The 55,812-nt window shown below is 69.2% G+C and carries 52 protein-coding genes (1 of these 52 running past the window's edge); 27 read left to right on the top strand and 25 right to left on the bottom strand.

Annotation, left to right across the window (positions count from 1 at the left end):
* A protein-coding gene (gene pknB / locus BLV57_RS34240; RefSeq protein WP_091296390.1) for a Stk1 family PASTA domain-containing Ser/Thr kinase crosses the window boundary here: on the bottom strand, window positions 1-1,881 show its 5' portion. 171 nt of this gene lie to the left of the window's left edge; only the first 1,881 of its 2,052 coding nucleotides appear in the window; the start codon lies at window positions 1,879-1,881; its stop codon lies off the left edge, out of view.
* Window positions 1,882-2,006: 125 nt separating this feature from the next.
* On the opposite strand from pknB, the gene BLV57_RS34235 reads away from it, so the two are divergent.
* Window positions 2,007-2,375, top strand: coding sequence for an Rv2175c family DNA-binding protein (locus BLV57_RS34235; protein WP_091296388.1), 369 nt, complete (start codon window positions 2,007-2,009; stop codon window positions 2,373-2,375).
* Between the two features lie 322 nt (window positions 2,376-2,697).
* On the opposite strand, the gene BLV57_RS34230 is transcribed toward BLV57_RS34235, so the two are convergent.
* The 5 genes from BLV57_RS34230 to merB all read right to left on the bottom strand — a co-directional run bounded on the left by BLV57_RS34230 (window position 2,698) and on the right by merB (window position 7,687).
* Window positions 2,698-3,489: an LLM class F420-dependent oxidoreductase gene (locus BLV57_RS34230; RefSeq protein WP_091296387.1), complete on the bottom strand. Its 792-nt coding sequence runs from the start codon at window positions 3,487-3,489 to the stop codon at window positions 2,698-2,700.
* Window positions 3,490-3,498: 9 nt separating this feature from the next.
* Entirely contained in the window at window positions 3,499-4,407 is a 909-nt protein-coding gene (locus tag BLV57_RS34225) for a phytoene/squalene synthase family protein (protein WP_218134940.1), read from the bottom strand.
* A complete protein-coding gene (gene crtI / locus BLV57_RS34220; RefSeq protein WP_091296385.1) occupies window positions 4,404-5,867 on the bottom strand; it encodes a phytoene desaturase family protein in 1,464 nt (487 codons plus the stop codon). Before crtI ends, BLV57_RS34225 begins: the two co-directional genes overlap by 4 nt.
* A 1-nt stretch (window position 5,868) precedes the next feature.
* Entirely contained in the window at window positions 5,869-6,960 is a 1,092-nt protein-coding gene (locus tag BLV57_RS34215; protein WP_091296383.1) for a polyprenyl synthetase family protein, read from the bottom strand.
* A 61-nt stretch (window positions 6,961-7,021) separates the two neighbouring features.
* Window positions 7,022-7,687 (bottom strand): organomercurial lyase, encoded by a 666-nt coding sequence (gene merB / locus BLV57_RS34210; protein WP_091296380.1) that lies wholly within the window; start codon window positions 7,685-7,687, stop codon window positions 7,022-7,024.
* Window positions 7,688-7,761: 74 nt separating this feature from the next.
* Between merB and BLV57_RS34205 the strand changes: the two genes are divergently transcribed.
* The 3 genes from BLV57_RS34205 (at window position 7,762) to BLV57_RS34195 (ending at window position 11,497) form a co-directional block, all read left to right on the top strand.
* Window positions 7,762-8,646, top strand: a complete 885-nt coding sequence (locus BLV57_RS34205) for a methylenetetrahydrofolate reductase (RefSeq protein WP_091296378.1) — start codon at window positions 7,762-7,764, stop codon at window positions 8,644-8,646.
* A 20-nt stretch (window positions 8,647-8,666) separates the two neighbouring features.
* Window positions 8,667-10,337: a DUF885 domain-containing protein gene (locus BLV57_RS34200; RefSeq protein ID WP_091296822.1), complete on the top strand. Its 1,671-nt coding sequence runs from the start codon at window positions 8,667-8,669 to the stop codon at window positions 10,335-10,337.
* 260 nt (window positions 10,338-10,597) lie between these two features.
* On the top strand, window positions 10,598-11,497 hold the full coding sequence (locus BLV57_RS34195; RefSeq protein ID WP_091296376.1) for a DMT family transporter: 900 nt from the start codon (window positions 10,598-10,600) through the stop codon (window positions 11,495-11,497).
* On the opposite strand, the gene BLV57_RS34190 is transcribed toward BLV57_RS34195, so the two are convergent.
* On the bottom strand, window positions 11,491-12,078 hold the full coding sequence (locus BLV57_RS34190; protein ID WP_091296373.1) for a GNAT family N-acetyltransferase: 588 nt from the start codon (window positions 12,076-12,078) through the stop codon (window positions 11,491-11,493). The two genes, BLV57_RS34195 and BLV57_RS34190, sit on opposite strands and share 7 nt — an antisense overlap.
* Window positions 12,075-12,596 carry a YbaK/EbsC family protein gene (locus tag BLV57_RS34185; protein WP_091296370.1) on the bottom strand — a complete coding sequence of 174 codons (522 nt, stop codon included), beginning with the start codon at window positions 12,594-12,596 and terminating at the stop codon, window positions 12,075-12,077. Before BLV57_RS34185 ends, BLV57_RS34190 begins: the two co-directional genes overlap by 4 nt.
* A 187-nt stretch (window positions 12,597-12,783) precedes the next feature.
* Here BLV57_RS34185 and BLV57_RS34180 point away from each other — a divergent pair, with 187 nt between their 5' ends.
* From BLV57_RS34180 to BLV57_RS34170, 3 genes are all read left to right on the top strand, one after another.
* Window positions 12,784-13,233: an SAV_6107 family HEPN domain-containing protein gene (locus BLV57_RS34180; RefSeq protein WP_091296367.1), complete on the top strand. Its 450-nt coding sequence runs from the start codon at window positions 12,784-12,786 to the stop codon at window positions 13,231-13,233.
* Window positions 13,234-13,998 (top strand): maleylpyruvate isomerase family mycothiol-dependent enzyme, encoded by a 765-nt coding sequence (locus BLV57_RS34175; protein WP_091296365.1) that lies wholly within the window; start codon window positions 13,234-13,236, stop codon window positions 13,996-13,998.
* A 125-nt stretch (window positions 13,999-14,123) separates the two neighbouring features.
* Window positions 14,124-14,783, top strand: coding sequence for a VOC family protein (locus BLV57_RS34170; protein ID WP_091296362.1), 660 nt, complete (start codon window positions 14,124-14,126; stop codon window positions 14,781-14,783).
* Here the strand turns inward: BLV57_RS34170 and BLV57_RS34165 are convergent.
* Entirely contained in the window at window positions 14,780-15,709 is a 930-nt protein-coding gene (locus tag BLV57_RS34165) for a hypothetical protein (protein ID WP_091296360.1), read from the bottom strand. The genes BLV57_RS34170 and BLV57_RS34165 overlap by 4 nt on opposite strands.
* A 146-nt stretch (window positions 15,710-15,855) precedes the next feature.
* Here BLV57_RS34165 and BLV57_RS34160 point away from each other — a divergent pair, with 146 nt between their 5' ends.
* Window positions 15,856-16,929, top strand: coding sequence for a GNAT family N-acetyltransferase (locus BLV57_RS34160; protein ID WP_091296358.1), 1,074 nt, complete (start codon window positions 15,856-15,858; stop codon window positions 16,927-16,929).
* A gap of 6 nt (window positions 16,930-16,935) precedes the next feature.
* Here the strand turns inward: BLV57_RS34160 and def are convergent, their stop codons facing one another.
* Complete coding sequence (gene def, locus BLV57_RS34155) at window positions 16,936-17,436, bottom strand: peptide deformylase (protein ID WP_091296355.1); 501 nt, start codon at window positions 17,434-17,436, stop codon at window positions 16,936-16,938.
* Between the two features lie 48 nt (window positions 17,437-17,484).
* Window positions 17,485-22,077 carry an ATP-dependent helicase gene (locus BLV57_RS34150; RefSeq protein ID WP_091296818.1) on the bottom strand — a complete coding sequence of 1,531 codons (4,593 nt, stop codon included), beginning with the start codon at window positions 22,075-22,077 and terminating at the stop codon, window positions 17,485-17,487.
* A 119-nt stretch (window positions 22,078-22,196) separates the two neighbouring features.
* Between BLV57_RS34150 and BLV57_RS34145 the strand changes: the two genes are divergently transcribed.
* The 4 genes from BLV57_RS34145 (at window position 22,197) to BLV57_RS34130 (ending at window position 26,026) form a co-directional block, all read left to right on the top strand.
* Window positions 22,197-24,038, top strand: a complete 1,842-nt coding sequence (locus BLV57_RS34145; protein WP_091296352.1) for an Hsp70 family protein — start codon at window positions 22,197-22,199, stop codon at window positions 24,036-24,038.
* A gap of 31 nt (window positions 24,039-24,069) precedes the next feature.
* A complete protein-coding gene (locus tag BLV57_RS34140; RefSeq protein ID WP_091296813.1) occupies window positions 24,070-24,264 on the top strand; it encodes a DUF3046 domain-containing protein in 195 nt (64 codons plus the stop codon).
* Window positions 24,265-24,443: 179 nt separating this feature from the next.
* Window positions 24,444-25,490, top strand: coding sequence for a recombinase RecA (gene recA, locus BLV57_RS34135; protein WP_091296349.1), 1,047 nt, complete (start codon window positions 24,444-24,446; stop codon window positions 25,488-25,490).
* A gap of 8 nt (window positions 25,491-25,498) precedes the next feature.
* Window positions 25,499-26,026 carry a regulatory protein RecX gene (locus tag BLV57_RS34130; protein WP_091296808.1) on the top strand — a complete coding sequence of 176 codons (528 nt, stop codon included), beginning with the start codon at window positions 25,499-25,501 and terminating at the stop codon, window positions 26,024-26,026.
* 342 nt (window positions 26,027-26,368) lie between these two features.
* Here the strand turns inward: BLV57_RS34130 and BLV57_RS44280 are convergent, their stop codons facing one another.
* Complete coding sequence (locus BLV57_RS44280; RefSeq protein ID WP_281244455.1) at window positions 26,369-26,503, bottom strand: hypothetical protein; 135 nt, start codon at window positions 26,501-26,503, stop codon at window positions 26,369-26,371.
* 342 nt (window positions 26,504-26,845) lie between these two features.
* Here BLV57_RS44280 and BLV57_RS34125 point away from each other — a divergent pair, with 342 nt between their 5' ends.
* The 3 genes from BLV57_RS34125 to BLV57_RS34115 all read left to right on the top strand — a co-directional run bounded on the left by BLV57_RS34125 (window position 26,846) and on the right by BLV57_RS34115 (window position 32,177).
* Window positions 26,846-29,134 (top strand): alpha-L-fucosidase, encoded by a 2,289-nt coding sequence (locus BLV57_RS34125; protein ID WP_091296346.1) that lies wholly within the window; start codon window positions 26,846-26,848, stop codon window positions 29,132-29,134.
* 62 nt (window positions 29,135-29,196) lie between these two features.
* Window positions 29,197-29,586: a hypothetical protein gene (locus BLV57_RS34120; protein ID WP_091296343.1), complete on the top strand. Its 390-nt coding sequence runs from the start codon at window positions 29,197-29,199 to the stop codon at window positions 29,584-29,586.
* Window positions 29,587-29,639: 53 nt separating this feature from the next.
* On the top strand, window positions 29,640-32,177 hold the full coding sequence (locus BLV57_RS34115) for a tetratricopeptide repeat protein (RefSeq protein WP_091296340.1): 2,538 nt from the start codon (window positions 29,640-29,642) through the stop codon (window positions 32,175-32,177).
* Here the strand turns inward: BLV57_RS34115 and BLV57_RS34110 are convergent.
* From BLV57_RS34110 to BLV57_RS34100, 3 genes are read right to left on the bottom strand one after another with little or no spacing between them, the layout of a single operon-like run.
* A complete protein-coding gene (locus tag BLV57_RS34110; protein ID WP_091296338.1) occupies window positions 32,152-33,372 on the bottom strand; it encodes a glycosyltransferase family 4 protein in 1,221 nt (406 codons plus the stop codon). The two genes, BLV57_RS34115 and BLV57_RS34110, sit on opposite strands and share 26 nt — an antisense overlap.
* A 34-nt stretch (window positions 33,373-33,406) precedes the next feature.
* Entirely contained in the window at window positions 33,407-33,739 is a 333-nt protein-coding gene (locus BLV57_RS34105; protein WP_091296334.1) for a hypothetical protein, read from the bottom strand.
* A 29-nt stretch (window positions 33,740-33,768) separates the two neighbouring features.
* Window positions 33,769-34,434 carry a Crp/Fnr family transcriptional regulator gene (locus BLV57_RS34100; protein WP_091296331.1) on the bottom strand — a complete coding sequence of 222 codons (666 nt, stop codon included), beginning with the start codon at window positions 34,432-34,434 and terminating at the stop codon, window positions 33,769-33,771.
* 118 nt (window positions 34,435-34,552) lie between these two features.
* Here BLV57_RS34100 and BLV57_RS34095 point away from each other — a divergent pair, with 118 nt between their 5' ends.
* Window positions 34,553-35,080, top strand: a complete 528-nt coding sequence (locus BLV57_RS34095) for a GNAT family N-acetyltransferase (protein WP_091296327.1) — start codon at window positions 34,553-34,555, stop codon at window positions 35,078-35,080.
* A 3-nt stretch (window positions 35,081-35,083) separates the two neighbouring features.
* Window positions 35,084-35,608, top strand: a complete 525-nt coding sequence (locus BLV57_RS34090) for a GNAT family N-acetyltransferase (protein WP_091296324.1) — start codon at window positions 35,084-35,086, stop codon at window positions 35,606-35,608.
* 46 nt (window positions 35,609-35,654) lie between these two features.
* Here BLV57_RS34090 and BLV57_RS34085 read toward each other — a convergent pair whose 3' ends face one another.
* Entirely contained in the window at window positions 35,655-36,914 is a 1,260-nt protein-coding gene (locus tag BLV57_RS34085) for a lysyl oxidase family protein (RefSeq protein WP_091296321.1), read from the bottom strand.
* Window positions 36,915-37,055: 141 nt separating this feature from the next.
* Here BLV57_RS34085 and BLV57_RS34080 point away from each other — a divergent pair, with 141 nt between their 5' ends.
* Window positions 37,056-38,042 (top strand): MCE family protein, encoded by a 987-nt coding sequence (locus tag BLV57_RS34080; RefSeq protein WP_091296318.1) that lies wholly within the window; start codon window positions 37,056-37,058, stop codon window positions 38,040-38,042.
* Window positions 38,043-38,445: 403 nt separating this feature from the next.
* Here the strand turns inward: BLV57_RS34080 and BLV57_RS34075 are convergent, their stop codons facing one another.
* A complete protein-coding gene (locus tag BLV57_RS34075) occupies window positions 38,446-39,672 on the bottom strand; it encodes an MFS transporter (protein ID WP_091296315.1) in 1,227 nt (408 codons plus the stop codon).
* Window positions 39,673-39,698: 26 nt separating this feature from the next.
* A complete protein-coding gene (locus tag BLV57_RS34070) occupies window positions 39,699-41,723 on the bottom strand; it encodes a PEP/pyruvate-binding domain-containing protein (RefSeq protein WP_091296312.1) in 2,025 nt (674 codons plus the stop codon).
* 329 nt (window positions 41,724-42,052) lie between these two features.
* Here BLV57_RS34070 and BLV57_RS34065 point away from each other — a divergent pair, with 329 nt between their 5' ends.
* Complete coding sequence (locus BLV57_RS34065; protein ID WP_091296310.1) at window positions 42,053-42,523, top strand: carboxymuconolactone decarboxylase family protein; 471 nt, start codon at window positions 42,053-42,055, stop codon at window positions 42,521-42,523.
* Here the strand turns inward: BLV57_RS34065 and BLV57_RS34060 are convergent.
* Window positions 42,499-43,491, bottom strand: a complete 993-nt coding sequence (locus BLV57_RS34060) for a helix-turn-helix transcriptional regulator (RefSeq protein WP_091296307.1) — start codon at window positions 43,489-43,491, stop codon at window positions 42,499-42,501. The genes BLV57_RS34065 and BLV57_RS34060 overlap by 25 nt on opposite strands.
* Before the next feature lie 89 nt (window positions 43,492-43,580).
* Here BLV57_RS34060 and BLV57_RS34055 point away from each other — a divergent pair, with 89 nt between their 5' ends.
* A complete protein-coding gene (locus BLV57_RS34055) occupies window positions 43,581-43,976 on the top strand; it encodes a RidA family protein (RefSeq protein ID WP_091296304.1) in 396 nt (131 codons plus the stop codon).
* 91 nt (window positions 43,977-44,067) lie between these two features.
* Here BLV57_RS34055 and eda read toward each other — a convergent pair whose 3' ends face one another.
* Complete coding sequence (eda, locus tag BLV57_RS34050) at window positions 44,068-44,694, bottom strand: bifunctional 4-hydroxy-2-oxoglutarate aldolase/2-dehydro-3-deoxy-phosphogluconate aldolase (protein WP_091296301.1); 627 nt, start codon at window positions 44,692-44,694, stop codon at window positions 44,068-44,070.
* Window positions 44,691-46,571: a phosphogluconate dehydratase gene (gene edd, locus BLV57_RS34045; protein WP_176968933.1), complete on the bottom strand. Its 1,881-nt coding sequence runs from the start codon at window positions 46,569-46,571 to the stop codon at window positions 44,691-44,693. The genes eda and edd overlap by 4 nt, the downstream gene beginning before the upstream one ends.
* Before the next feature lie 257 nt (window positions 46,572-46,828).
* Here edd and BLV57_RS34040 point away from each other — a divergent pair, with 257 nt between their 5' ends.
* The 4 genes from BLV57_RS34040 to BLV57_RS34025 are packed head-to-tail and all read left to right on the top strand — an operon-like array spanning window position 46,829 to window position 50,671.
* Window positions 46,829-47,116, top strand: a complete 288-nt coding sequence (locus BLV57_RS34040; protein WP_091296298.1) for a hypothetical protein — start codon at window positions 46,829-46,831, stop codon at window positions 47,114-47,116.
* The gene (locus tag BLV57_RS34035; RefSeq protein WP_091296294.1) at window positions 47,113-47,946 is read left to right on the top strand and encodes a hypothetical protein; all 834 of its coding nucleotides are present in this window, start codon (window positions 47,113-47,115) and stop codon (window positions 47,944-47,946) included. Before BLV57_RS34040 ends, BLV57_RS34035 begins: the two co-directional genes overlap by 4 nt.
* A gap of 59 nt (window positions 47,947-48,005) precedes the next feature.
* Window positions 48,006-49,925 (top strand): fumarate reductase/succinate dehydrogenase flavoprotein subunit, encoded by a 1,920-nt coding sequence (locus tag BLV57_RS34030; RefSeq protein ID WP_091296290.1) that lies wholly within the window; start codon window positions 48,006-48,008, stop codon window positions 49,923-49,925.
* Window positions 49,922-50,671: a succinate dehydrogenase/fumarate reductase iron-sulfur subunit gene (locus BLV57_RS34025; RefSeq protein ID WP_091296286.1), complete on the top strand. Its 750-nt coding sequence runs from the start codon at window positions 49,922-49,924 to the stop codon at window positions 50,669-50,671. The genes BLV57_RS34030 and BLV57_RS34025 overlap by 4 nt, the downstream gene beginning before the upstream one ends.
* 48 nt (window positions 50,672-50,719) lie before the next feature.
* On the opposite strand, the gene BLV57_RS34020 is transcribed toward BLV57_RS34025, so the two are convergent.
* Together BLV57_RS34020 and BLV57_RS34015 are read right to left on the bottom strand one after the other, a co-directional pair.
* Complete coding sequence (locus tag BLV57_RS34020; RefSeq protein WP_091296283.1) at window positions 50,720-51,793, bottom strand: winged helix DNA-binding domain-containing protein; 1,074 nt, start codon at window positions 51,791-51,793, stop codon at window positions 50,720-50,722.
* Window positions 51,790-52,818: an epoxide hydrolase family protein gene (locus BLV57_RS34015; RefSeq protein WP_091296279.1), complete on the bottom strand. Its 1,029-nt coding sequence runs from the start codon at window positions 52,816-52,818 to the stop codon at window positions 51,790-51,792. The genes BLV57_RS34020 and BLV57_RS34015 overlap by 4 nt, the downstream gene beginning before the upstream one ends.
* Window positions 52,819-52,880: 62 nt before the next feature.
* Here BLV57_RS34015 and BLV57_RS34010 point away from each other — a divergent pair, with 62 nt between their 5' ends.
* On the top strand, window positions 52,881-53,822 hold the full coding sequence (locus BLV57_RS34010; RefSeq protein WP_091296275.1) for a helix-turn-helix transcriptional regulator: 942 nt from the start codon (window positions 52,881-52,883) through the stop codon (window positions 53,820-53,822).
* On the opposite strand, the gene BLV57_RS34005 is transcribed toward BLV57_RS34010, so the two are convergent.
* A complete protein-coding gene (locus BLV57_RS34005; RefSeq protein WP_091296272.1) occupies window positions 53,815-54,237 on the bottom strand; it encodes a PPOX class F420-dependent oxidoreductase in 423 nt (140 codons plus the stop codon). The two genes, BLV57_RS34010 and BLV57_RS34005, sit on opposite strands and share 8 nt — an antisense overlap.
* A 49-nt stretch (window positions 54,238-54,286) precedes the next feature.
* Here BLV57_RS34005 and BLV57_RS34000 point away from each other — a divergent pair, with 49 nt between their 5' ends.
* Together BLV57_RS34000 and BLV57_RS33995 are read left to right on the top strand one after the other, a co-directional pair.
* Entirely contained in the window at window positions 54,287-54,643 is a 357-nt protein-coding gene (locus BLV57_RS34000) for a MerR family transcriptional regulator (RefSeq protein WP_091296269.1), read from the top strand.
* 8 nt (window positions 54,644-54,651) lie between these two features.
* Complete coding sequence (locus BLV57_RS33995; protein WP_091296266.1) at window positions 54,652-55,203, top strand: HD domain-containing protein; 552 nt, start codon at window positions 54,652-54,654, stop codon at window positions 55,201-55,203.
* Between the two features lie 38 nt (window positions 55,204-55,241).
* On the opposite strand, the gene BLV57_RS33990 is transcribed toward BLV57_RS33995, so the two are convergent.
* The gene (locus tag BLV57_RS33990) at window positions 55,242-55,691 is read right to left on the bottom strand and encodes a class I SAM-dependent methyltransferase (RefSeq protein WP_091296263.1); all 450 of its coding nucleotides are present in this window, start codon (window positions 55,689-55,691) and stop codon (window positions 55,242-55,244) included.
* Window positions 55,692-55,812: the final 121 nt, after the last annotated feature.

The following is a 55,812-nucleotide window of genomic DNA, read 5'->3' as shown; positions in this document are numbered from 1 at the left end:
CTTGAAGCGCACATCCGGCACCTCGACGCTGTTCGCGCTGAACACGCCGACGCGCTTGCCGACGTTCGTGGCGCCCGCGGCGGGATCGGTGCGGGTGACCGTGCCCGGCTTGGCGGTGGAGTTCGGGTCCTGACCGGCGTCGAACGGCTCGAAACCGGCCGCCTTGAGGATCTTGAAGGCCTCGTCCTTCTGCTTGCCGACGACGTCGGGCACCGGCGGCAGCGGGGGCGGGCCCTTGGACAGCGTCAGCTTGACCTCGCTGCCGATGTCGACCGAGGTGCCCGGCTGCGGGTCGACCTTGAGCACCGCGCCCTTGGGCACGTCGGTGCTGAAGTCCTCGCCGACCCGGGCGGGCTTGAGCTGCTGCTCGGTGATCGCGGCCTCGGCGCCCTCGACGTTCTGGCCGATGCTGATGTTCGGCACCACCGGCTTGCCCTTGGACAGCAGCACGGTGACCTCGGTGTTGAACGGCACCTTGGTGCCACCGGCGGGGTCACTGCGGACGATCGTGTTGGCCGGGACGGTGTTGCTGAACTCCTTGACGTACTTCGGCGTGAGCTTCGCCTGGCGCAGCGCGTTGCCTGCGTCGGCCTGGTTCATGCCGGTGAGCTGCGGGACGGTGGCGCCGGACGGGCCGTCGTCGGACAGGATCCAGGCGCCGGCGCCGATCAGGCCGCCGAGCAGCAGCACGGCGACGATCGCGAGGATGATCGTCTTCTTCGGCGGCTTGCGCTTCTCCTCCGGTTGGCGCGCCCCGCCCGGCGGGGTGATCGGCGGAGGTGGTGGCGGCTGGTGCGCGTGCACCGGCTGGATCGCCTGGGTGGCCTGCATGGCGCTGGCGGGGACCGCGCGTCCCATGGCCCTGGTGCCCTGCGGGCCGGTGACCGGGAGCGTCGCGTCGGCCGCGGGCACCGCCGGGATGCCGGGGGTGGTGCGCTCGACGTCCGACACGCCGTCGGCGTCCGGCGGCGGGGGCACCGGGACGGCGACCGGCGGCAGGCCCAGCACGCCGCGCACGGCCTGGAGCTCCTGGAGGAACACGCCAGCGTTGGCGGGGCGGGCCTCGGGATCGCGGCGGGTGGCGCGCAGGATCAGCTCGTCCAGCGCGGGCGGCAGGCCGGGGCGGATGTCGCTCGGGCGCGGGACGTCGTCGTTCACGTGCCGGTACGCCACGGAGATCGCGGTGTCGCCGGTGTACGGCGGATGCCCGGTGAGCATCTCGTAGAGCAGGATCCCGGCCGAGTAGACGTCGCCGCGCGCTTCGGTGATGCCGGAGGCGACCTGCTCGGGGGAGAGGTAGGCGACCGTGCCGAGGATGACGCTGGAGCTGGTGGTCCCGGCGCTCGCGACGGCGCGCACCAAGCCGAAGTCGGCGACCTTCACGACGCCGCTGCCGCCGAGCGCCCCGCCGCGGCCGATGAGCACGTTCTCCGGCTTGACGTCGCGGTGCACGAGCCCGGCGGTGTGCGCGGCGGCCAGCGCCGACAGCACCGGCTCGGCGATGCTCAGCGCGAGCGCCACGTCCAGCGGGCCCTGCTCGTTCAGCAGGTCGCGCAGGGTGCCGCCGTCCACCAGCTCCATCACCAGGAACGCGCGGCTGCCCTCGTCGGGGCCGTTCGGATAGTCGTGGCCCTGGTCGTGCACGGCCACCACGTGCGGGTGGTGCAGCTGGGCCGCGCTGCGGGCCTCACGCTCGAATCTTTCGACGAACGACCGGTCATCGGCGAAGCGCGGGTCCATGATCTTGATCGCCACCTGGCGGTCCAGGCGCGTGTCGACCCCGCGGTACACCGACGACATTCCGCCGCGGGCCAGCAGCCTGTCGACGCGGTACCGGCGTTCGAGCAGGGTGCCGACCAAGCTGGTGTCGGTTCGTGTCACAGCTCCCGATCGTACGGATACGCTCATGCCTGGTACTACGGACCCGCGAACCTGGTGGACACTTCAGGTTCAGTTTTCGTTGCGATGCTGCTCGGAGTAGACGTCCATGTGGCAGAGTGTCACCTGTGAGTGGGATTCCTGTCGCCGATGACGTCCTCGATGCCGATGTTGCCGTTCTTCCGCTGGCGGAGGTGGCCACCGCGCTGGGTACCTCGGCGAACAAGGTGCGGCAGATGCTGCGCGACGGCCAGCTGATCGCGGTCCGCCGGGACGGTGACCTCTGGGTGCCCGCCGCCTTCCTGGTCAAGGACGGCGTCGTCAAGGGACTCGCGGGCACCATCACGGTCCTCGCCGACTCCGGCTTCAGCCGCACCGAGATGCTCCGCTGGCTCTTCGCCGCCGACGACACCCTGCCCGGCCACACCCCGGTCAACGCCCTGCGCACCAGCCACGGCACCGAGGTCAAGCGCCGCGCCCAAGCCATGGCCTTCTAATACTCGTCGCCGCCAAGCCCCGAGTCGGCTGCTCCCGGGGACGGGCGTTGTGAACGCCTCGTTCACAACGCTGAGCTATGTGAACGCCACGTTCACAACCTTCAGCGCTGCGGCGAAGTCGAGCAAAAGCGACATTGGGTTACAAATTGTCGCGAGTTGGGTGCGGTCTGGGTGACAAGGGCGGCCCTTGTCACCCAGAGCGTTGCAAAGGCGCCCCTTGTCACGTGCCCAGGTTGATCGCGCTGAAACTCGGGCCCCGCTCAAAAGCCCGAAAGCCACTTTCGTCAGGTTAGACCTGACGAAAGTGGCTTTCGGGCTTCCGCTAGCCGTTGATCTTGTCGCGCCAGGCGATCCAGGTCTTGAGGCGGTCCAGGTCGTAGTCGGGGCCGCTCGCGCCGATCGTGAACGTCGTGACGCCCAGGTCGAGCAGCTTCGCGCCGAGTTCGGCGGGGTCGTCGGACTGGACGCCGACCGAGCGCTCGATCTCCGCCGGGTCGCGGCCGAGGTCGGCGCAATGCTGGTCGAGCACGGCGACCTTGCGCTCGACGACCTCCGGGTCGCCGAAGCCGTGCCAGATGTCGGCGTGCTTGGCGACGAACTTGAGTGTCTTCTTCTCGCCGCCGCCGCCGATGAGCACCGGGATCTTGCGGGTCGGCGCCGGGTTGAGCTTCGACCAGCGCGACTCGATGCGCGGCAGCGCCTCGCCGAGGTCGTCGAGCCGCCCGCCCGCGGTGCCGAACTCGTAGCCGTACTCTTCGTAGTCCTTTTCGAACCAGCCGGAGCCGATGCCGAGGATGAGCCGCCCGCCGCTGATGTGGTCGACGGTGCGCGCCATGTCGGCGAGCAGCTCGGGGTTGCGGTAGCTGTTGCAGGTCACCAGCGCGCCGATCTCGACGCGCGAAGTGGATTCCGCCCAGGCGCCGAGCATGGTCCAGCACTCGAAGTGCTGACCCTCCGGCTCACCGAACAGCGGATAGAAGTGGTCCCAGTTGAACACGATGTCCACGCCGAGGTTCTCCGCCTCGGACGCGGTGCGGCGGATGGTCGCGTAGTCGGCGTGCTGCGGCTGAAGCTGCAGGCCGATTCGGACCGGCCTGTTTCCTGCTGAAGTCATGGCAGCAGCCTAAGCGATTCTCTGGGCCAATGCTCGGGAGAAAACGAACAGCCTTCGGGACAAGGGAACCGAGACGCGCCGGTTCAGCACCCTGTAGTTACTCCAGCATATCCGGTCCAAAATGCCTTCGTACAACGTCAGCGCCGTCCGGATGCACGGCCGGGATTCCTTCCGCAGCAACGGGATCCCGGCTTCCGCTCGCCGGTACACCGCACGAGTACGCGCCACCGCGTACGCGAGGGCCCGCTCGATCCGCGCGTCGGAGCGGCCGGTCGACCTGGCCCAGAGAAGCAGTTCACGGTCCACGCCGAAAGCTTCAAGCTCCGTCGTCGGCAAATAAACGCGGCCCCGGTCGAGATCCTCACCGACATCACGCAGGAAATTGGTCAACTGGAACGCTTCGCCCAGCGCCGCCGCGCTCGGCGCTGCCTCGGCACGGGGGACGACCGTGCCGAGCACCGGCATCATCTGCAACCCGATCACGGCAGCCGAGCCATGGATGTACTCGGCCAGATCCGCGTACGTCGCGTACTCGGTGACGTCGAGGTCCATGCGCATCGAATGTAGGAAGGCGTCGAACAGCTCGCGGTCCAGTGCGTACCGCCGCACGGTGTCGGCCAGAGCGGCCAGCACCGGGTCTTCGGAGTCATGCCCGTCGAACACCCCGTCGAGGTGGCCGGCGAGTTTGTCCAGCGCCACCACGGGATCCGCGCCGGGCTCGGGGTTGTCGACGAGTTCGTCCGCGCACCGTGCGAAGCCGTACAACGCGTGCGCCGCCGGGCGGGCGTGCCGCGGCAGCAGGCGTGTGGCGAGAAAGAAGGTGCGCCCGTGATGCGCGTTGATCCGGCGGCAGCGGACATACGCGGCCCGGAGCGCGGCGCCGGAGATCCCGGCCGCGTCGAGTTCTGCCGAACTCACCCCGTCACCCGCGCGGCGGCCAGCTTGCCCGAGATCAGCACCGGCGGGATGCCGACGCCCGGTGTCGTGCCGCAGCCCGCGAGCACGACGTTGTCGACACCGCGGATCAGGTTGGCAGGCCGGAACGGGCCGGTCTGCGAGAACGTGTGCGCCAGCGAGAACGGGGTACCCGCGCCCATCCCGCGCGCGGCCCAGTCGGCGGGCGTGACGACCTCCGTGACCTCGAAATCGCGCGAAAACCCTTCCAGGCCACGCTTTTCCAAAGTGGACAGCAGCTCGTCGCGGTAGCGCGGGCCGATACTCCGCCAGTCGATCTTGCCTCGGTGCAGGTTCGGCGACGGGGCCAGCACGGAGACGACCTGGCGGCCGTCCGGCGCGAGCGTGGGCTCGGTCGCGGTCGGCCGGGTGACCAGCAGCGACGGGTCGCTCATCAGCTTGCCCTCGCGGATGATCTCCGCGAACGTCCGCTCCCAGGCGCCGCCGAAGAAGATGGTGTGATGGTCCAAAGTGGACCAGGTGCGCGCGGTGTGCCCGTGCACGACCACCGCCGATGGCGAATAACGCAGTGGCAGCAAGCGTTTCGGCCGCGCGCCGAGCAACCGGTACGAAGTGGACAGTTCGGTCGCGAGCACCACGGCGTCGCATTCGATGCGCTCGCCGCCGCGCGTGCGCACCGCGCGCACGCGTGAGGAAACCCGTTCCAGCCAAGCGGCTTCGGTGCCGAGTCGCACCTCGGCGCCCGCGCGCTCGGCGGCCTCGGTCATCGCCTCTGCGATCCGGCCCATACCGCCCAGCGGGTAGTAGACGCCGCCGACGGTGTCCATATAGGAGATGACGCCGTACGCGCCGATCGCGCGCATCGGGTCCAGCCCGGCGTAGAGCGACTGGAACGAGAACAGCCGCTTCACCCTGTCATCGCTCAGAAACCGGCCGACCTGCGGGCCTAGCCTGCCGAAACCGCCCAGCGCGGCCAATTTCGCCAGTTCCGGGCGCATCAGGTCGAGCGGCGAGTCGAAGTTGCCGCCGATGAAGTGGTCCTTCTGCGCCGCGTACAGCTCGGTCAGCCACGCGCGCAGCCTGCGGTAGCCGTCGGCCTCGCGCGGGCCCGCCTTGGCGCGGATCTCGGTCTCCATCGCTTCGGCGTCGGTGTGCACCGAGATCGTGCTGCCATCGGCGAAATGCGCGCGATACGCGGGATCGAGCCTGGTCAGCGGCACGGACTTCTCGCCGACCGCGGCGAAGGCGTCTTCGAGCAGCTCCGGCATGGTGAGCACGCTCGCGCCGGTGTCGATCGAGTAGCCGTTCTCCTCGCGGCGCCCCGCGCGGCCACCGGGCCGCTCGTCCCGTTCGAGCAGCGTGACCTTACGGCCGGAGCCCAGCAGGTGCAGCGCCGCGGAGAGCCCGGCCAGCCCGGCGCCGATGACGACGACGTGGTCGGTGCGCCCCGGAAGACTCCGCACGTCAGTAAGTCCTCTTGGTCGCCTTGGCCGCCAGCGCGATGAGCTCGGTGGTGGCGGGCCCGGCGAGGTTCGCCCGGTCGAGCGCGGCCAGCGCGGACGTGGTCAGCGTGTCGATCCGCGCTTCGACGGCGTCCACCGCGCCGACGGTCACCAGCGCGTCGCGCACGACGTCGACGGCGGTGTCGGACAGCTCCGCGTCCCCGATCGCCTCTTCGATGACGCGCCCCGCGGCGGTGTCACCCTTCGCCGCCGCCTGCTGCATGCCCAGCGCGACCAGCAGCGTCCGCTTGCCCTCGCGCAGGTCGTCACCGGCGGGCTTGCCGGTGACCGACGGGTCGCCGAACACCCCGAGCAGGTCGTCGCGCAGCTGGAACGCGACGCCGAGATCGCCGCCGAACTCCAGCAGTGTCCCGATGAGCCGCTCGTCGGCGCCCGCCAGCGCCGCGCCCAGGTGCAGCGGCCGCTGCACGGTGTACGCGGCGGTCTTGAGCTTGTCGATCCGCAGCGCGGCCTCGGGCGAGGAGTCGCCGACGGCCTGCGTGCGCACGTCGAGGTACTGCCCGGCGAGTACCTCGGTCCGCATCGCGCGCCACGCGGGCCGCGCGGCGGCGAGGGTGGCGGCGGGCAGCGGCGCGTCGGCGAACATGTCGTCGGCCCACGCCAGCGCGAGGTCGCCCATCAGCACGGCGGTGGCGAGCCCGAACGTGCTCGCCGAGCCGAGCCAGCCCTGATCGGCGTGCTGCTTGGTGAACGCGATGTGCACCGTCGGCGAGCCTCGGCGCGAGTCGGAGGAGTCGATCAGGTCGTCGTGGATGAGCGCGCACGCCTGGATGAGCTCGAGGCTCGCGGCGGCCTGCAGCACGCCCTCGGCGTCGGGGCCCTCGGGGTCGCCGCCCGCGCCGCGCCAGGCCCACCAGGCGAAAGTCGGCCGCAGCCGCTTCCCGCCACCGAGCACGAACCCGGCCAGCGCGTCGATCCCGGCCTGCACACTGGGCTCGGTCTTCACGATCTCGTCGCCCGCGCGGCCGAGGAACTCGGCGAGCGCTCGTTCCACCTGGGCCGGGAACTCTGCGTCGTACGCGGGAAGGCTCATGCCCCTATGGTCCGTGAACCCGCCTCGGTCCCGATCTCCGGGTGCCCTTTGCTGTGGCGTACTAGACGCCCCAGAACTCCCCGCGCAGGCCGACCGACGCGAAGTATTCGGCCGCCTTGGCCGGTTCGCGGCGCTGGTAACCAGGTTCGAAGCGGCCCTCGTACCAGCCGGAAGCCAGCCGCCACAGCGTCTCCAGGTCCATCACGTAGCCCTCGGCGTTGCCGGACGCGCCGAGCCAGTCGTCCACACAGGATCGGCCGCAGAAGATCCGCTGATTCCCGCATGTGTGCACCACGTCGTCCCACGCCTTGGACATCGGCACGAGGAAATGCGCGACCTGGGAGCCCGCGGGCGGCGCGTCCTTGCCGACCACCCAGGCGTGCGGCTCGTCGCACCCGGGACACCGGGTCGCCACCAGCACTTCCGGCTCGTCGGGGACCACGTGCGGTAACGCGAACGAGTCCCACGCGCAGCCGCCCCACCACAATGTGGACGCTCCCATCACCGAGAAACCCATCGGCACGGCCGAGAACGGGTGCGCCATCAGCACGTGGTCACAGACGTCCAGCACCACGTGGTGCGCGTCGGCCAGCCTGCGCAGCGCGTGCTTGGCCCGCGCCGAAGAACCGCCCGCGACCTGGGCCAACTCGGCAGGCGTCGGCGGAATGCCCCGGGCGGCGAAGGTGCGGTAGACGGCCAGCCGGATGTCCTCGTCGACCTCGCTCATGTGGCCATTATCGCTTCTCCCAGCCCGCGAGACGGTTTCCCAAAGGGCGGACTTTCACCGATACCATGAGTGACATGACGTCGGTGATCGAGCGGTTGCGGGGAGACACCCCCGCCTTTTCTGTCGAATTCTTCCCTCCGCGCGACGAGGCCGACGAAGCGATCCTCTGGCGTTCCATCCGCGAGCTCGAGCCGTTCGACCCGGCGTACATGTCGATCACCTACGGCGCGGGCGGGTCCAGCCGGGACGGCACGATCCGCAACATCGCCCGCGCCGCCACCGAGACCACGCTCGTGCCGATGGCGCACCTGACCGCGGTCGACCACTCGGTCGCCGAGCTGCGCAACGTGATCGGCTGGTACGCCGCCGTCGGCGTGCGCAACATCCTCGCGCTGCGCGGCGACCCGCCCGGCGACGTCTACGGCGACTGGGTCGCCCACCCGCAGGGCCTCACCTACGCGGAGGAACTGGTCGAGCTGGTGCGCTCGCTCGGCGACTTCTGCGTCGGCGTCTCGGCGTTCCCCTATGGACACCCGCGCTCGGCGAACCTCGAAGCCGACACCCACTTCCTGGTGCGGAAACTGCGTGCGGGCGCCGATTTCGCGATCGCGCAGCTGTTCTTCGAGCCGGAGGACTTCCTGCGCCTGCGCGACCGCGTGGCCGCGACCGGCTGCGAGGCGGTGATGATCCCCGGGATCATGCCGCTGACCACGCCGAGGACGTTGCGCACCACCATCAAGCTGTCCGGCGCGTCCGCGCCGCGGTCGCTGCTGGACCGGCTCGAACCGCTCGCGGGCGACGCGAAGGCGTTCCGCGCCGAGGGCATCGACGTGGTGACCGAGCTGGGCGAGCGGCTGCTCGCGGAGGGCGTGCCCAACCTGCACTTCTACACGTTCAACAGGTCCAAGGCGACGCGTGAGGTGGTCAACCGGCTCGGGCTGGTACCTGCCAGGGCGTGACGACCGGTAGCGTGCGCGTCATGGGTGTGCACGAGATCTGTGACCGGTTCGCCGACGAATACGCGGCCGCCGACCCGGTCGTGGCGACGACGATCGGCATCGCCGGTCACGATGACCGCTTGACCGACTATTCGCCCGCGGGCCACGAACTGCGCGCCGAGATCGCCAGGCGCGCGCTGCGCGACGTGCTGGCCGCCGAGCCGGCGAACGACAGCGAGCGGGCGGCGAAGGCCGTCTTCGCCGAGCGCATCGGCCTCGAGGTCGAGATCCACGACGCCGGGCTGCCGCTCGCCGCGCTGAACGTGATCTCGTGCCCGGTGCAGGAGATCCGGATGGTCTTCGACCTGATGGACACCGAAACCGCGCAGGACTGGTCGCTCATCGCCACCCGGCTCGCGAAGGTGCCGGAGGCGCTCGACGGCCTCCGCGCGTCGCTGCTGGTCGCGGCCGAGCGCGGGCAGGTGTCCGCGCTGCGGCAGATCGGCAAGACCGCCGAGCAGGCCGAGACCTGGGCGGGCTTGCACGGTAAGGAAGGTTTCTTCACCGCGTTCATTGCGGCCGCCGAGCACGTCGAAGGCGCGCCGCTGGACGAGCTGCGCGCCGCCGCCCGCGCCGCGCAGGAGGCGTACGCCGAGCTCGCCGGGTTCCTGCGCGCCGAGCTCGCGCCGCGCGCGCCGGTCAAGGACGCCGTCGGCGAGCAGGTCTACCGGCTCTGGTCGCGCTACTTCACCGGTGCCACGTTCGACCTGCGGGAAGCCTACGAATGGGGCTGGGCGGAGTTCTCCAGGCTGGAGAACGAGATGATCGCCGTCGCCGCCAGGATCAAGCCGGGCGCGACGCTGGCCGAGACCGCCGCGGCGCTCGACGCCGACCCCCGGTACCGGGTGCACGGCCAGGCCGCTTTCGAGGCCTGGATGCAGAAACTCTCCGACGACGCGATGCAGTCGTTGCGCGGCAAGCACTTCGACATCCCCGACGAGATCATGAAGCTCGAGTGCAAGATCGCCCCGCCGGGCGGCGGCGTCGGCGCGTACTACACCGGGCCGAGCGAGGACTTCAGCAGGCCGGGCCGGATGTGGTGGTCCGTGCCAGCCGACAAGGAGGAGTTCTCCACCTGGCGTGAGGTCAGCACCGTCTACCACGAGGGCGCGCCCGGTCACCACCTGCAGATCGCGATCGCGGTCGCCGAAGCGTCCTCGCTGAACAAGTACCAGCGGCTGATGGGGTTCACCTCCGGCCACGGCGAGGGCTGGGCGCTCTACGCCGAGCGGCTCATGCAGGACCTCGGCTACCTCGACGACGACGGCGACCTGCTCGGCATGCTCGCCGAGCAGCTGTTCCGCGCCGCACGGGTGATCGTCGACATCGGCATGCACCTGGAGTACGAGATCCCGGCGGGCACCGGCTTCCACGAGGGCGAGCGGTGGACCCCCGACCTCGGCCTCGAGTTCATGCTGACCCGCACGATCACCGATGAGCACCACGTCCGCGACGAGATCGACCGCTACCTGGGCTGGCCGGGCCAGGCACCCGCCTACAAGCTCGGCGAGCGCCTCTGGCTGGCGGCCCGCGACGAGGCCCGCGAGCGCGCCGGCGCCGACTTCGACATCAAGGACTTCCACACCCGGGCCCTGAAACTGGGCGGCATGGGCCTCGACACCCTTCGCGCCCAGCTCGCCGAACTCGGCTGACCCGGGAAAGCCCGAAAGCCACTTTCGTCAGGTGTGAAAGCCCGAAAGTCGCTTTCGTCAGGTCTTATCTGACGAAAGCCACTTTCGGGCTTTTGCTGATACCTTGGGGCCCATGCACCGGATCTTTCTCGTCACGCCACCTCCCGCCTCCTGAGCGAGGTGCGTGTCAGCCGTCCGGCGTGAATCGCCGCACGGCTCTTCGGTGACTTTCGCGCCTCGCGTCGTCGTGTCCTTTCCCAACGACGCTGGAGCGTTCTCTCATGTCCGCTGTACTTCTTCGCGCGCGCGACCGGTCCGCGGTCGCGCTCGTACTCGCCGGGGTGCTCTGGGGCACCGGCGGCCTGGCCGGGTCCGTCCTTTCCGCTGAAACCGGGTTGCATCCGCTGGCCGTGGCCGCGTACCGGCTGCTGCTCGGCGGCTGTTTCGCCGTCGCGTTCCTGTGGCTCACGGGTGGCCTGAAAGCCTTACCCCGCACCAAAGCCGTCGTGATAAGGCTCGTCGTGGCCGGTGCGCTGCTCGGGTTGTTCCAGGCGAGCTACTTCATCGCCGTCTCGCTCAGCTCGGTCAGCATCGCGACCATGACGACCATCGGCAGCGTGCCCGTGTTCGTCGCGGTCGCGTCGGCGGTGCGCGATCGGCGGTGGCCCGGCCGCTGGACGGTGCTGTCGATCGGGATCGCGCTGGCCGGGCTCGTCCTGCTGCGCTGGTCGCCGGTCGACGTCGACGCGTCGAAGCTGTTCGGCGGCCTGTTCTTCGCGTTGCTCGCCGGTGCCGGGTTCGCGACGCTCACGCTGGTGACCGGCCGCCCGGTCGAGGGGCTCGATCCCTTGCGCACCACGGCTTTCGGCTGTCTCATCGGCGGGCTGCTGCTCACGCCGGCCGCGATCGCACTCGGCATGGACCTGCCCGCCGAGCCGAAGGTGATCGCGCTCGCGGTCTACCTCGGTGCGGTGCCGACCGCGCTGGCGTACGCGGCGTATCTGCGCGGGCTCACCACCGCGCACCCGGTGCTGGCGGCTCTGTCGGCGCTGCTCGAACCGGTGACCGCGGCCGTGCTGTCCGCGGTGCTGCTCGGTGACCGGCTCGGCCTGGCCGGCTGGTGCGGGGCGGCGTTGCTGGTCGGCGCGCTGGCGCTGAGTTACCGGCGGCCCGGCTACTGAGCCTGGCGCACCGGTTGATCGAGCGGGATCCCCCGGCCGAGTATCGCGAACGGCCGGGGGTCACCCGCGAAGTGATAGTCACGCAGCACGTCGACGAACCCGAGGCGCCGGTACAGCTTCCACGCGCGGTTCGGGCCCTCCGGCGTGGACAGCAGGACGTTCGAACTGGGCACCCCGTCGAGCAGCCGCCGCAGCAGGCCCTCGCCGATCTGGTTGCCCTGGCTTTCCGGGCGCACGTGGATCTCGGTGAGCTCGAAGTAGTCGCTGAGCCAGCCCTGCGCGGCCTGGTCGCCGCCTGCCCTGGTCAGCCCGCGGCGGACCTGCTCGTGCCACCACTGGCCCGGCCTGCCCTTGTAGCCGTAGGTGACGCCGAGCATGGTCCCGTCGGCGTCGAGCGCGGCGATGCAGCGCCAGCCCTCGCGCAGCGCGTGCGTGAGCCACATGGGCGCACGCTGCTCGGCGGTGCCGTCCGGGTAGCGCATCGCGCTCACGTACAGTGCCAGCGCTTCGGAGAGCCTGGCCCTGAACTCGTCAGCGGAGAGCTGGACGTACCGGGTGCAGCTGGAGGACATCGCGGTCACGGGTGAATATCCTGCACGGGCGCCGCGACGTCCGCAGCACGGCCCCCGGTGAGCTCGAGCAGTCCGTCGAAGGTCGTCGGGTAAACCGACTTCGGATGCCCGGCGGCGGCCCAGACCACCGGATGGTCCCGCAACACCGTGTCGACCAGCGTCAGCAGCGGCGCGGGGTGCCCGACCGGCGCGACCCCGCCGATCGCCTGGCCGGTGTGCTCCTTGACGAAATCGGCGTCCGCCTTGCCCACCTTGGTGGCGCCGATGAGCGCCGCGAGCGTCTCGGTGTCGGCGCGGTGCCCGCCCGAGGTGAGCGCGAGCAGCGCCGCCACCCGGTCGCCGAACTCGGCGCGGAAGATCAGGCTGTTCGCGATCGCGGCGGGCGCGATGCCCAGCGCCTCTGCGGCCTGCGCGGCGGTGCGGACCTCGGCGGGCAGTATCCGGATCCCCTCGGCCGACGCGTGCTGGCCCGCCTCGGCGAGCGCGGCGGCGACCTTGGCCACGGCGGGGTAGTCGGGCGTGCTCATGACCGTATGAGATCACGAACCGGCCGCGCCCGGCATCAGGGTTGAGATCTCCCGCCAGGTGGGGTTACAGTGGAATTGATCGAACAAACGTTCGACGTCCGGTAGAGGTGTGCCGGTGCGGTGGCCGGGGCTGGGACGGGGGAAGCGTCTCGGTCCCGGTTGCCGCCGGACACGGTGTGGAGGGGCCATGGCAGTAACGGTCGCGTCCCGCGCTGAGATCGTGCAGCCCGAGTTACCGATTCCCGCCCAGGCGAAGGGGCCACCCGCCCCGCCCGCGGCGCTGGCCCTGTTCGCGCAGGCCAGGCGCGGCCTGGGGGATGCCGAGCGGGAACACGACCCCGCGGAGCGGTTCATCGCGTCGTATCTGGCGGCGCTGCGCGCCGCCGCGGCCGTGCTCGCCGCGCGCGGCAGGCCGCATCGTGGCAGGGCGAAGCCCGCCAGCACCTGGGTGCTGCTCGAGGCGGCGGCGCCCGAACTCAAGGAATGGGCGATCTATTTCGCCTCGAACTCGGCGGCCAGGGCCTCGGCGCAGGCCGGGATCACCAGGGGCATGACCATCGAGGTCGCCGACGATCTGCTCCGGCAGAGCCGCCGGTTCGTGGCCGTCGCCTGGCAGGCGATGAAGGGAAGTGGATAGGTGTCCGGGCAGGCGATGATCGACCCCGGCCGTCTGCTGGACGTGCTGGCGGCCGAGGGCGAGGTGCTGGCCGACACGGCGCATGACGCGTCGGCCGAGGCGCCGGTGCCCACGGCCCCCGGCTGGACGATCGGGGCGACGCTGCGGCACGTCGGCAGCGTCTATCGCTTCGTGCTCGCCTGGCTGCTCGCCGGCAGCCGTCCGTCGGAGTGGCAGCGAGATCCGGAGCCAGGCCAGGCGGTCGAGGAGTACTTCGAGGAGAGCAGGCGCGAGCTGCTCGACCACCTGGGCGCGCACGACCCGGCCGAGCCGGCCTCCACCTGGTGGCCAGCCGACCGCACGTACGGGTTCTGGCGCCGCCGGATGGCGCACGAGACGATCATCCACCGCTTCGACGTCCAGAACGCGGCGGGTGTGGCGATCACCGAGATACCGAAGGACGTCGCCGTCGACGGTATCGACGAGGTGCTCACGGTGTGGTTCGGGCAGAAGCTGCCGTTGCTCGGCCTGACCGGCACCAAGGCCGGTCAGGCCGGTATCCGCTCCGGCGGGCACAGCTGGATCGCCAGGGCGGGGCCGGACGAGACCACGGCCTGGCGCTGCTCGCCGGAGGAGGCCGACCGGTCGGACGCGCTGGTGTCCGGCAGCGCCGCCCAGGTGTACCTGTGGCTGTGGGGCAGAGCGAGCCCCACCGCGGTCACCTACGGCGGCGATTTGGACATCTCCGGCCAGCTGTGGGCCTTGCTGAGGCTCGCGACACGCTGATTTCGGTTTGCGGGGAAGCAAAACCGGTATCACGTACGACCTCGGCGACCGGCCGGCGTTCGCGCCGGCCGGTCTTTGTCCTTGTTGCCCGGCATCGCGGCCGCGGGCATGGCAGGCTGTCCTGAATGGCGATCCGGAATCTGGTTTTCGACGCGAACGACCCCGGCGCGGCCGCGCGGTTCTGGGCCGGGTCGCTCGGCTGGCAGCAGGCCGCCGAAGCCGAAGTCCGCCCGCCCGCCTCGGACGGCTGCGAGTTCGGACTGGTGTTCCTTCAGTCGCACCAGCCGAAACAGGGCAAGAACCGCCTCCATCTGGATCTGGCGAGCCACACAGCGGACCACCAGAAATCCATTGTGGACAAAGCGTTGTCGCTGGGCGCGCGTCACCTCGACCTCGGGCAGGGCGATGTGCCGTGGGTGGTGCTCGCGGACCCGGAAGGCAACGAGTTCTGTGTGCTCGAACCCCGCGACGTGTACCTGACCGCGGGCGCGCTCGCCGCGCTCGTCATCGACTCACACGAGCCGGATGTGCTCGCCACGTTCTGGTCGGGAGCCACCGGCTGGCCGATCAAGAACAGGGATCCGGCGATCGTCGGCCTGCAGGCGTCCAGCGACCGCGGCCCCTGGCTGGAATGCTTGCGTACCAAGGACATCAAGACCGGCATGAACCGGCTGCGGCTGAGGATCACCGCACCGGACGTCGGCAGCCTGCGCGCCGCGGGTGCGATGCCGCTCGGGACCGGCCTGATGGCCGATCCCGAGGGCAACGAGTTCCACCTGGGTTAGGCGCAGCTCCAGGTCGCGGGCACCCAAGGCGAGCTGGGGCCGTGCGAGCCGGCGAGCAGGTCGTCTTCGGTCACCGCGTCGACCCGGAGGCTCAGGCCGACTTCGCCGAGGAACGTCCCGTCACGCCAGGTGCCGAGCGTGTTCGTGCCGCTCTTGAACCACCAGGCCGCCAGCAGGCCGCTCGAGTTGATGCCCATCACGACGTTCGCGGGCGTCTGGCGCACGACCTTGCCGGTGAGGTCCCACTCGGTGACCACTTCCTCGTTGTCGAACCTGCCGACGATCCGGCCGCCCTGGTACTTGCCGACGGTGACGCGCCTGCCCCGGTTCTCGAGCTTGACCGACGACCCGTCCGGCGACCAGATCACGCCGGGTTCCGTCACCACCCGGCCCGCGTCGTCGATGCCCGCGGGCTGCCCGCCGGGAACGATCCGATAGGTGCCCGGCGCGCTCGCAGGCCAGATGATCGTTTCGGTGCCCGCGCCGCCGCTGAGCCTGCCCGCGATGTCGCCCGCGGAGTTGATGGCCACGGCATAGCCCGTCCGGCCCGCCGGGGACGGCAGGTTCTGGTACGAGCCGTCGCGCAGGCGGAAGCTGCCCCCTGACCCGTAGTAACCCGCGATCTGGCCATCGCCGTTGATCGCCACGGGCACGATGGAGGCGCCGCCCGGCGCCGCGGCCACCGTGGAGACCACACGGTTGTGCCAGGTCACCGGCGCGAGCTTGCCGTCCAGGAAGGTCAGTCCGACCAGGTGGCCGTTCGGCCCGGCCGCCCGGACCGAACCACCCTCGGCTCCGGCGGGCAACGGCAGGTCGGAGGCGACCCAGGTGCACGGCGCGGCGGCGGTGGTGGCCGACGCGGGCAGCGCGGACGTGACCGTGAGCGCGAGCGACGCGCAGAGTGCGGCCAGCGGTATTTTTCTCATGCGAACCCCCAGTTCGATGCTCTCGCGGGGTACTTCGGCGGGTGCCCCCGTGGCGTTACGTTCCGGTTGCCGTGGTCACCGAGGCTCTGACAAGGGCGAAACATCGGCGTCCCCGCTCGGCAACAACGGGGCGGGACGGTGGACGGATGCAGACGCCCCGTGCCCAGACGACGCAGACCGCGCAGGTCGAAGCGACAGCCTCGCTCACCTGGCGGCTCAGGATCCGCATGGACGACCGGCCAGGCACGCTCGCCAGGATCGCGATCCGGCTCGCGGACCTGGAGTGCAACATCCTCGGCCTGTCCGTGCTCCCCGTCCCCGGCGGGGTCCTCGATGAGATCGTGGTCCGCCCCGCGACCGGCCTGACCAGGAGACACCTGGTCGAAGCCATCCGCGCGGAGGGCTGCGAATGCACCGGCATCGTCGACGCCGACGTCCGCGAGCTCGTCGACAGCGCGACAGCCACCCTCGGCGCCGCCGCCCGTGCTGTCGACGAGCCCGCCAAGACGGCGGACATCCTGCGCGAGGTCCTCGCCGCGGACCTCGTGACCCTGGTCCCGCTCGCGGAGGCCAACGAGGGCAGGACCGAAAGCGGCCACCGCGCCGTCTTCGCGTTCGACGCGGAGTACGCACTCGTCGCGCGCCGCCGCTGGGCGCCCTTCGTCCAGCTCGAGCTCGCGAGGGCGACCGCGCTGCTCGGTTTGCTGGGTTCGGTGCGCGCCAACGTGTCCGGCCCGGTCGTGGTCACCTGCCGCGATGGCGCCGAACTCGTGCTCAGACCCGGTCAGCCCCGTGACGCGGACGCCGTGCTCGCCCTGCATGACCGCTGCTCGACGGCGACGTTGTTCCACCGCTACCACACGGGGACCAGCACGGTCCCGCGTCGCTGGCTGCACCGGCTGCTCGTGCCGCCGCGGGGCGTGAGCCTGCTGGCGGTGTGCGGCCGCGAGATCATCGGCCTGGGTCAATTGATCCCGGCAGGCACCGGCGAGAGCGCCGAGATCTCGTTGCTGATCGAGGATTCGTGGCAGCGCAACGGAGTCGGCACGGCCCTGCTGGCCAGGCTGGCCGTGCTCGCCCGAGCGCGCGGCCACCGTGAGCTGACCGCGATCTGCCTGCCGAGCCAGGACGCCATCTACCGCACGGCCGTCCGCGCGGGCCTCGGCCCGACCCCGCCTGCCGAGCCCGGCGGGCTGCTGCGGATCGACCTCACCCGGTAAGGGCCGTCAGCGCTTCCAGAACCAGTCCTTGTCGCGGGCTTCGCTGAGCGCCTTCTTCTTGCGCTCGGAGGTGAGGCGGTCGAGGTAGAGCTTGCCGTCGAGGTGATCGGTCTCGTGCTGGAGACACTGGGCGAGCACGTCGAAACCCTCGACCTCGATCGGGTTGTTGTGCACGTCGACGCCGCGGACGACGACCCGCTTCGGCCGGACGACCGGGAACCAGAGTTCGGGGACCGAGAGGCAGCCCTCGTTGATCTCGTGGGTCTCCTCGGAGACCTCGACGACTTCGGGGTTGACCACGTAGCCGCTGAGGCCCCCGACGTCATAGCTGAACACGCGCAGGCCGACGCCTATCTGGTTCGCCGCGAGACCGGCCCTGCCGGGGAGCTTGACCGAGTCCATCAGGTCCTTGACCAGAGCTTCGAGGTTCTTGTCGAACTTCGTCACCGGATCGCAGACGGTTTTGAGCACCGGGTCCCCGAAGTAGCGCAGCTCGCGCACGGCCATCTCTATCGTGTCCTCTCCTCGACGCCGACCAGGATCCTAGGGATCAGGTCACGCCCGCAAGCGAAGGCCCTTCGGCGTCGCCCGGAAACCGGCCTCCACGAGAATTTCCGACAGCACGGAGGTCAGTGCGTGCTCGCCGTCGGCCTTCTGCACGGCGAGCTGACCGAGCCAGCCCTCGCGGACGGCCGTCGACAGCGCCCGCGCGCCCGCGCGGAGCGTGTCGGAGTCTTCGGTGAAGCTCAGCAGCGAACGGCCACCCCTTTCGACGTAGAGCGCCGGGATCCCATCGACGAGCACAGCCAGCGCGCCCGCCTTGCGTGCCGGGCGGTGCTTGGTGTCGCCGGTCGCCGCGGGCCAAGGCAGCGCCGCGCCGTACGGTTGGGCCGGATCCGCCGCGGCGAGCACGACCGCGCTCGTCTTGTTCTCACGGGGCGTCCCCGTGTCGGACAACGCGCGCAGCCTGTCGACGGCGCCCTTCGCGGCGAACTGGGCGGCGCCCAGCCCTTCCACGACATAGCCGCGCACGACCTGGCCGGTGTCCTCCATGCCGCGCAGCACCTTGTAGATACCGGAAAAACCGCCGGTGACGCGCTCGGTTTCCAGCGCGCCCCTGGTCAGCACACCGTGCCGCTCCAGGAACGCCTCGGTGCGCGCGTGCGCCCGCCGTGTCGGTTCCGTTTCGCGCGGCGGGGTCAGCGCCCAGCGACCGGCGACGGTCGGCGGGCCCGACCGCGACGGCATTTGCGGACGGCCTGCCCGCATCCGCGCGTAGCGGCCGCGAGGCGCCGCACGGCGCGGTTTGTGCGTGGCGCCCTTGCCGGACACCTGCGCCCGCAACGGCCCCAGCGTGTCGCCGCTGACCACGCCGGCCCACACCAGGTCCCACAGCGCGGCCACCACGTCGGCGTCGTTCGGCGCGGTGTCGACCAGGAGCGTCGCCCGCTCGACGAGCTGACGGAAGAACTGCGCTCCACCCTCCAAAGTGGACACAATGGCCTCGTGCAACGGGCTGCTGGGCACGGCTTCTTCGATCTCCGGCAACAGCAGATCGGCCACGTCCGTCGGCGCGAACGCGACCCAGCCGTCGCCGCCCGCGAGCGAGCCGCAGCCCGCCCAGGTGACCTCGCCCGCCGTGGTCAGCTCGTCGAGCAACGCGGGGGAGTAGCCGGGGAGCCTGCTTGGCAGGATGAGCGACTCGACCGCGCTCGCCGGCAACGGCGCACCGGCGAGTTGTTCGACCACCGAGAGCACGTCGTCCGCGGTCGGCGCCGACCGCACGCGCGCGCCGATCCCGTGCCACGCGGGCAAGAACCGGCCGAGCGCCGCCGGTTCGACCGGCTCGACCTCAGCGCGCAACTTGGCCAATGAAGCCCGCCGCAGCCTCCGCAACACGGCGGCATCGCAGTACTCGACTTCACCGCCGCCTCCCAGCGGACTCAGCTCGCCCCGGACGAGCCTGCCCTCGCCGGTCAGCCTGTCGAGCACGCCATGGACCACGGCCGCGCCCAGCCCGAACCGCTCGGCGGCTCGCACGGCCGGGAACGGCCCCCGGCTCCGGGCATACCGGGAAAGCAGGTCGCCCACCGGATCCGCGACCGGTTCGGTGAACGCCTCCGGCACACCGACCGGCAGCGCCGCGCCGAGCGCGTCCCGCACCCGGCCCGCGTCCTCGATGGCGAGGAACCGTTCCTCCCCGGCGATGCGCACCCGGATCGCCCGGCGCGCCGCCTCCAGCTCGTCGAGCCACTCGGGCCGGATACCGCGCGCCGCGGCTTCCTCGACCGTCAGATCTCCCAGGAACCGCAACAGGTCCGCGGCGTCTTCGACGTTGCGCGCGTGCCTGTCCTCGTCGAGTCGTTGGAGCGACCGTTCGATTTCGACCACGACATCGGCGTCCAGCAGCTCGCGGATCGCCTCGGTGCCCAGGAGTTCGGCCAGCAGCGTCGAGTCCAGCGACAACGCCGCCGCCCGGCGCTCGGCGAGCGGCGCGTCCGTCTCGTACAGGAACATGCCGACATAGCCGAAGAGCAGGCTGCGCGCGAACGGCGACGGGGACGGCGTCTCGACCTCGACGACCTTCACCCGCCGCGCCCGGACGTCGCCCATCAGCTCCTTCAGCCCGCCGACGTCGTACACGTCCTGCAGGACCTCGCGCATCGCCTCGAGCACGACCGGGAACCGCTCGTACTTCGCCGCGACCGAAAGCAGCTGCGACGCGCGCTGCCGCTGCTGCCACAGTGGCGTCCGGCGCCGGGGATCACGCCGGGGCAGCAGCAGCGACCGCGCCGCGCATTCCCGGAACCGCGCGGCGAACAACGCCGAACCCCCGACCTCGGCGACGATGATCTGCTCGACCTCCTCGGGGTCGATCAGCACGTCCTCGACGCTGACGGTGACCTCGCCGCCCTCGGCGTCGAGCGCGTCCGGCAGCCGCAGGACGATCCCGTCGTCGGAGTGGGCCACCTGCGCGTCCACCCCGCGGTTTTCCCGCAGGCGCGCCGCGATCGCGAGCGCCCACGGCGCGTTGACCTGCGCGCCGAACGGGGAATGCAGGATGATCCGCCAGTCGCCCAGCTCGTCTCGGTAGCGCTCCAGCAGCACGATCTTGTCGTTCGGCACGTGCCGCGTCGCGGACTTCTGCTCTTCGAGATAGGCGAGCAGGTTGTCGCGGGCGCGCTCGTCGAGCCCGGCCGTCTCGGCGCGCGCCCTCGCCTTCTCCGAGTCCGATGTGGACAGTTCGCGGACGAAGGAACCCAGCGCCCGGCCCAATTCCAGCGGCCTGCCCTGCGCGTCGCCCTTCCAGAACGGCATCCGCGCCGGTTCACCGGGCGCGGGCACCACGAGCACCCTGTCGTGCGTGATGTCCGTGACCCGCCACGACGAGGTGCCGAGCAGGATCGTGTCGCCGACGCGCGACTCGTAAACCATCTCCTCGTCGAGCTCACCGACCCGCGAGCCGGGCTTATCGTCCGCGCCCGGCGTCATCACGGTGAACAGGCCGCGGTCGGGGATCGTCCCGCCCGAGGTGACCGCGAGCCGCTGCGCGCCGGGCCTGCCACGCAGCTCGCCGGTGACCCTGTCCCAGGTGATCCGGGCGCGGAGCTCGCCGAACTCCTCGCTCGGATACCGCCCGGCCAGCATGTCGAGCACCGCCAGCAGCGCATCGTCCGGCAGGGCGGCGAACGGGGCCGCGCGCCGGATCAGCCGCCCGAGTTCCTCGACCGTCCACGGTTCCAGCGCGACCATGGCCACGACGTGCTGGGCCAGCACGTCCAGCGGGTTGCGCGGGTAGCGCACGGCCTCGATCGAGCCCGAGGCCATCCGCTCGGCGACCACGGCGCAGGAGACCAGGTCACCGCGGAACTTCGGGAACATGACCCCGCTCGACACCGCGCCGACCTGGTGCCCGGCGCGGCCGACCCGCTGCAGCCCGGACGCGACCGTCGGCGGTGCCTCGATCTGGATCACCAGGTCGACCGCGCCCATGTCGATGCCGAGTTCGAGCGACGACGTGGCCACCACGCAGGGCAGCCTTCCCGACTTCAGTTCTTCTTCGACCCTGGTGCGCTGCTCGCGCGACATCGAGCCGTGGTGTGCCTTGGCGACGGTGGCCTCGGCGCCGGTGGACAGTCCCGACTGGCCGATCGCCTCTGCCGGGAACCGCTCCATCTCGGACTGCTCGGCGACCAGCTCGTTGAGCCGCGCCGTCAGCCGCTCGGTGAGCCGCCGGGAGTTGGCGAACACGATCGTCGACCGGTGGTCCTTGATCAGCTCGAGCACCCGCTCCTCGACCGCGGGCCAGATGGACGGCTTCGGCGCGGGCAGCACCTCCGCCTCGAAGGAGAACGGCTCGTCGCTCGGCTCGGGGCGCTGGGGAGCGTCGAGCTGGCTCATGTCGTCGACCGGGACCTCGACGCGGACCTCGATCGTCTTCGCGAGCTTCGGCTGGACCACCTTCACCGGGCGGCCGCCCGCGAGGAAGGCGCTCACCTCGTCGATCGGGCGGACCGTCGCCGAGAGCCCGATCCGCTGAGCGGGCTTCGGCAGCAGCGCGTCCAGCCTTTCGAGTGAAACCGCGAGATGCGCGCCGCGCTTGCCACCGGCGACCGCGTGCACCTCGTCGATGATCACCGTCTCGACGCCACGCAGCGACTCGCGCGCCGACGACGTCAAGATGAGGAACAGCGACTCCGGCGTGGTGACCAGCACGTCCGGCGGGGTCTTGCCGAACGAGCGCCGCTCGGCGGCCGTGGTGTCGCCGGTGCGCATGCCGACCTCGATGTCCGGCGGGGCCAGGCCGAGCCGCCGCGAGGCCTGTGAGATCCCGGCGAGTGGAGCCCTCAGGTTGCGCTGGACGTCGACCGCGAGTGCCTTGAGCGGGGAGACATAGAGGACACGGCAGCGCTTCTGTGGTTCGGCGGGCAGCGGTTCGACGGCCAGCCTGTCCAGCGCCCAGAGGAACGCGGACAGCGTCTTGCCGGAGCCCGTCGGCGCCACGACCAGCGCGTGCTCGCCGGCGTGGGCCGCACGCCAGGCTCCCTCCTGCGCCGCGGTGGGCGCGGCGAAGGCTCCCGTGAACCAGGCGCTGGTCGCGGGAGAGAAGAGGTCGAGCACGTCAGGTGTAGCCACGTTCACCATCATGAACCCACCCACCGACACTTTCTGCCGGGTCCTGCTCACAGCGAGGTCAGAGTCGTGGCAGCATGCTCCGCAACGTGGTGCACACTCGTCCGTTCGGGCGAAGATAGCTAGGGGGAACCGTGCGGATCCTGTCGGTCGATCTCGGGACGTCCAACACCGTGGCCGTGCTCGCGGCGCACGGGCGGCCGCCCAGGGTCGTCGAGGTCGACGGTTCGGCCAACATGCCGTCGGCGGTGTTCGCCACCGAGGACGGCACGCTGATGATCGGCCGCGACGCCGAGCGCCGGGCCCGGCTCGACCCGACCCGGTTCGAGCCCAACCCGAAGCGCCGCATCGACGAGCAGACCCTGCTGCTCGGCACCGACATCGTGCCGGTCAACGAGGCGCTCGCGGCCATCCTGCGCCGCGTGCTCGACGAGACCAGGCGCCAGCTCGGCGGCGAGTCGCCCGACGAGGTCAGGCTCACCCACCCCGCGCAGTGGGGCCCGGTCCGCCGCAACGTCCTGCTGTCCGCGGCCCGGCTGGCCGGCATGGGCAACAACATCACCCTGGTGCCGGAGCCGGTCGCGGCCGCCGCGCACTTCGCCTCCTTCCCCGGCAAGGCGCTGGCGCCCGGCCAGGCGCTCGCCGTGTACGACCTCGGCGCGGGCACCTTCGACGTCGCCGTCGTCGGCGCGACGCAGAACGGGTTCACCGTGCTCGCCGAGGACGGGCTGCCCGACCTCGGCGGCCTGGACGTGGACCAGGCGCTGATGGTGCACGTCGGCCGCGAGGTCTCGCACAAGGATCCCCAGCGCTGGCAGCATTTGCTGCGGCCCGAATCGACCCCGGACCGCCGCACCCGGCGTGCGCTGCAGGAGGACGTGAAGGCGGCCAAGGAGGCGCTCTCGCGGCACCCGCAGACCGAGGTCCCGATGCCGGAGCCGTTCAGCGACGTGCTGGTCACGCGCGCCGAGCTGGAGGCGCTGGTCCGCCCGTCGATGCTGCGCAGTGTCGAGCTGCTCTCGCGCACGGTCCGGTCCGCCGGGCTTTCACCCGATCGGCTGGCCGGCATCTATCTCGTCGGTGGTTCGAGCAGGCTTCCGCTGGTCGGCAGCCTGATCGCGGAGAAGCTGGGCGTGGTGCCCGGCAGCCTCGACCAGCCGGAGACCGCCGTCGCGCTGGGCGCGTGCCACGTGGCGCAGGACGGCATCAGCGTGCGCACGCAGAACGTCGAAGGCCAGGTCGCCGCCGGCTCCTACACCGCGCCGCCGCAGCAGGTCGCGAACGTCCCCGGCTACCAGACCGGCGCGTACCCGCAGTCCTCCTTCCCGTCGACCGGGCCCCAGCAACAGCAGCAGGCGCCGTCGAACTTCCCGGCCTACTCGCCCGCGCCGAAGGAGCCGGAGGCCAAGCGCAAGAAGAAGTGGCTGATCCCGCTCGCGATCGCGCTGGTGGTGCTGCTCGGCGGTGGCGCCACGTACTTCTTCGCCACGTCGACCGGCACTTATACGGCCGACGAGTGCAAGACGCCCGGCCAGGCCGACGACAAGGGCTTCACCGGCTGCCTGCGCCAGCTCGCGGGCAAGGTCGCCGACACGGGTGACTGCAAGGCGGGGATGGGCAACGGCCCGACCGCGTCGGCGGAGAAGTTCGGCGCCGCCTCGACCTGCGCCGCGCCGGGGCGCGCCGGCACCCAGGTCACCTACCTGCAGAGCGATTCGGCCGGCACGCTGAAGACCTACACCGACCAGCTGCTGAAGTCCGCGGGCGGGGACATCGTCACCGCCGAGTGGAAGGGCAACGGGCTGGCGGGCACCTACTCGTCCGCGGCGGGCGCGAACGCCGCGGTGCTGGTCTTCACGGTGAAGGACCGGCCGCTGACCGGCTTCCTCTACCAGGTGAACTCGTCCGGCCAGGAGGCCGTGACCCCCGGCGCGCTGGCCACCTACTTCGAGCAGAGCGTGCAGCCGGGGTCCTGAGCGCCGCCGGGTGTTGGTTACGCTGTCCGGGATGCGTATCACGGTTTTCCGGCGGATGATGGCCGACGAGTTCGGCGCAGGCAGGGCGGAAACCCTGTGCAGGGACCATGTTTTCAGCTCACTGGGCGGGCGTACCGTCGAACAGGCACTGGCCGTCGGCACCTCACCCAAGGAGATCTGGCAGGCGGTCTGCGACGCCTTCGACGTGCCTGCCAAGCGGCGATGAGCGAAAAATCCTAGCAGTAGGGCGTGTCACTTTCGCCCTCGAACACGTGTTCGTCTAGCATGTTGTGCACATCGGGACCAACGATCCACAGATCTCTGCCGAGGCCTGGAATTGTCGGACCCCGCCCGTAGCGTCGGACCCGACACACCACAACTGACAAACCAACGAGGTGGACCCCCATGGCACCAGCAGCACCCGACAAGGGCAAGGCGCTCGAGCTCGCGCTCGCGCAGATCGACAAGCAGTACGGCAAGGGCTCGGTGATGCGCCTCGGTGAAGAGGGCCGCGCGCCGATCGCGGTCATCCCGACCAGCGCCATCGCGCTGGACGTGGCGCTCGGCATCGGCGGGCTCCCGCGCGGCCGCGTCGTCGAGATCTACGGCCCGGAATCCTCGGGTAAGACCACCGTCGCGCTGCACGCGGTGGCCAACGCGCAGAAGGCGGGCGGCATCGCGGCCTTCATCGACGCGGAGCACGCGCTCGACCCGGAGTACGCCAAGGCGCTCGGCGTCGACACCGACGCGCTGCTCGTCTCGCAGCCGGACACCGGTGAGCAGGCGCTGGAGATCGCGGACATGCTGGTCCGCTCCGGCGCGCTCGACATCCTGGTCATCGACTCCGTCGCGGCGCTCGTGCCCCGTGCCGAGATCGAGGGCGAGATGGGTGACAGCCACGTCGGCCTCCAGGCCCGCCTGATGAGCCAGGCGCTGCGGAAGATGACCGGCGCGATGAGCAACTCCGGCACCACCGCCATCTTCATCAACCAGCTGCGCGAGAAGATCGGCGTGATGTTCGGCTCCCCGGAGACCACGACCGGTGGTAAGGCGCTGAAGTTCTACGCCTCCGTCCGGCTCGACGTCCGCCGCATCGAGACGCTGAAGGACGGCGGCGAGCCCGTCGGCAACCGCACCCGCGTCAAGGTCGTGAAGAACAAGGTGGCCCCGCCCTTCAAGCAGGCCGAGTTCGACATCCTCTACGGCAAGGGCATCTCCCGCGAGGGCTCGCTCATCGACATGGGTGTGGATCAGGGCATCGTCCGCAAGTCGGGCGCCTGGTACACCTACGAGGGCGACCAGCTGGGCCAGGGCAAGGAGAACGCCCGCAAGTTCCTGCTGGAGAACCCGGACATCGCCAACGAGATCGAGAAGCGCATCAAGGAAAAGCTCGGCATCGGCGCCCAGGTCGACGCGGAAGCCGAGGCCGCCCCGGCGCCCGTCGACTTCTAATGCCGAGGATTGACCCCTCGGAGCTCGCGCCCGAGGAGCGGTGGAAGAAGGCGAAGGAGGTCTGTTTCGACCTCCTCGCCGCCCGGCCCCGCACCAAGGACGAGCTTCGGAAGACGTTGAAGCGCAAGGGTTTCGACGACGAGACCAGTGAGACCTTGCTGGGCAAGCTCGACAAGGCCGGTCTGGTCAACGACGCGGAGTTCGCGGAGTTGTGGGTGCGGTCGCGGCATGTCCAGCAAGGACTGTCGCGCACCGCCATCGTCGCCGAGCTCAAGCGCAAGGGGGTCGACAGCGAGATCGCCGTCCAGGCGGCGAGTGAGGTCGACCGGGAGTCCGAGGAGCAGCGCGCGCGGGAACTCGTGCGCAAGAAGATCCGCTCACTCGGCAACGTCGACGAGCAGACGGCCATCCGGCGGCTGCTCGGCGTCCTCGGTCGCAAGGGTTACCCGCAAGGGCTTTCGTACACCGTGGTGAAAGAGGAACTCCGGGCGGTCGGCGCCGAATCGACCATGCTCGACGACGCCGCCACCGAGTGACGGCGTCCTGATGGCTCCGGTGCGGGCGCGGGTGGCTGGCCACGGCCACCACCGCGCCGAGCACCGCCATGGTGATGTCCTTGTGCGGATCCCAGATGTCGCCCGAGTGTCGGTGCGAGTGGAAGGTTTGCTCCGTTGGGTGCAGAAATTCTTCCACTCGCGTGGCTCGTCCACCGTGGCACGTGACAAGGGGCGCCCTTGTGACGCTCTGGGTGACAAGGGGCGCCCTTGTCAGCCAGACCGCGGCCGGGTGAGTGGGAAACGCCCCGTCCGTGCGCGCCAGCCAAGGCCACGTCACGGGTAGGTCGTCGAATACCGGTTCGCTCTAGCCGCCCGCGACCCTCACGACGCTTTTTGCTCCTCGCCTCGGGCTGGGGCGGGGACGGCGTCCGGGGTGAGGTCGGTGGCTTCACCGAGCAGGTAGGCGTGGATGTGCTCGAGGTGGTCCGCGGTGTCTTCCCAGGTGACGATCGACATGGTGAGTCTCCGTTCGGCGGGGACGGGTCACTTCGGGGAACGGCGGGGCGCGGGGAAGGGGTTCACGGCGCCGGGGTGCGGGACGGCGGGCGGTCGAAGCCGGGCCGGTGAACGGGGGAGCGGTCGTGAAGGTGACAAAGTCGCTGACCGGGGGACTGATCAAAGGTGATGACAAAAACGGCCAAGCCTACTTTCGGTGCTTGACCTCTTGCCGGTGGTGACGTCACGATCGAGTGATCCGATGACTCAACCGCCATCCGCCGTAGCATTCGCACGCTGTACGAATTATCGCCCTCGTTCGGGGTAGACATCGGATGTTACGGACGCCGTCGTGGAGGATGCATGAGCTCACGTCCCCGCCGTTCGATCACCGTCCTGGCCCTGTCCGCCGCCTTGCTCGGCGCGGTCGTCACCAGCCCGCCCGCCTACGCCGCCGTGCCCGAGCCGACCTCGGTGCCGCTCGAGAAGTACTTCGACAACGATGGCATCGACACCGCCGCCGCCCGCGGCGGGAACTTCGACGGCTCGGGGTACAGCTTCCCCGGCGACGCGCTGCCCAGCGGGCGGGCGACCGTGGACGGGATGCCGTTCGCCATCCCGTCGTCCGCGGCCGGTGCCCAGAACAACATCGTCGCGCTCGGCCAGCAGGTCGCCGTTCCGCGCGGGCGCTATCACTCGGCGCACTTCCTGGTCGCCGGAAGCTACGGCATGGCCGGTGGCGCCGCGACCGTGCACTACGCCGATGGCGGTACGAGCGCGGCTTCGCTGAGCGGGGCCGACTGGTACGGCGCGTCCGGGCAGATCGTCGCCCCGTTCCGGTACGCGCCGGACAACAAGACCGACCAGAACCCGGTCTCGCTCAGCGTTTCCCAGCTCTGGTTGGACGCGACCCGCGAGGCCGTCTCGATCACCTTGCCGGTGACCAAACCGGCGCAGGCGGGCCAGACGAGCCTGCACGTCTTCGCGCTGACCATGCAGGGATCGAGCCACGGCAAGGCGCTCACGCTGCGCGGATCTCGTTCCACACCAAAGCTTCTCAACAACGCGCAGGCCGTCGAGGCGGTCGTGACCAACCTCGGCGACGAGTGGATCACCGAACGGGATGAGCTGACCGTGCGGGCCGAGGTGTTCGGCGCGCGGACCGTTCAGCCCGCTCCGGTACGGAGGCTCGCTCCAGGGGAACAGGTCCGGGTGCGGATCGGGATCACGCGCACCGGCGCGCCGGTGGACACGATCGTCAACGGGAAGATCGTCGCGGAAGGCAAACGGCTGCGCGCCGAACAGGCGGTCCGGTTCACGCTCGGCGTCGCGGACTACCAGGCGACCGACGCCTCACTGGGCGCGCACGAGTCGCCGTACTGGTTCGACGACGCGAAGTTCGGCATCTTCATCCACTGGGGCCTGTACTCGGTTCCCGCCTGGTCGCCGCCGGGCGAGCAGTACGCCGAGTGGTACTGGCGCTGGATGGAGGACCAGAACAACGCGGTCCACGCCTACCACGAGAAGACCTACGGCAAGGACTTCAAGTACGACGACTTCATCAAGGATTTCACCGCGGCGAAGTTCGATCCGAAGAGCTGGGTCGAGCTGTTCCAGGCCGCGGGCGCGAAGTACTACGTGCTGACTTCCAAGCACCACGAGGGTTTCGCGCTCTACGACTCGAAGGTGTCCGGCCGCGACTCCGTCGACCTCGGGCCCAAGCGGGACCTGGTCAAGGAACTGTTCGACGCCTCGCGCAAGTACACGCCGGGCCTGCGCAACGGCGTCTACTTCTCGATGCCGGAGTGGTACAACCCGGACAGCCCCTGGATGGGGCACGGCCCGCGCAATCCGTACACCGGCGCGGCCGAGCCGTACACCGGCTATCAGTCCGGGCGCGACTTCGTGAAGGACTACCAGGGCCCGCAAATGAGCGAGCTGGTCCACCAGTACGACCCTGACGTGATCTGGTGCGACATCGGCGGCGCGAACGACAGCCGCCGCGTGCTGGCCGACTACTTCAACAACGCGAAGAACCGCCAGCGCCCCAAGGACGTCACGGTCGACGACCGCTGCGGCATCCCCACCCACGACTTCACCACGCCCGAGTACGCGACGTACCCGGACACCGTGGTCAAGAAGTGGGAGGCCAGCCGCGGCCTCGACCCGCGCTCCTACGGGTACAACCAGGCCACGCCGGACAGCATGTACATGACCGCCGACGAGGTGGTGCACACCCTGGTCGACACGAACAGCAAGAACGGCAACTTCCTGCTGGACATCGGCCCGCGCGCGGACGGCACCATCCCCGAGATCATGCAGACCCGGCTCCGGGAGACCGGTGACTGGCTCAAGGTCAACGGCGAGTCCGTCTACGGCACCACCTACTGGTCGCGGATGGCGGCCTCGGGTCCGTTGCGGTTCTCCGTCAAGCAGAACGAGGCGTTCTACGTGACCTCGCTCGAACGGCCGGGTGCCCAGCTGACGGTGGACGCGCCGGTGCCGGTCAAGGACGGCGACCGGGTGACCATGCTCGGCTACCCCGGCGAGCTGAAGTGGGCCAAGAAGGACGGCAAGCTCGTGGTCGATGTGCCCGAAGCGGCGCGCGCGGCGGGCTCGCACGCCTGGGTGTTCAAAATCGAATATCGCTGATCGGTCAACCTGATCCCTCCGGCGGGCGTGTACGGGGAAACGCGCCTGCTGGAGGGATCCCCATGTCCGTACGCGGCAAGATCTGGCGGCCGATCGGGGTCATGGCGGTCGCCGTGGCCGGGATCGCCTGTGTCTACGCCACCCGCATCCCGCCGCCTTCCCCGCTGTTCGAGCCGCCCGCGCTGTCCTTGGCGGCGCCGGACTCGATGCCGTTCGACCTGCTGACCCATTGCGGGGTCGACGAAGCCAAGATCGGCACGGTCTACTTCGAAGCCGAGGTCCCGCTCATCGGCACCGCCCAGAGCGCGCCACCCGGATGGGGCAATCCACTGCAGCCGGGCCGGATGACCCTGCTGACGCCGAACCGCGCCGTTTTCCGAGACGACCTCGGGCACGAGGTCTTCTTCCGTGCGAGGCCCGGCGCGACCGCGCCCAAGCTCCTCTGTGACTAGGACACGCCCTAGGACATTGCCGAAACGGGCGCGACTGTGCGACGACTTATCCCATGAGCCGCGCCGTGCACCGGACCATCCTCGTCGTCGACGTCGCCGGGTTCGGTGACCTCAGGCGCACCAACCTGCACCAGGTCACCGTGCACGGCGGGCTCTACCGCGTGCTGACGCGCGCGTTCGCGGCCGCGGGCATCCCCTGGGAGGTCTGCGAGGACGAGGACCGCGGCGACGGCGCGCTCGTGCTGATCCCGCCGAGTGTGCCGAAAAGCCTGCTGGTGGAGGCGTTGCCGGGCGCGTTGCTGACCTCACTGCGGGAGCACAACGGTGCCCATCTCGCCGAGGAGCAGATCCGGCTGCGCATGGCGTTGCACGCGGGTGAGATCCACTACGACGAGCACGGCGTCGTCGGCAGGCCGGTCAACCTGACGTTCCGGCTGCTCGAACTCCCGGTGCTGAAGCGGGCTTTGGCCGATTCCGGCGGGCTGCTGGCGGTGGTCACCTCAGCGTGGTTCTACGACGAGGTCGTCTGGCACAGCCGCGAGCGCGATGGCTACCACCAGGTCCGCGCGAAGGCGAAGGAAACCGACACCACGGCCTGGATCAGCGTGCCGGGTAAGCCGCTCTCGCCCGAACTGCTCGCCCCGATCGCCGAGGAGTCCGCGCCGCATCAGCTGCCGGCGGGCATCCGGCAGTTCGTCGGCCGGGAGAGCGAACTCGGCAGGCTCGACACCGTCTCGGGTGCGGCAGGCGCGGTGATCATCACCGCGATCGACGGCACCGCGGGCATCGGCAAGACCACGCTGGCGATGCACTGGGCCCATCAGGTCAAAGACCGGTTCCCGGACGGCCAGCTGCACGTCAACCTGCGCGGGTTCGACTCGGGCGAGCCGATGGACCCCGGCCAGGCACTGCACGGATTCCTGCAGGCGCTCGACGTCGCGCCCGGCGGCATCCCGGCCGATCTCGAGACGCGAGCGGCGCTCTATCGCAGCCTGCTCGCGGGGCGCCGGATGCTGATCGTGCTCGACAACGCCCGCTCCGCGGACCAGGTGCGGCCGTTGCTGCCCGGCACGCCGTCCTGTCTCGTGGTGGTGACCAGCCGGAACCAGTTGCGCGGCCTCATGGTCAGGGAGGGCGCGTACCGGATCGCGCTCGACGTGCTGCCCGCCGAAGACGCCCGCGCCCTGCTCGCCGAGCGGATCGACGGCGACCGTCTCGCCGAGGAACCGGGTGCCGTCGCCGAGCTGATGGAACTGTGCGCGCGGCTGCCGCTGGCGTTGAGCATCGTCGCCGCCCGCGCGGCGAGCCAGGCCAACCTTCCGCTGGCCGCGCTCGTGCACGAGCTCAAGGACGAACGGCACCGGCTCGACGCGCTCGACCTCGGCGACACCGATCTCAGTGTCCGCGCGGTGTTCTCCTGGTCCTACACCGTGCTCTCCCCGGTGGCGGCGCGGCTGTTCCGGCTGCTCGGTGTGCATCCCGGCCCGGACATCGACCTGCTCGCCTGCGAGGCGCTGGCCCCGGACGCGAAGCAGCTGCTCAAGGAACTGGTCACCGCGCATCTGCTGGCCGAGCACGTGCCAGGACGGTTCCGCTTCCACGATCTCCTGCGTGCCTACGCCGCCGAACTCGCGGCGACGGAACCGGATCGCCGCGCCGCCGCGGAACGCATGCTCGACCACTACCTGAGCGCCGCCGCCCGCGCCGATCGGCAGATCCAGCCGGTGCAGCCCGGCTACGAGGAGGCGATGAGCTGGTTCACCGCCGAGCACGACACCTTGCTCGCCATGGTCACCTTCGCCGCGGACCACGGGTTCGCCGAGTACGCGTGGCGCCTCGCTTCGGCTTGCCAGATCTTCCTGCGCCGGGTGGGCAGGCGGCATGAGCGGGTCGCCGTGCACCGGACCGCGTTGGTGGCCAGCCGCAAAGCCGGTGACGTCATCGGGCAAGCCACCTCGCTCCGGCAGCTCGCACAAGGTCTCTCCCGGCTTGGCCGATTCGAAGAGGCCGAGGAGCTGCTCGACGAAGCATTCGAGATTTCCCTGGCGCTGCAAGACAAATCGTACCTGCTACACGTGCATTTGGCGTACTGCAGGGTGTTCGAGGCGCAGGGGCGGCACCGGGAAGCGCTCGACCACGCGAAGGCGGGCTGGGAACTCGCCAGGCGGCAGACCGGGCGGGGTGACCAGGCGGGCGCGCTGACCGGGATGGGGAAGCAGGAGTCCATGCTCGGCCGGTTCGACGAGGCGGCCGAGCACAGCGCCGAGGCGCTCAGGCTTTATGCCGAGCTGCCGGACAAGGAGGGGGAAGCCAACGTGCTCAAGAACATCGGAGAACTCGACTTGCGGCTCGGCAGGCTGCCGGAGGCGGTCCGGTGCTTCGAGCGGTCCTTGGAGCTGGATCGCGAACTCGGGGACCGCTATTGGGAAGCGTACGCGCTCGACAGGCTCGGGGAGGTCCACCTCGCATGCGGCGACGCAACGCGGGCGAAAGCCTTGTGGCAGCAAGCTTTCGCGATTTTCACGGAACTTCGGCATCCGGACGCGGCAGGCGTCCGCGCCAAGCTCAGCTCGCCAGAGAACGCGGACTGAGTCCGCACAGCAGCTTGTCGACCGTGCGTTCCCAGCTGAGCACGCCGATCAGGCGCCGCCTGATCTCGTGCGCGTCGTGGAACGCCTTCTCCCGATCGCTCAGAATCCGGTTGATGGCGGCCTTCCAGCGTGCGACGTCCTCGCCGGTGTCGTCCGTCTCCACGATCATGGCGCCCGCCAGCGAACCGAGATGCTGGCGCAGGGTCTCCGCGATGCCTGCCTTGCTGCTCACCAGCAGCGGGGTGCCGAGGCTGATCGCGTCGAGCGCGGCCATGCCGAACCCTTCGACGCGGGACGGGATGATGCTCAGCGAGGCGCGTTTGAGGTCCTGGCCGAGCTCGTCGGGATCGTCGGTGAACGCGCGGACGTCGATGCGGTCACGGGCCGCGCCCGACATGGCGACGAGCTTGCCGTGCAGCGACGCGCATTCCGAACCGGGCGCGCCCCGCACATAGAGGACGGGTTTCGGCTGCCCGGTGGGCACGGTGAGCCCGGCCGTCGCCTTGGCGGCGATGTCGAGGCCCTTCAGCTCGATGTCACCGGTGCGGCCGAGCACCAGCACGGTCGGCTCGGCCAGCGCCCGGCGCATCCGGCCGTCGAGGCCGGCGGGCACGGTGAGACCCGGGTCGAGCTGCAGCACCGGCACGCCGCCGAACCCGTCGCACACCACGGCTTCGGCGTTGCGCCGCAGCCTCGGCCCGACGGCGGCGACGACATCGGCGTCGGCCGCGATGTCCCTGGTCATGCGCTCGCGCTGGGCGATCCGCCGCGGTGCGTCCTCGCCGCTCTTGTACGGCTCGATCTCGGACGGCGCGGTGTGCACGATGTGCACCAGCCTTGTCCGGCGGTAGCGCCTGGCGTAGGTCCACGCGACCGAGCCACTGACCCGGTCGTGCCCGACCACGACATCCGGCAGCGTCCGCAGCGCCTGCTCGGCGCGGACGTAGAGGTTGGGCCCGGCCGGGGTCCGCTCGGCGACGACGAGGTTCACACCACGCTCGGCCGCGTCCTCACGGTCACGCGGGGTCGCGTGCTCCACGAGGCAGGCCGTGCGGCAGCCCGCGTTCGCCAGCGCGGTCGCCAGCAGCCGGTTGAACGTGGAGATGCCGCCGCGGGTCGGCGACCACTCGTCGTTGATCAGCAGAAAGGACAGGCATGAGTCACCTGGTGAGTCTGGATCAGTTTGTCCGCCCATCGTTGCCACCCCTCCGGAAAACCTCCGCCACCGCTCAAACGCTGTACAGCCGCTGGTACTTGTCGAGAATGCTGATCGCCTGGCCGCGCATCCTCTGCTCAGCCCGATCCCTGGCGATTTCGGCGACCTCGTCCGGCGTGTACCCGAGCTTGCGCATCAGGTTGAGCGCGATGCTGATCACGTCGATCACCTCGTTGGCCGCTGCCTTGTCGTTGTGGTCGCCCAAGTGCGTCTCCAGTTCGCTGAACTGGACGTCGGTCGCGACCTTGAAATGCCTGATCGGCTTGGCCTTCACCTCGCTGTCAGCTTCGTTCCAGGCCGTCCACAGTGGCTGGAACGGTCCCAGCGTCTCGGTCTTGGTGATCATCGGTCTCCGTCTTTTCGGTGCTGTCGCGGTCAGACCGCGGCGATTCTGTTGAGCGTGCCCAGATCGTGCAGCACGATTTTCCGCCTGCCCGTCGACAGGAGTCCTTTTTCCCGCAGCTTGCGCAGCTCGATGGCGACCGCGTCCCGTGACGCCCCGATGCGGCTCGCGATGTCCTGCTGGGACAGGAGCAGCTCGATCGTCCAGCCTTCCTCGGTCTGCTCGCCGACCTCGGCGGCGATGTCGAGCAGCCACCGGGCCAGCCGGTACTTGACATCGAGCCTGCCCAGCAGCGTGCGCTGATCCGATTGGCGGCCGCGTGCCACGACCGCCTGGTACATGGTCGGCCAGAGGTCCTCTTCGCGGACGAACTTCCGCAGCTCGTCGGCGTCGACGTCGATCGCGGACAGCTCGGTGATGGTCGTGACGGTCGCCGACCGCGGCTCGTCCATCAGCACGCCCTCGTCGCCCAGCAGCTCGCCCGCGCCGCGGATGGCCAGGATCATCTCGGTGTCGTCGGGCGCGACCTTGGTGATCTTCACGCTGCCCTCCTCGATCAGCAGGACCGAGTGGGACGGCTGGCCCTCGAAGAACAGGGTCTGGTCGGCGGGGAAGCGTACGCGCGTGCCCAGCGCTTTGAGCTTGGTGTGCTGGTCGTCGGTCAGCACGTCCAAGATGCACAGGATGTTCGCGTACATAGTTGAGAGTGTAATACTCTACACAGCGATGTGACTACGCCACACTGAACTGTAGTGCAGTGCCAACCGGGTGAACTTGTCTTCCATGCACGAGGGTGGAAATCGGTACGGTTGACGCATGCTGACTGGGAAACTGACTCGGCTGCGTGCCCTCGAACCGACCGACGCCGAGTCGCTCGCGCGCTGGCTCGACGACCCGGTCGTCTCCCACTGGATGGTCAACGACTACCCGATGTCGCTCGCGCAGGTGGTCAAGCGCTGCGAGGAACGGCCGCGCAACACCTACGGCAACCTGGTGTTATGCATCGAATCGCTGCGGGAGAAGCGCGCGCTCGGCGTGATCGCGCTGATCGGCGCGGAGCCCGAGAGCGGGTGGGCCGAGATGTCCATCTACATCGGCGAACCGGACTTCCGCAGCGGCGGCTACGGCACCGACGCGCTCCGCGTGGTGTGCCGCTACGGGTTCGACCAGATGCGTTTGCACGGCATCTGGCTCGTGGTCGTCTCGGAGAACGCCGGCGCGCGGCGCGTCTACGAGAAGGTCGGTTTCGTCGAGGAGGGGCGGCAGCGGCAGCGGTTCTACCGCGACGGCAAGTGGCACGACCTGGTCATGATGAGCCTGCTCGCCGACGAGCTGATCGACTAGACCGTGTTGACCGGAAAGCTCACGCGGCTGCGCGCCCTCGAACCGTCGGACGCCGAGACGCTCGCGCGCTGGTTCGACGATCCCGTCGTGTCGCGGGTGATGGTCGGCTATCCGGTGTCGCTCGCGCAGGTGGTCAAGCGGTGCCGGGAACGGCCGCGGAACACTTACGGAAGCCTGGTGCTCTGCATCGAGTCGCTCGCGAGCGGGCGCGCGCTCGGGGTGATCGCGCTGACCGGCGCGGAGCCGGAGAGCGGGTGGGCCGAGCTGTCGATCTATCTCGGGGATGCCGAGTTCCGCGGCGGCGGGTATGGGACCGACGCGGTCCGGGTGCTGTGCCGGTACGGATTCGATCAGATGCGCCTGCACGGCGTGCACCTGCTGGTCGCGGCATCGAACGCGGGCGCGCGCCATGTCTACTCGAAGGTGGGCTTCGTCGAGGAAGGGCGTCAGCGGCAGCGGTTCCACCAGGACGGCGAGTGGCATGACTCGATCATGATGAGCCTGCTTGCGGGAGAACTGGGGTCGTGAGCGTTGCGGGCGGTTCTAACCGCCCGCAACGCTCACGACCCAGGGGTCAGCAGGGCGCCGACGTTGTCCCCAAAGTGGCTTTCGGGGACGCCGAGGCGAGGCCGGTGAGCGTGATCGGAAGCCGGACGCAGTTGTTGCTGTCGCTCAGCTCGCGGACCTTGTTGGCCGGGTCGATGCGGGTGACCAGCGCGTACGTGCCATCGGTCAGCGCGCTGACCTCGATCATCTGGTCCGGCAGGCCCCAGTAGTACTCGTCGGCCCAGCCACGCGAGATCCCGTTCTTGAACGCGTCGACGCCGGGCGGGGAGTTCGGCTCGGGGTCGAGGCAGCGGGGCGCGGGGTAGCTCTGGACGCCGTTGCCCTTCTTCGCCCACCAGCTCAGCTCGGTGTCGGCCATGCAGAAACCGTTCTTCTTGCCGACCGCCACGGGGGCCGAGCCGGTGGGTGCGCCGGTGGCGTCGGCCGCCCACAGCTCCGAGACCGACCAGTCTTCGAAGTGGTAGTGGTGATGGATCGCGTGGTAGTGCATGTTCCCGACCGAGGGAAGGTCCGTCGACGTGCCGTCCGAACGGTAAACCCGTTGTGCGCCAGGGACTTCCTCCGGCCGCTGCCCGGCAGGTGTCTGGTAGCGGATGTCGACGGGGCCGTCGCCGACGTTGGCCATGGCCTGGCCGAAGCGCAGGCACCGCTTCGCGCCTTGGTCTTCGATCTCGCTCTTGAAGCAGGACTCGCCCGGTGCGGCGGAGTCGTCGAAGAACGGCGGCGGGGTTTCGAAGGTGGCGTAACGCTGAGGCAGCGCGAGCAGGTCCGGCAGCAACTGCTTGACCTGCGGGTAGCGTGGGGTGTTCTCGTTTTCGAGAAGTCCTTCGTAGCGCACGGAATCCGAAGCGAGATCCGGGACGAACGGGTTGTAGAACGCGTAGGCCGTGTAGCGCGCGCTCGTCTTCGGAAGCCAGACGGAACGTGAGGTGCCGATCTGCGCTTCAGAGATCGCGACGCGACGGCTGCCTTGATAAACGACTAGGCCGAGGCTGTCGTCGTTGGTCGCGCCGACGGTGCGGATCGCGAGTTCCACCCCTCCCGGCTTAATACGCAGTGAGCGCGGCAGGCGGACTTCGAGTTCGACTCGGCTGCAGCCGACCTTCGCGCACTCCGGCACGTCGTGCACCGGAGTGGTCCTGCCGACTTGCCCGGTCCAGGACACCGGGCGATCCGAGGTGACGACGACCCGGGCTCCGGCCTCCGCGGGCGTCGCGAGTGGTGCCAGCAAAGCGAGTGCGGCCAGTGCCGCATATGCGTTTCTCATGTGTTTTTCCCCCGTGTATTACTTGCCTGCCTTTGATTGGAGTGATAGGCGCCGTTCTTGGCAATCCCGCGAACGGGTAGATCGTGCTCCGTTCGGGTGCGGCGGCTCGCCTTCGCGGCCGGGTGCCTGGATAGTCGACGGATGATTTCTCCGTGGGCGCGCACACCGGTGACCACCGGCTTGGTCGGGATCACGGTGCTCACGCTCGGGGTGCTCACCGCGTTGAACGTCGACGCACTGCCGCTCATCGGCGCGGGCACCACCTACAGCGCGGAATTCAGTGAGTCGGCGGGTTTGCGCACCGACAACGACGTGCGCGTCGCCGGGATCAAGGTCGGCAAGGTGGCCGGCGTGCAGCTCGACGGCGACAAGGTCAAGGTGACCTTCCGCGTCAAGAACGTCTGGCTCGGCGACAAGACCGTCGCCTACATCAAGATCAAAACCGTGCTGGGGCAACAATTCCTGGCCTTGGACCCGCAAGGCGACGGCACACTCGACCCCGGCGACCCGATTCCGCTGGAGCGCACGGTCGCGCCATATGCGATGCTCGACGCGTTCCGCGACCTCAGCACGACGGTCAACGACATCGACACCACCCAGCTTGCCAAGAGCTTCGACACCATCGCCGCGACGTTCGCCAACACACCCGACAATGTGCGCGGCGCGCTTAACGGTCTTTCTAAGCTTTCCGACACGCTCGCGTCGCGAGACAAACAGCTAGGCCAGCTGCTGGCGAATACCCGGCAGGTAAGCCAAACACTCGTCGACCGCGACGCTCAGCTTGTCAAGCTGATGGAAGACGGCAACAAACTGCTCGACGAGGTGAGCAAGCGCAAGCAGGCGATCACGCACCTGCTCGACGCCACGAAAGCGCTCGCGGCCCAGCTGAACGGCCTCGTCGACGACAACGACAAGCAGCTCGACCCCGTGCTCAAGCAGCTTGATCAGCTGACCTCGATGCTCAGCCGCAACCAGGACTCGCTGGCCGACGGGATCGCCAGGTTCGCGCCGCTGGTCCGCCTGCTGACCGGGCTCGCCGGCAATGGGCGCTGGGTCGACGCCTACCTGTGCGGCCTGATCCTGCCCAGCATCGGACCGCTCAACGAAGCGGGCTGCTTCGAGAAATGACCTCGTGAGTGGCGCGGCCGGTTCTAACCGGTCTAAACACTCACGACCCCTTCGCGCAAGCCGCGCCTCGCGCGGCGGGGCGACCCTTTCGCCGCAGCCTCGCCCGCGACCCTTTCGCCGCAGCCTCGCCCGCGGGCCTTCGCCGCAGCCCTGGGCTTGGCTGGATGAAGGCTCCCCTCATACAGGTCTGGCCGTATGAAGGGAGCCCTCATCCAGCATGGGCTGATGAAGGGAGCCTTCATACAGGTTCGGCTGTATGAAGGGAGCCTTCATACAAAACCGGCTGCAGTGAGGGCCTCCCTCACTGCAGCCGCTGAGCCAGGGCATGGGCTTCCTTTGGCAAGCCAGGGCGAAGCCCGTCGTAAGCCGCGGGTCGTGAGTGGTATGGCCGGTTCTAACCGGCCTAAACGCTCACGACTTTTTTCCGGCGGCGGACGAGGAGCAGGAGCGCGCCGAGCAAGCCCATCAGCGTGCACGTCACGATCGCCGACAGCAGCAGGAACCCGTTGAGGTCACCCGCCGCGAGGTAGGCGCCGAGTGCCACCGCGACCAGCGCGCAGACCGCCCTGTCGATGATCGACTCCATCGACAGCAGGGTCGCGCGGTACTTCGAGTCCGGGATCGCGTCGTTGAGCAGCTGCTTCTGGATGGGGAACGAGATCCCGGTCGCCACCGCGAAAACGCAGAGCAGCACCACGGTCGCCATCGCGGGCACCGCGACGATGAAACCGAGGCACAGCGCCATCACGATGGTCAGCAAGAACACCGCGCCCGCCGGGCCGACCGCGCGGCGCAGGCGGTGGGGGCGGGCCGCGCCGAGTGCCTCGAAGATCGTCATCGCCGCGAGGACCGCGCCGTACCAGTCGACGGCGACGTGCTTCGACTCCAGGATCGGCTGGAACAGGTTGACCTGGCAGATGCGCACGAGCGTGAACATCGCGATGCCCTGCACCATGAGCAGCATCAGCCAGCGAGACGAGCGCAGCGCCGAGAACGCGCCGCCGACGCCCGCGATCAGTGAGGCCGTCTTGTCGCGGTTGACGCGCCCGCCGGGGATCGGCGGGAGCTTGAGCGCCATCAGGACGGCGATGCCCGCGTTGATCGCGGTGATCCAGTACGGCGAGGACATGCTCCACTGCATGAGCAGGCCGATGACCGGCCAGAACACGATCTTGCCGACCAGGCTGTACGACCGCCCGACGCCCTCGACCTTGAGATACAGCGAGCCCGCGCCCTGCGCGTGCAGGTACTCGTAGAGATACGCGCTCTGCGCGCCCGAGATGAGCGAGCGCGCCAGCGCGATGAGCAGGAAGTGGATCAGGAAACCCGAATACGAGCCGAGGAACACCGGCACCAGGTTCGCGCCGACCAGCACCGACGCGCCCGCCACCAGTGAGGTCCGGTAGTCGAAGCGGTCGGCGATCATCCCGGTCGGGATCTCCAGCAGGCAGAACGCGATGTAGTAGATGCTCTGGATGCCGAAGATCTCGGCGTCGCTCATCCCGAGCTGCTTCTGGTAGCTGTAGAAGATCGGTACCCACAGCAGCAGCCCGAAGAAGAACTGGAAACCGTAGGTCAGCCGCACGGCCCGGCGTACCTCCGGGTTCGCGGGCAGGCGAAGGCCCAGCATGAAGTGCTCCTAGTGAAACTGACGCGTCAGACCGAGTAAGGACGTAGCTGGAGGATGTGGATCGTGTCCTCGTCGGCGAGCCACTCGATGTCGACCGGGGAGTCGAAGGTGTAGTCGGGGGAGAAGTGCGACTGCAGCAGGCGGCCGGCGACGGCGAGCCGCTGCAGCTGCTCCTTGGCGCGCTCGCCGAGGTCCTCCTTGGCGTCGCCGAGCGACATGGTGCGGCCGCCGCCCTCGACGGTGTTGTACAGGTACTGCATCGGCTGCTTCGTGCCGTCGACCACGTCGGTCACCTGGGGCGACACGTTGACGTACACGTTGCGGAAGTCGTTGCGGTTCAACGGGTTGCTGGTCACGAGCACGCCACCGAAGTCGGCGGCGACCTGCTCCTGGATCACCACGCCCATGAAGCACTCGTCGAGCGAGATGCCCGCCTGCTGGCGCAGCCGGACGCTGCGCACCGACACCAGCGAGGCCCAGACCTCCTTGATGCTGGCCAGGATCTTCTCGGCGGTGGTCACGTGGTTGATCGACTCGTAGATCCCGGCGGCGGAGAACCCGGCCAGGTCCTCGGCGTTCGACGAGCTGCGCACGACGAACGCGCGCACGCCGGCGAGCTGGGCGATCAGCGCGTCGTCGATCTCGGAGACCAGGTCGGCCGGCATGCGGGCGCCGCGGATGAGCTGCTGCAGTTCGACGCAGAGCGGCTCGACCTCGCGGGCGTTGAGCTCCAGTGCCATCTTGAGCTTGCCGATGGCCTGCTGGATCCGCGGCGAGGACTCGAGGAACCGCTGCTGCACCGAGAACGGCAGCGCGATCCCGCGCGGCACGCGGACGCGCTCGCCGAGCAGTTTGCGCGACGCGGACGCGAGGTCGGCGCCCTCGGGCGCGCCGAGCAGCTTCCCGAGATACGGGAGCAGGTTCTCGCGCGGCGGCCGCGGGACCTGGAAGAAGCCGAGCAGTCGCTGCGAACCGTTGGCCAGCACGTGGTGCAGTTCGCCGAGGTTCGCGGCCTTGGTGCCGTAACGGTGGTGATCGCGGTGGCGCAGCTCGGTGAGCGCGGCGATCGGGGTGTTCTCGGACTCGGGCTCGTCGAGCACGATGCGCTGCGCGTACCAGGCGGGACGCTGGTTCGCCGAGGCAGGCTCGTCGACCAGGCGCAGGCTGACCGTCGGGTTGCCGTCGTCGACCTCGTATTCGACCCACTGGCCGTTGAGGTTTTCCCGCTCGATCAGGTCGAAGACGCCGATCTGGATGGCGTTGGGAATCTGCCAGCCGGTGGCCAGCACATTCGTGTGCGACAACGGGGTGGTGTGGTGCGCGTTGATGATCCCGGCGAGGCGCGGGATGTCGTCGGGCACCCGGTGCATCACGATGATGTCGTGCCATTCCAGCGTCGCGGCGCGGTACTCGGCCTCGTCGCGGAACGCGCGCAGGCGGCCGGTGGTGACCCCGCTGTTCAGCGGCACGAATTGGGAGCTGGAGAACAGCTCGTGCGCGAGAATGCGCGGCAGCGCCGTCGGCGACAATTCCAGGATCGCCCGCTCCTGGAGATGGTTCGCTGGCTTGAACAGCAGCGGAAGCGAATCGTCGAGATGCGCGCGGACGAATTCGTAGAAATAGGTGATCATGTCGGCCGACATGGTGTCGACCTCGACGGTCTCCAGTGAGAAGACCCGCCACTCCTGGCCGGTTTCCTCTTCCCGCCTGGTGTGCAGCGCGAGGATGCCGAGATAGAAGCGCCGGTCGGCGTCGTGGTAGAACCGCTGGTTGAATTCGTCGATCCGGGCACCCATGCGCTCCTGGGAAATGCCGAGGATCTCCTCGCCGATGTAGAGGGCATGGAACGAATGCCGGGCGTTGTTGAGGAAGTGGATCGTAGAGTTCTCACGGTCGACGACGACCTTGACGAAGGCGTATCCGCCGAGGCTTCCTGAAAGCCCGTTGAATGCTGTCAAGGTCAGCTTCTCGCCGACCAGAGCGGCCACGCTCTCCGTATCCTGAACGGTGGCAACCGCGTTGTTGTCCGACACCCGGAATTCTCCTCGCATGATTAGCAGCGAAGAAGGAGGTTAACAGGTTGATCTAGGTTTGATAACACCGTCGCGTCGGTGCTCGTGCCGATGCGCGTTCACTTGAGCTGAATCTGATGTTCACCATGACCGGCGCCACACTCCGATGGTCTAAACATCCAATTCCGCGAGACGCCGATCCCATCGTTCGGGCGCTAACGACCCGAATCCGGCTCTTTCGGCCCGTGCGTGACATTCCTTACTTATGTCTCACGGGTCCGTGACGCAGGTCACCGGCGAGGCTGTCACAAACCGAGGGGGTCATCTCGTCAACGCTGTGTATCTGTCACCACGGCAAGGAGAACATCATGGAAGCCCGCCTGAACGTCTTCGCGAACCCCGTCGCCGGCAAGTTCATGAAGTACATCAACTCGGCAGGCAAGGTGCTGGCCGACTCGGGCCTGCCTGCTGCCACGCAGGAGCTTGTGAAGATCCGCGCCAGCCAGATCAACGGCTGCGGGTTCTGCCTCGACATGCACACCAAGGAGGCCGCGCACGCCGGTGAGACCGCCCAGCGCCTGCACATGATCGCGGGCTGGCGCGAGGCCAAGGTCTTCACCGAGGCCGAGCGCGCCGCGCTGGAGCTCGCCGAGCAGGGCACCCGCATCGCCGATTCGGCCGGTGTCAGCGACGAGGTCTGGGCCAACGCCGCCAAGCACTACGACGAGGACCAGCTCGTCGCGCTGACCGGCCTGATCGCGCTGATCAACGCCTACAACCGCATCAACGTCCTGGTCCAGCAGCCCGCGGGCGACTACCAGGTCGGCATGTTCGGCTGAGCCGCCTCGTAGCGGGTCGCGACCGCGGCGGCGCGGTCGCGCAACGAGGTGCGCAGCCACCGCGGGGCAAGCGCTTCCGCTTGCGTGGCGAGCTGCCACAGCGCCCACTCGGCGTGCCTCGCGTCTTGGAAGGTCACGTCGAGCCGCAGCCAGCCGTCCTCGCCGATCTCTTCGGCCTGGACGGCCAGCGCGGTGGCCACCAGCTCCTCGCGCCGGGCCGGGTCGACCCGGACCAGGACGGCGACCTGGTCGCCCCCGGTCCGGAACCGGGTACTGCGGTCCCGCCAAGCCTGGTCCAGATCGACGCGGTCCGGTCGCCGCGCGGGCTCGTCGAGTTCCTCGGCGGCCAGCACCCTGGCCAGCCGGTAAGTGCGGTCCTCGCCGGACCGCGTGGCCAGCAGATAGCCCTGGCCGCGCACGGTCACCAGGCCGATCGGGTCGACGGTGCGCCACCGCGGGGCCTGGTCCACCGCCGCGTACCGGATGCGCAGCCGGTGCCCGCCGAACACGGCCTTGCGGACCTCGGTCACCACGGCGTCGGGCACCTCGTCGGCGTCGGTGCGCCGGGCGAGCAGGTCGGTCTCCGGATCGATGAGCAGCCGCCGCGCCGCGCCCGCCGCGGTGTCCCGGTAGCCATCGGGCAGCGCGTCGACCACCTTGAGCACGGCCGAGGCGAGCGCCGACCCGAGGCCGAACACCTGCGCGCCCCGCCGTGACCCGGCGACCAGCAGCGCGAGAGCCTCATCATGGCTCAGCCCGGTGAGTTCCGTCCGAAACCCTGGCAGCAAAGCGAAACCGCCATGCCTGCCGCGCTCGGCGTAGACCGGGACGCCCGCCGCGGACAGCGCGTCGATGTCACGCAGCACGGTGCGGGTGGACACTTCCAGCTCGCGGGCGAGCGTGGCCGCCGACAGCCGTCCGCGCTGGCGCAGCAGCAGCACCAGCGAGACCAACCGGTCGGCGCGCATGCGCGAAATCTACCGGAATACATGACACAGGATGTCGTATATCGCTTGCGAGGCTGGTCGCCACTGAACCGAATGGAGCTGAAGTGGCAGTGGAAAGAACGGCCGTCAACCCGGTCACCTGGTCGGCGGAGCTGGGCTTCAACCAGGGCGAGCTCGTGTCCGGGCACACCCGCACGCTGTACTGCTCAGGGCAGACCGCGATGAACGGCGAAGGCAAGCCCGAGTGCGAGGGTGACATGGCGGGCCAGGTGGCGCTGAGCCTCGCCAACCTCGAGGCCGTGCTCGCCGAGGCGGGCATGTCGCTGGCGAACCTCGTCCGGCTCAACGTCTACACGACCGATGTGGACCTGCTCTTCCAGCACTATGGCGTGCTGGCGTCGCGGCTGGGCGCGGCCGGGGTGGCGCCCGCGACCACCATGCTCGGCGTGACGCGGCTGGCGATCCCCGGCCAGCTGGTGGAGCTGGAGGGCACCGCGGTCGGCTAGGGGGACGGGATAAAGCGGGCTTTACTCCAGACCGGGATAAAGCGGGCTTTATCCCGGGGAAAGCACCCGGGATAAAGCCCGCTTTATCCTGCTAGCCGCGGAGTGCGGAGGCTTCGCGGGCGAAGGCCTCGATACGCGAGAAGTCCTTGGCCGCCAAGGCATCCTTCGGCGTGAGCCACGAGCCGCCGATACAGCCGACGTTCGGCAGCGCGAGGTAGGCCGGGGCCGTCTTGAGCGTGATCCCGCCTGTCGGGCAGAAGCGCAGTCCGGGCAGCGGGCCGCCGATCGACTTCAGGTAGTCGACGCCGCCGCTGGCCTCCGCCGGGAAGAACTTCAGCGCCGTCACGCCGCGCTCGGCCAGGCGCATCGCCTCGGACGCCGTGCTCGCGCCGGGCAGGAACGGCAGCCCGGTGTCGAAGCAGGCGTCGAGCACCTGGTCGGTGACGCCGGGGGTGACCAGGAACGAGGCGCCCGCGTCCAAAGCCTGCTTGGCGTGGTCGGGCGCGGTGACCGTGCCCGCGCCGATGACTATGTCCGGCACCTCGTTCGCCACCCGCTCGATCGCGGCGAGCGCGACCGGCGTCCGCAGCGTCAGCTCGATCACCCTGATCCCGCCCGCGAGCAGCGCGCGGGCCACCGGCACCGCGTCGTCCACATCGGACACCACGACGACGGGCATCACGGGGGACAGGTCGAGCAGGTCCGCTCCGGTGCTCACTTAACCTCCAACATGTTCGTGTGTACTGGCGTGCCGAAATGCCCGGGCGTCAGCGGCCCGAACACACCGGCGCCCTGGTCGGCTGGGCCGACCGCGCGGCGCAGGATGCCGAACAGCTCGCGCCCGGTGCCGACCCAGGATGCCTCGTCGGGCGGTCCGTCCACCAGTTCACGCTCCGCGAGCACCTGATCGCTCACCAGCACGTCGAGCACGCCCGAGTCCGCGTCGAGGCGCACCAGGTCGCCGTCGGCGATCTTCGCGAGCGGGCCGCCCGCCGCCGCCTCCGGGGTCAGCTGGATCGCGGCGGGCACCTTGCCGGACGCGCCGGACATCCGGCCGTCGGTCAGCAGCGCGACCTGGTGGCCGCGGTCCATCAGCACGCCGAGCGCGGGGATCAGCTTGTGCAGCTCAGGCATCCCGTTGGCGCGCGGGCCCTGGTTGCGGACGACGACCACGACGTCGCGGTTCAGCTCGCCCGCCTTGAACGCCTCGGTGAAGTCCTCCTGCGTGGTGAAGACCCGCGCGGGCGCCTCGACCTTGCGCCGGTCCGAAGCGACGGCCGACACCTTGATCACCGCGCGGCCGAGGTTGCCGGACACCATCCGCAGGCCACCGTCCGAAGCGAACGGCCGCCACGCCGGGCGCAGCACGTCCTCGTCACGGCTGCGGGTTTCGACGTCGCGCCAGATCAGCTCGCCGTCGTCGAGGATCGGCTCCTGGCGGTACCGGCTCAGCCCGTCACCGGCGACCGTGCGGACGTCCTCGTGCATCAGCCCGGCGTCGAGCAGCGTGCCGATGAGGAACTGGATGCCGCCTGCCGCGTGGAAGTGGTTGATGTCCGCGCTGCCGTTCGGGTACACCCGCGCCAGCAGCGGGACGACCGCCGACAGATCGGTGAAGTCGTCCCAGGTCAGCTGGATGCCCGCGGCCGCAGCGATGGCGACCAGGTGCATCGTGTGGTTGGTCGAGCCACCGGTGGCCAGCAGCGAGATCACGCCGTTGACCACGGACTTCTCGTCGATCACCCGGCCGAGCGGGGTGTACTCCTCGCCACGCGCGATGGTCACCGCGCGGCGCCCGGCCTCCTCGGTCAGCGCGCGGCGCAACGCGGTGCGAGGCTGCACGAAGCTCGCGCCGGGCAGGTGCAGGCCCATGACCTCGACGACCATCTGGTTCGAGTTGGCCGTGCCGTAGAAGGTGCAGGTGCCGACGGAGTGGTAAGAAGCCGCCTCGGCGTCGAGCAGCTCTTCGCGCGTCGCGAGGCCCTCGGCGTAGAGCTGGCGGACGCGCGCCTTTTCCTTGTTGGGCAGGCCGCTTTCCATCGGACCGGCGGGCACGAGGATCGCGGGCAGGTGCCCGAACGACAGCGCGCCGATCAGCAGGCCGGGCACGATCTTGTCGCAGACGCCCAGCAGCAGCGTCGCGTCGAACATGTCGTGGGACAGCGCGATCGCGGTCGACATCGCGATCACGTCGCGGCTGAACATGGACAGCTCCATGCCCGCGCGGCCCTGGGTGATCCCGTCGCACATGGCGGGCACGCCGCCGGCGAACTGGGCGACCCCGCCGTTGCCCGCCGCGGCCTTCTTCAGCCAGGCCGGGTACTCGCCGAGCGGCTGGTGCGCGGACAGCATCTCGTTGTAGGAGGACACGATCGCGACGTTCGGCTTGCGCAGCGCGCGCAGCGCGTCGCGGTCGACGCCCTCGACGGCGGCGAAGCCGTGTGCCAGGTTGCTGCACGCGAGCCCGCGGCGCTGGGGCCCGTCGGCGTAGGCGGCGTCGATGCGTTCGAGGTAGGCGGAGCGCGTCATTGCGCTGCGCTCGGCGATACGCGCGGTGACGTCCGCGATGACAGGGTGGATTCGGGAACTGCTCATGGAACTCTCCGCATCGGATCACAGGTGGTGGTCCGGCGGACGGCGCCTTTGGCGTCGCGCACGGTCGTGGAAGACGGTCGTGACAACGCACACAGTACCTGCCAGGAAAGATCGAGTCAAAATCGATTCAGAACGCCCGAAAACGTGACCCCGATCACGTCCCGGCTCGCCCGTGTGCTACTTGTCACACTGCACAACGCAGGGCAGAGTCGGTATAGCGCTCAGGCGCCTGCAGCGAACTGATTATCGGAGGCACGATGTCCACCACAGAGATCGCGGAACTTCGCCGCACCATCGGGCAACTCAGGCAGTGTGTCGGCACGCTCCGCGCTCGCTACGGCGACGCGTCGGCCGTGCGCAGGCTCGCGAACGACGTCGAACGGCTCGACATCGACGCCGCGGACATGGACTCGTGTGCACCCTCCGTCCCCACCCAGAGCAAGTCGGAGGAACGAGTCAAAGTGCCGGACACCCCATACGACCCCTCACTGTGGCATGGAGCCGATGACGAAGGCGTCGGCGGCTACAAGCGCGATCAGGCGTGAGCGCCCCCGCCGGCAACGAGGCCGGCCGAGTGGGCACCGGGGTACACGCGCCGACCCGCGCGAAGATCCCCTGGCGCACGCTGCGCACGGACCGATGGTGGCTCCCGCCCCTGCTCACCACGCTGGGGCTGGCCACCTTCGTCGTTTACGCGACGATCAGGTCTTTTGTGCGCACGGCGTACTGGGTCCCCGAATACCATTACCTGACCCCGTTCTATTCCCCGTGCCTCAGTGAGTCCTGTGTGCCCGGGTCGAGTCATTTCGGCACCCCGTTCGGCGAACTGCCGGGATTCATCCCGCTCGGGTTCGTCGTGCTGCCGTTCCTGCTCGGCTTCCGGCTCACCTGCTACTACTACCGCAAGGCCTACTACCGCTCGATCTGGTTGTCCCCGCCCGCCTGCGCGGTCGCGGAACCGCACGCGAAGTACACCGGAGAGACCCGGCTGCCGCTGATCATCCAGAACGCCCACCGCTACTTCTTCTACGCGGCCGTGGTCGTCTCCGTGATCAACACCTACGACGCGATCACCGCGTTCCACGGTTCGACCGGCGGTTTCGGGTTCGGCCTCGGCAACATCATCCTGCTCGGCAACGTGATCCTGCTGTGGGCCTACACGCTTTCCTGCCACTCGTGCCGGCACGTCACCGGCGGCAGGCTGAAGCATTTCTCCAAGCACCCGGTCCGGTACTGGATCTGGACGAAGGTCAGCGCGCTCAACACGCGCCACATGGCTCTCGCCTGGACCACGCTCGGCACGCTCACGTTGACCGACCTCTACGTGATGCTGGTCGCCAGTGGCGCGCTGACGGATCTGCGGTTCATCAATTGATTTCTTTTCCGACTGTGTTTTCGACAACGGCGTCAAAGCGCTTTGAGGTGGCTTTTTAAATGACCGAAGTGGAACGACTCAAATACGACGTCGTGGTGATCGGCGCCGGTGGCGCCGGGCTGCGCGCGGTCATCGAAGCCAGGGAACGCGGCTACAGCGTCGCGGTGGTGTGCAAGTCGCTGTTCGGCAAGGCGCACACGGTGATGGCCGAAGGCGGCTGCGCCGCCTCGATGGGCAACGCGAACTCGAACGACAACTGGCAGGTGCACTTCCGCGACACCATGCGCGGCGGGAAGTTCCTCAACAACTGGCGGATGGCCGAGCTGCACGCCAAGGAGGCGCCGGACCGCGTCTGGGAACTGGAGACCTACGGCGCGCTGTTCGACCGCACCGCCGACGGCCGGATCAGCCAGCGCAACTTCGGCGGGCACACGTACCCGAGGCTCGCGCACGTCGGTGACCGGACCGGGCTCGAGCTGATCCGCACGATGCAGCAGAAGATCGTTTCGCTGCAGCAGGAGGACTTCAAGGAGACGGGCGACTACGAAGCCCGGATCAAGGTGTTCGCCGAGTGCACGATCACCGAGCTGCTCACCGACGACGGCCGGATCTCCGGCGCTTTCGGCTACTGGCGCGAAAGCGGCCGGTTCATCCTGTTCGAGGCGCCCGCCGTGGTGCTCGCGACCGGCGGTATCGGCAAGTCGTTCAAGGTGACCTCGAACTCGTGGGAGTACACGGGTGACGGGCACGCTCTGGCTCTGCGCGCGGGCGCGAACCTGATCAACATGGAGTTCATCCAGTTCCACCCGACCGGCATGGTGTGGCCGCCCTCGGTGAAGGGGATCCTGGTCACCGAAGGCGTGCGTGGCGACGGTGGTGTCCTCAAGAACACCGAGGACAAGCGGTTCATGTTCGAGTACGTGCCCGAGGTCTTCAAGGGGCAGTACGCGGAGACCGAGGAAGAGGCCGACCGCTGGTACACCGACCAGGAGGAGAACCGGCGCACGCCGGACCTGCTGCCTCGTGACGAGGTCGCCCGCGCGATCAACTCGGAGGTCAAGGCGGGCAGGGGATCGCCGCACGGCGGCGTGTTCCTCGACATCGCCTCGCGCCTGCCCGCCGAGGAGATCAAGAAGCGGCTTCCGTCGATGTACCACCAGTTCAAGGAGCTGGCGGACGTCGACATCACCAAGGAGCCGATGGAGGTCGGGCCCACCTGTCACTACGTGATGGGCGGGATCGAGGTCGACCCGGACACCGCGGCGGCCAGCGTTCCCGGGCTCTTCGCGGCCGGTGAGTGCTCCGGTGGCATGCACGGCTCCAACCGGCTCGGCGGCAACTCGCTGTCGGACCTGCTGGTGTTCGGCAGGCGCGCCGGGCTCGGCGCGGCGTCCTATGTGGGCGCTCTCGAGAAGCGCCCGGTGGTGCGTCAGTCCGATGTGGACGCCGCGGCGAAGATGGCGCTCGCGCCGTTCGACCCGCCGTCCGACGGCGTCGAAGAGAACCCGTACACCCTGCACACCGAGATGCAGCAGTCGATGAACGACCTGGTCGGCATCATCCGCAAGGCGGAGGAGATCGAGCAGGCGCTGGTCAAGCTCGAGGAGATCCGCGCGCGCGTGCTGCGCGTGGTCGTCGAAGGGCACCGGCAGTTCAACCCCGGCTGGCACCTGGCGGTCGACCTGCGCAACATGCTGCTCGTCAGCGAATGCGTGGCGAAGGCGGCACTGGCGCGCACGGAGAGCCGTGGCGGGCACACCCGCGACGACTTCCCTGGCATGGATTCGAAGTGGCGCAACACTTTGCTGGTCTGCAGCGCGTCGGACGGTGACAACCCGGTGGTGCCGGACGTGACCGTCACACCGAAGCCGCAGCTGCCCATGCGTGAGGATCTGCTGGAGCTCTTCGAGCTTTCCGAAGTGGCGAAGTACTACACGGACGAAGAGCTGGCCGCGCACCCCGGAAGGACCGAGAAATGAGCTACAAGGCGAGCTTCCGGGTCTGGCGAGGCGACGCGGACGACGGCGAGCTGCAGGACTACAAGGTCGAGGTGAACGAGGGCGAGGTCGTACTCGACATCCTCCACCGGCTGCAGGCCACGCAGACCCCGGACCTCGCGGTCCGGTGGAACTGCAAGGCGGGCAAGTGCGGGTCCTGCTCGGCGGAGATCAACGGCAGGCCGCGCCTGCTGTGCATGACGCGGATGTCGACCTTCTCCGAGGACGAGGTCATCACCGTGACCCCGATGCGGACCTTCCCGGTCATCCGGGACCTGGTGACGGACGTGTCGTTCAACTACACCAAGGCCCGCGAGATCCCGTCGTTCACCCCGCCGCCCGACCTCAAGCCCGGTGAATACCGGATGCAGCAGGTGGACGTCGAGCGCTCGCAGGAGTTCCGCAAGTGCATCGAGTGCTTCCTGTGCCAGAACACCTGTCACGTGGTGCGCGACCACGAGGAGAACAAGGAGAACTTCGCGGGCCCGCGGTATCTGATGCGGATCGCGGAGCTCGAGATGCACCCCTTGGACGTCGCGGACCGGCGTGACGAGGCGCAGGAGGAACACGGCCTCGGTTACTGCAACATCACCAAGTGCTGCAGCGATGTGTGCCCCGAGGGCATCCACATCACGGACAACGCGCTCATTCCGATGAAGGAGCGCGTCGCCGACCGCAAGTACGACCCCATCGTCTGGCTGGGCAACAAGCTCTTCCGGCGGGGCTGAGAGATTTAGCGGGCTTTATCCCGGGCGCTTTTCCCGGGATAAAGCCCGCTAAATCCCGACCTTCACCACCGCTCCTGGGTCCGTGAATTCCAGTAGGCGCCCGGCCTCCTCCTCGATGGCCGCACGCTCCACTGTGGACAGTTTGCGCAACGGTTCCACTGTCAGCTCGACCGCATCCTTGGTCTTCTTGGTCGACCACTTCGCCGCGACCGTCCCGTCGACCAGCACCGTCGCCGCGACCGAAGCGCCGATGCAGACCGCTTTGCGCACCTCGTCGGTCATCACTCGCGTCCGGTCCGCGAACGCCAGCAGCGGCGCGTCGAAGTCGGGGACCAGCCGCACGGGCGCCGGAAGCTCCTCTGACGCCAAAGTGGCATCCGGCAGATCGAACAGCTCCCGGCCGTTCTCGTCGGTGTACGTCCGCAGCTCCGGCCGCATCTCTTCGAAGATCTCCTTCAGCCCGCCGACGCCCGACCAGGCCCTGGCGTCCGAGACACTCGCCGGGCCGAACGCCGCGAGATACCGCCGGATCATCTCGGGCAGGTCAGCCTTCCCGGTGACGCCGGTCCACTCCGCACTGGCGAACGGCGTCGCGCCGTGGACGTTCCAGGTGCCGCTCGGCGCGGGATGCACGAGCGGCTCCAGGTACTGCACGGTCCAGCCGAGCGCTGTCGGGTCGGCGCCCGGCCGGCTTTCGGCGAGCCGCTTCCCGAGCTGAGGCCTGGTCAACGGGCCGTCGGCGAGCAGGCGCCTGGCGTCGGCGACCAGCGCGTCGAGGTCGATGCCGGTGGTGGCCTTGCCCCAGGCGTTGCGCTGCACGCGGACCAGCAGGGGAGCCACAGCCGGGCGGATGAGGCGGAAGTCCGGGACCGACAGCAGATGCTGGGTGGCGCGCATCAGCGTCGAGCGGACCAGCGTGCCGTCCTCGATGGCCGCGGTGAGGTCCTTGATCTCGAACTCTCGCAGCCGGTTCCACAGCGCGAGGTAGGGCAGGTTCGGGCCCTGCGCGTTGAGGCCGAGCAGCCGCTCGGCCGCGTCCACTATGGACAGGCCGGCGCGCTCGAGCAGCAGCTGCCGCTCGAGCGTCGTCCGGTTGAGCGTCCGGGTGCCGATCCTGGTCATCGCAGCTTTCCGAAGAACTCGCGGATGTCGCCGGCCAGCAGGTCCGGCGCCTCCATCGCGGCGAAGTGGCCGCCGCGATCGAACTCCGACCAGTGCACCATGGTGTTCTGCCGTTCCGCTGTCTCGCGGTCGGTGTGGTCGCCGGGGAACACCGCGCACGCGGTCGGCACCCCCGAGTCGGCGAACTCCGCGCCCCAGACCGAGGACTCGCGGTAGAGGCGCGTCGACGAGGCGAACGTCCCGGTGAGCCAGTAGAGCATCACGTTGGTGAGGAGGTGGTCCTCGTCGATCGGCTCTTTCGCGAAGAGGTGGAAGATGTCGGCGATCCACGCCAGTAGCGCGGCGGGGGAGTCGTGCATGCCGAAGGCCAGTGCCTGCGGCCTGGTCGACTGGATCGCCGCGTAGCCGCCGACGTCGCGGAAGCCGGCCACCACCTCGTCGGTCAGCGTGATCAGCCCGGTGACGTATACCCCGGCCACGTGCTCGGTGTCGATCCGTCCCAGCCGCGGCCCGACGAACGACCCGACGTCACCACCCGCCACGCCGTACCGCTGGTAGCCGAGCTCGGACATCAGCGCCGCGATCACGTCGGCGTAGCTCTCGATGCTGCCTTGCCCCGCCCGCTTCGTCGGCCCGGAGAAGGCGAAGCCGGGGTAGGACGGGATGACGAGGTGGAAGTCCCGCGACAGCGGCTCGATGATGTCGAGGAACTCCACAAAGGACGCAGGCCAGCCGTGCAACAGCAGCAACGGCAACGCGTCCTCGTCCGCCGAGCGGATGTGCAGGAAATGCACGCGCTGCCCGTCGATCTCGGTGACGAACTGCGGGTGCGCGTTGAGCTTGCGTTCCCAGGCCCGCCAGTCGTAGCCGGTCCGCCAGTGCTCGGCGAGCCGTCGCACGGACGAGACCGGGATGCCGTGGCTCCAGCCGACGTCCGGAAGCTCGTCGGGCCAGCGGGTGTTCGCCAGCCTGGCGGTGAGGTCGTCGAGCCTGGCCTGCGGGATGTCGATGCGGAAGTTCTCCATGTCCGCAACGCTAGGAGGCACTTAGGTCAGAATCGGTCCTAAGTCTGTGGCAATCTTGAGCCATGTCGTCAGCCAGGTTGCTCAAGCTCCTCTCGCTGCTGCAGACCCACCGCGACTGGTCCGGCGCCGATCTCGCCGACCGCCTCGGCGTCACCACGCGCACGGTCCGCCGCGACGTCGACCGGCTGCGCGAGCTCGGCTACCCGGTCCACGCCACCCAGGGCACCGCGGGTTACCAGCTGGGAGCGGGCGCGTCGCTCCCGCCGCTGCTGCTCGACGACGACGAGGCGATCGCCGTCGCGGTCAGCCTGCGCACCTCGACCTCGGTCACCGGTATCGAGGAGACCGCGGTGCGCGCGCTGGCGAAGTTGGAGCAGGTGCTGCCGCCCCGCCTGCGCCACCGCGTCAACACACTCCAGACGGCCACCGTCCGCATCGGCGCTTCGGGCCCGCCAGTCGATCCGGACACGCTGATGGCGATCGCCGACGCCTGCCGCCGCCGTGAGCGGCTGCGCTTCGACTACACCAGCCCGCGCACCGGTGTTTCGGTCCGCACGACCGAGCCGCACAGCCTGGTCAACTACGGCAGGCACTGGTACCTCGTCGCCTGGGACACCGAACGCGAAGACTGGCGCACCTTCCGCGTCGACCGCCTCGTCCCGCGCACCCCGACCGGCCCCCGCTTCCCGCCCCGCGAGCCGCCGGAAGGCGACGCCGCCACCTACGTCTCACACCAGCTTTCGGCGAAGACCTGGGGCTACCAGGCGACCGTGCGGCTCCACGAGTCCGCGGAAGCCCTGGTCGAGCGGGTCTGGCCGGGCATGGGCGTCGTCGAGGCGGTCGACGCGCGAAGCTGCCTCTTCCACGTCGGCGCCGAGACGCCGGCCGACCTGGTCTGGATGATCACCTCGGTCAACGTCGGCTTCACACTGGTGACCGGCCCGCCGGAATTCGCCGCCGCGCTGCGTGCCCAAGCGGACCGATGCCTGGCCGCGCTCAGTTGACCTTGGCGCCGTAGACGTGCTCGACGGTCATGGTCATGAGCACGCGGCGGTCGGTCACCATCGCCGACCGGTACTCGTCCCAGTCCGGATGCTCGCCCGCGGCGGTGCGGTAATAGTCGACCAGGGCCTCGACCTCGGGTCCGTGCGGGTCGGTGCCGGGACCGACGAGCGTCGCGGTGCCTTCGGCGGTCGCCCACGACCCGCCGTCCGCACTGGTCACCTCGAGCGTGGCGCGCGGGTCGCGACGCAGGTTGATGGTCTTGACCAGCCCGTCGCGCATCGACACATGGATGACGCCGTTCTCCTTGTCGTAGAACGGCAGCACAGGAGAAAGCTGGGGGCGGCCATCGCGCTTGATCGTCGCCAGTACACCGAGCCTGCTCTCGGCGAGCAGCGCGTGTGGATCGAAGGACATGGCAGAATCTTGAAGGTTCATACCGGTGTGAAGGTCAAGGGGGAAGCGCGTGCTGATCGGGGAGCTGAGCAGACGCACCGGCGTCCGGACCCACCAGCTGCGGTATTACGAGGCCCAGGGCCTGCTCGAACCCGCTCGCGGTTTCAGCGGCTACCGCGAGTACTCCGACGACGCCGTGCTGACCGTGATCCAGATCAGGAAGCTGCTCGACGCCGGGCTGTCGACCCAGGACATCGGCTACCTGCAGCCCTGCGTCACCGGCGCGGCACCCGACCTCGAGCCCTGCGCCGAGCTGCTCGACGTGCTGCGCACCCGTCTCAAGGGGATGGACGAGCAGATCGACACGCTCACCCGGTCCCGCGAAGCACTGCGCGCGTACATCGCCGCCACGGAAAACCGACCCTGAGGAGAGACGTGTCCGACGAGGCGTTGGCGGCTTTCGGCTATGAACTCGGGATCCTGAAACGGATCCGGCGGGCGGGATGGTGGCAGGCCGGGGTCCGCGATCCCGAGTCGGTGGCCGAGCACAGCATGCGCGTCGCACAGCTGGCCGGGCTGCTGGCGGCCGAGGAGGGCGCCGACCCCGCACGGGCCGCGTACCTCGCGCTCTGGCACGACACGCAGGAGACACGCACCGGCGACCTCCCGCACACCGCGAGGCCGTATCTGACCAAGCCGGACCCACGGCAGATCACGGCCGACCAGACCGCCGCTCTCCCCGAGCGCGCCAAGAACTCGGTCCGCGACGCCGTGGCGGAGTACGAAGCGGCCGAGACCCCGGAGTCCCGCTGCGCCCGTGACGCCGACAAGCTCGAAATGTTGTTGCAGGCGGTCGAATATCGGGACATCGGCGTCGCGCGGGTTCAGGAATGGATCAACTCCGCGCTCAACGGCATCAGCACCGAAACCGGGCGCCGGGTCGCCGAGGTCGCTGTCGACCTTTCCCCGATGACGTGGCGGCGTTAGTCGTGAGCGTTGCGGGCGGTTCTAACCGCCCGCAACGCTCACAACCCCAATACCAATAAATCCTGATCGGACTCGAGGACGCGATAGCCCGCCCGCGCGAAAGCGGCTTCGAGTTCGGGAAGCGGCGACAGAATGACCAGCCGCGCACCGGGTTTCAGATTCGGCGAAAGGCGCGCGACTATCGCGTCGATATCGGATGACCCGGCAGGCCAAGCGACCGTGACGAAGTCGAAGACGCCCATCCGCGGCAGCCGGGCCGTCGCATGGACCTCGTACGAGATGCCCAGCGGATCCCGTTCTTCGGCGCGCTGGGCGATGGCGATCAGCTCCTGCGAGCCGTCCACACCCATGACCCGCGAAGCGCCCGCCCGGCGGAACAGCCGGGGGTAGTGACCGTCGCCGCAGCCGACGACCAGCACGGATTTACCGGACAGGCCGGGCAGCGCGGTCAGGATGGAGTCTTGTCCGACTCGCTCCCTGCCCGCCATGAGCCGGACGCTAGCCGACCCGTGCTACCTCCGACAGGGCCAAGCGGCTCATCCCTGGATACGCATGAACGCCACTTTCATTACGTTCAGCGTAATGAAAGTGGCGTTCATGCCGTTGGGA

The organism is Amycolatopsis xylanica (assembly GCF_900107045.1).
In the GTDB taxonomy this organism is placed as follows: domain Bacteria; phylum Actinomycetota; class Actinomycetes; order Mycobacteriales; family Pseudonocardiaceae; genus Amycolatopsis; species Amycolatopsis xylanica.
Note: the sequence above shows the minus strand (reverse complement) of the source record. Positions and strands in the feature narration are given on the sequence as shown.

What these genes read in the sequence shown, in the direction of transcription:
- BLV57_RS34010 (WP_091296275.1), top strand. Translation starts at nt 52,881, where the DNA reads ATGTCGTCAGCCAGGTTGCTCAAGCTCCTCTCGCTGCTGCAGACCCAC.
- BLV57_RS34110 (WP_091296338.1), bottom strand. Translation starts at nt 33,372, where the DNA reads ATGGGCGGACAAACTGATCCAGACTCACCAGGTGACTCATGCCTGTCC.
- BLV57_RS34070 (WP_091296312.1), bottom strand. Translation starts at nt 41,723, where the DNA reads ATGCGAGGAGAATTCCGGGTGTCGGACAACAACGCGGTTGCCACCGTT.
- BLV57_RS34100 (WP_091296331.1), bottom strand. Translation starts at nt 34,434, where the DNA reads ATGTACGCGAACATCCTGTGCATCTTGGACGTGCTGACCGACGACCAG.
- BLV57_RS34180 (WP_091296367.1), top strand. Translation starts at nt 12,784, where the DNA reads ATGGCAGTAACGGTCGCGTCCCGCGCTGAGATCGTGCAGCCCGAGTTA.
- BLV57_RS34080 (WP_091296318.1), top strand. Translation starts at nt 37,056, where the DNA reads ATGATTTCTCCGTGGGCGCGCACACCGGTGACCACCGGCTTGGTCGGG.
- BLV57_RS34020 (WP_091296283.1), bottom strand. Translation starts at nt 51,793, where the DNA reads ATGACCAGGATCGGCACCCGGACGCTCAACCGGACGACGCTCGAGCGG.
- BLV57_RS34095 (WP_091296327.1), top strand. Translation starts at nt 34,553, where the DNA reads ATGCTGACTGGGAAACTGACTCGGCTGCGTGCCCTCGAACCGACCGAC.
- BLV57_RS34200 (WP_091296822.1), top strand. Translation starts at nt 8,667, where the DNA reads ATGGGTGTGCACGAGATCTGTGACCGGTTCGCCGACGAATACGCGGCC.
- BLV57_RS34160 (WP_091296358.1), top strand. Translation starts at nt 15,856, where the DNA reads ATGCAGACGCCCCGTGCCCAGACGACGCAGACCGCGCAGGTCGAAGCG.
- BLV57_RS34215 (WP_091296383.1), bottom strand. Translation starts at nt 6,960, where the DNA reads ATGAGCCTTCCCGCGTACGACGCAGAGTTCCCGGCCCAGGTGGAACGA.
- recA (WP_091296349.1), top strand. Translation starts at nt 24,444, where the DNA reads ATGGCACCAGCAGCACCCGACAAGGGCAAGGCGCTCGAGCTCGCGCTC.
- merB (WP_091296380.1), bottom strand. Translation starts at nt 7,687, where the DNA reads ATGAGCGAGGTCGACGAGGACATCCGGCTGGCCGTCTACCGCACCTTC.
- BLV57_RS34025 (WP_091296286.1), top strand. Translation starts at nt 49,922, where the DNA reads ATGAGCTACAAGGCGAGCTTCCGGGTCTGGCGAGGCGACGCGGACGAC.
- BLV57_RS33990 (WP_091296263.1), bottom strand. Translation starts at nt 55,691, where the DNA reads ATGGCGGGCAGGGAGCGAGTCGGACAAGACTCCATCCTGACCGCGCTG.
- edd (WP_176968933.1), bottom strand. Translation starts at nt 46,571, where the DNA reads ATGAGCAGTTCCCGAATCCACCCTGTCATCGCGGACGTCACCGCGCGT.
- BLV57_RS34015 (WP_091296279.1), bottom strand. Translation starts at nt 52,818, where the DNA reads ATGGAGAACTTCCGCATCGACATCCCGCAGGCCAGGCTCGACGACCTC.
- BLV57_RS34195 (WP_091296376.1), top strand. Translation starts at nt 10,598, where the DNA reads ATGTCCGCTGTACTTCTTCGCGCGCGCGACCGGTCCGCGGTCGCGCTC.
- BLV57_RS34230 (WP_091296387.1), bottom strand. Translation starts at nt 3,489, where the DNA reads ATGACTTCAGCAGGAAACAGGCCGGTCCGAATCGGCCTGCAGCTTCAG.
- BLV57_RS34185 (WP_091296370.1), bottom strand. Translation starts at nt 12,596, where the DNA reads ATGAGCACGCCCGACTACCCCGCCGTGGCCAAGGTCGCCGCCGCGCTC.
- BLV57_RS34065 (WP_091296310.1), top strand. Translation starts at nt 42,053, where the DNA reads ATGGAAGCCCGCCTGAACGTCTTCGCGAACCCCGTCGCCGGCAAGTTC.
- BLV57_RS34120 (WP_091296343.1), top strand. Translation starts at nt 29,197, where the DNA reads ATGTCCGTACGCGGCAAGATCTGGCGGCCGATCGGGGTCATGGCGGTC.
- BLV57_RS34085 (WP_091296321.1), bottom strand. Translation starts at nt 36,914, where the DNA reads ATGAGAAACGCATATGCGGCACTGGCCGCACTCGCTTTGCTGGCACCA.
- def (WP_091296355.1), bottom strand. Translation starts at nt 17,436, where the DNA reads ATGGCCGTGCGCGAGCTGCGCTACTTCGGGGACCCGGTGCTCAAAACC.
- BLV57_RS34140 (WP_091296813.1), top strand. Translation starts at nt 24,070, where the DNA reads ATGCGTATCACGGTTTTCCGGCGGATGATGGCCGACGAGTTCGGCGCA.
- BLV57_RS34165 (WP_091296360.1), bottom strand. Translation starts at nt 15,709, where the DNA reads ATGAGAAAAATACCGCTGGCCGCACTCTGCGCGTCGCTCGCGCTCACG.
- BLV57_RS34205 (WP_091296378.1), top strand. Translation starts at nt 7,762, where the DNA reads ATGACGTCGGTGATCGAGCGGTTGCGGGGAGACACCCCCGCCTTTTCT.
- BLV57_RS34105 (WP_091296334.1), bottom strand. Translation starts at nt 33,739, where the DNA reads ATGATCACCAAGACCGAGACGCTGGGACCGTTCCAGCCACTGTGGACG.
- BLV57_RS34060 (WP_091296307.1), bottom strand. Translation starts at nt 43,491, where the DNA reads ATGCGCGCCGACCGGTTGGTCTCGCTGGTGCTGCTGCTGCGCCAGCGC.
- BLV57_RS34170 (WP_091296362.1), top strand. Translation starts at nt 14,124, where the DNA reads ATGGCGATCCGGAATCTGGTTTTCGACGCGAACGACCCCGGCGCGGCC.
- BLV57_RS34115 (WP_091296340.1), top strand. Translation starts at nt 29,640, where the DNA reads ATGAGCCGCGCCGTGCACCGGACCATCCTCGTCGTCGACGTCGCCGGG.
- BLV57_RS34075 (WP_091296315.1), bottom strand. Translation starts at nt 39,672, where the DNA reads ATGCTGGGCCTTCGCCTGCCCGCGAACCCGGAGGTACGCCGGGCCGTG.
- BLV57_RS34040 (WP_091296298.1), top strand. Translation starts at nt 46,829, where the DNA reads ATGTCCACCACAGAGATCGCGGAACTTCGCCGCACCATCGGGCAACTC.
- BLV57_RS34005 (WP_091296272.1), bottom strand. Translation starts at nt 54,237, where the DNA reads ATGTCCTTCGATCCACACGCGCTGCTCGCCGAGAGCAGGCTCGGTGTA.
- BLV57_RS44280 (WP_281244455.1), bottom strand. Translation starts at nt 26,503, where the DNA reads ATGTCGATCGTCACCTGGGAAGACACCGCGGACCACCTCGAGCACATC.
- BLV57_RS34125 (WP_091296346.1), top strand. Translation starts at nt 26,846, where the DNA reads ATGAGCTCACGTCCCCGCCGTTCGATCACCGTCCTGGCCCTGTCCGCC.
- BLV57_RS34030 (WP_091296290.1), top strand. Translation starts at nt 48,006, where the DNA reads ATGACCGAAGTGGAACGACTCAAATACGACGTCGTGGTGATCGGCGCC.
- BLV57_RS34150 (WP_091296818.1), bottom strand. Translation starts at nt 22,077, where the DNA reads ATGATGGTGAACGTGGCTACACCTGACGTGCTCGACCTCTTCTCTCCC.